This window comes from Streptomyces racemochromogenes (assembly GCF_044129415.1).
Classification (GTDB): Bacteria; Actinomycetota; Actinomycetes; order Streptomycetales; family Streptomycetaceae; genus Streptomyces; species Streptomyces racemochromogenes_A.
Genome location: NZ_JBBDHD010000049.1, coordinates 1 through 50,210 on the forward strand (window position 1 = coordinate 1; position 50,210 = coordinate 50,210).

42 protein-coding genes are annotated in these 50,210 nt (G+C 75.5%); 24 read left to right on the forward strand and 18 right to left on the reverse strand.

Features of this window, described 5'->3' with window-relative positions; all coding sequences use genetic code 11:
• From WDV06_RS19475 to WDV06_RS19490, 4 genes are all read left to right on the forward strand, one after another.
• The coding region (locus WDV06_RS19475; protein WP_395511039.1) for an acyltransferase domain-containing protein at nucleotides 1–1,613 on the forward strand (1,613 nt) is incomplete at its 5' end.
• Between the two features lie 14 nt (nucleotides 1,614–1,627).
• Nucleotides 1,628–2,275, forward strand: a complete 648-nt coding sequence (locus tag WDV06_RS19480) for a 4'-phosphopantetheinyl transferase family protein (RefSeq protein ID WP_395511040.1) — start codon at nucleotides 1,628–1,630, stop codon at nucleotides 2,273–2,275.
• 98 nt (nucleotides 2,276–2,373) lie between these two features.
• A complete protein-coding gene (locus tag WDV06_RS19485; protein ID WP_395511041.1) occupies nucleotides 2,374–4,341 on the forward strand; it encodes an ATP-binding SpoIIE family protein phosphatase in 1,968 nt (655 codons plus the stop codon).
• A gap of 196 nt (nucleotides 4,342–4,537) precedes the next feature.
• Complete coding sequence (locus WDV06_RS19490; protein WP_395511042.1) at nucleotides 4,538–4,774, forward strand: response regulator transcription factor; 237 nt, start codon at nucleotides 4,538–4,540, stop codon at nucleotides 4,772–4,774.
• Between the two features lie 33 nt (nucleotides 4,775–4,807).
• Here the strand turns inward: WDV06_RS19490 and WDV06_RS19495 are convergent, their stop codons facing one another.
• From WDV06_RS19495 to WDV06_RS19515, 5 genes are all read right to left on the reverse strand, one after another.
• Nucleotides 4,808–5,854, reverse strand: coding sequence for a serine/threonine-protein kinase (locus tag WDV06_RS19495; protein ID WP_395511043.1), 1,047 nt, complete (start codon nucleotides 5,852–5,854; stop codon nucleotides 4,808–4,810).
• Between the two features lie 184 nt (nucleotides 5,855–6,038).
• The gene (locus WDV06_RS19500) at nucleotides 6,039–6,614 is read right to left on the reverse strand and encodes a hypothetical protein (protein WP_395511044.1); all 576 of its coding nucleotides are present in this window, start codon (nucleotides 6,612–6,614) and stop codon (nucleotides 6,039–6,041) included.
• Between the two features lie 141 nt (nucleotides 6,615–6,755).
• Nucleotides 6,756–7,226, reverse strand: a complete 471-nt coding sequence (locus WDV06_RS19505; protein WP_395511045.1) for a hypothetical protein — start codon at nucleotides 7,224–7,226, stop codon at nucleotides 6,756–6,758.
• Between the two features lie 112 nt (nucleotides 7,227–7,338).
• A complete protein-coding gene (locus WDV06_RS19510) occupies nucleotides 7,339–7,932 on the reverse strand; it encodes a hypothetical protein (RefSeq protein ID WP_395511046.1) in 594 nt (197 codons plus the stop codon).
• Nucleotides 7,933–8,163: 231 nt separating this feature from the next.
• Nucleotides 8,164–9,297: a PP2C family protein-serine/threonine phosphatase gene (locus WDV06_RS19515; protein WP_395511047.1), complete on the reverse strand. Its 1,134-nt coding sequence runs from the start codon at nucleotides 9,295–9,297 to the stop codon at nucleotides 8,164–8,166.
• A 143-nt stretch (nucleotides 9,298–9,440) separates the two neighbouring features.
• Here WDV06_RS19515 and WDV06_RS19520 point away from each other — a divergent pair, with 143 nt between their 5' ends.
• From WDV06_RS19520 to WDV06_RS19560, 9 genes are all read left to right on the forward strand, one after another.
• Nucleotides 9,441–10,376: a cyclase family protein gene (locus tag WDV06_RS19520; RefSeq protein ID WP_395511048.1), complete on the forward strand. Its 936-nt coding sequence runs from the start codon at nucleotides 9,441–9,443 to the stop codon at nucleotides 10,374–10,376.
• Nucleotides 10,377–10,476: 100 nt separating this feature from the next.
• Entirely contained in the window at nucleotides 10,477–13,194 is a 2,718-nt protein-coding gene (locus WDV06_RS19525) for a SpoIIE family protein phosphatase (protein WP_395511049.1), read from the forward strand.
• 96 nt (nucleotides 13,195–13,290) lie between these two features.
• Nucleotides 13,291–14,847: a sugar ABC transporter ATP-binding protein gene (locus WDV06_RS19530; protein ID WP_395511050.1), complete on the forward strand. Its 1,557-nt coding sequence runs from the start codon at nucleotides 13,291–13,293 to the stop codon at nucleotides 14,845–14,847.
• Nucleotides 14,844–15,893 (forward strand): ABC transporter permease, encoded by a 1,050-nt coding sequence (locus WDV06_RS19535; protein WP_395511051.1) that lies wholly within the window; start codon nucleotides 14,844–14,846, stop codon nucleotides 15,891–15,893. The genes WDV06_RS19530 and WDV06_RS19535 overlap by 4 nt, the downstream gene beginning before the upstream one ends.
• An 11-nt stretch (nucleotides 15,894–15,904) precedes the next feature.
• Nucleotides 15,905–17,050, forward strand: coding sequence for a substrate-binding domain-containing protein (locus WDV06_RS19540; RefSeq protein ID WP_395511052.1), 1,146 nt, complete (start codon nucleotides 15,905–15,907; stop codon nucleotides 17,048–17,050).
• A 104-nt stretch (nucleotides 17,051–17,154) separates the two neighbouring features.
• Entirely contained in the window at nucleotides 17,155–17,901 is a 747-nt protein-coding gene (locus WDV06_RS19545) for an HNH endonuclease family protein (RefSeq protein WP_395511053.1), read from the forward strand.
• On the forward strand, nucleotides 17,898–18,188 hold the full coding sequence (locus WDV06_RS19550) for a hypothetical protein (protein ID WP_395511054.1): 291 nt from the start codon (nucleotides 17,898–17,900) through the stop codon (nucleotides 18,186–18,188). Before WDV06_RS19545 ends, WDV06_RS19550 begins: the two co-directional genes overlap by 4 nt.
• Before the next feature lie 119 nt (nucleotides 18,189–18,307).
• Nucleotides 18,308–18,718 (forward strand): rodlin, encoded by a 411-nt coding sequence (locus WDV06_RS19555; RefSeq protein ID WP_395511055.1) that lies wholly within the window; start codon nucleotides 18,308–18,310, stop codon nucleotides 18,716–18,718.
• A 175-nt stretch (nucleotides 18,719–18,893) separates the two neighbouring features.
• A complete protein-coding gene (locus tag WDV06_RS19560) occupies nucleotides 18,894–19,814 on the forward strand; it encodes a glycoside hydrolase family 19 protein (RefSeq protein ID WP_395511056.1) in 921 nt (306 codons plus the stop codon).
• A 32-nt stretch (nucleotides 19,815–19,846) separates the two neighbouring features.
• Here the strand turns inward: WDV06_RS19560 and WDV06_RS19565 are convergent, their stop codons facing one another.
• The 3 genes from WDV06_RS19565 to WDV06_RS19575 form a co-directional block, all read right to left on the reverse strand.
• Nucleotides 19,847–22,612, reverse strand: a complete 2,766-nt coding sequence (locus WDV06_RS19565) for an AAA family ATPase (protein ID WP_395511057.1) — start codon at nucleotides 22,610–22,612, stop codon at nucleotides 19,847–19,849.
• Nucleotides 22,613–22,866: 254 nt separating this feature from the next.
• The gene (locus WDV06_RS19570; protein ID WP_395511058.1) at nucleotides 22,867–24,681 is read right to left on the reverse strand and encodes a S8 family peptidase; all 1,815 of its coding nucleotides are present in this window, start codon (nucleotides 24,679–24,681) and stop codon (nucleotides 22,867–22,869) included.
• 399 nt (nucleotides 24,682–25,080) lie between these two features.
• Nucleotides 25,081–25,827 (reverse strand): DUF1838 family protein, encoded by a 747-nt coding sequence (locus WDV06_RS19575; RefSeq protein ID WP_395511059.1) that lies wholly within the window; start codon nucleotides 25,825–25,827, stop codon nucleotides 25,081–25,083.
• Nucleotides 25,828–25,988: 161 nt separating this feature from the next.
• On the opposite strand from WDV06_RS19575, the gene WDV06_RS19580 reads away from it, so the two are divergent.
• The 3 genes from WDV06_RS19580 to WDV06_RS19590 all read left to right on the forward strand — a co-directional run bounded on the left by WDV06_RS19580 (nucleotide 25,989) and on the right by WDV06_RS19590 (nucleotide 28,403).
• Nucleotides 25,989–26,975, forward strand: coding sequence for a DUF1996 domain-containing protein (locus tag WDV06_RS19580; protein WP_395511060.1), 987 nt, complete (start codon nucleotides 25,989–25,991; stop codon nucleotides 26,973–26,975).
• Nucleotides 26,976–27,075: 100 nt separating this feature from the next.
• Entirely contained in the window at nucleotides 27,076–27,681 is a 606-nt protein-coding gene (locus WDV06_RS19585; protein WP_395511061.1) for a sigma-70 family RNA polymerase sigma factor, read from the forward strand.
• Complete coding sequence (locus WDV06_RS19590; RefSeq protein WP_395511062.1) at nucleotides 27,678–28,403, forward strand: zf-HC2 domain-containing protein; 726 nt, start codon at nucleotides 27,678–27,680, stop codon at nucleotides 28,401–28,403. The genes WDV06_RS19585 and WDV06_RS19590 overlap by 4 nt, the downstream gene beginning before the upstream one ends.
• 37 nt (nucleotides 28,404–28,440) lie before the next feature.
• Here the strand turns inward: WDV06_RS19590 and WDV06_RS19595 are convergent, their stop codons facing one another.
• The 8 genes from WDV06_RS19595 to WDV06_RS19630 form a co-directional block, all read right to left on the reverse strand.
• The gene (locus tag WDV06_RS19595; protein ID WP_395511063.1) at nucleotides 28,441–29,625 is read right to left on the reverse strand and encodes an alpha/beta hydrolase family protein; all 1,185 of its coding nucleotides are present in this window, start codon (nucleotides 29,623–29,625) and stop codon (nucleotides 28,441–28,443) included.
• Nucleotides 29,626–30,095: 470 nt separating this feature from the next.
• Nucleotides 30,096–30,827 (reverse strand): DUF7873 family protein, encoded by a 732-nt coding sequence (locus WDV06_RS19600; RefSeq protein WP_395511064.1) that lies wholly within the window; start codon nucleotides 30,825–30,827, stop codon nucleotides 30,096–30,098.
• A gap of 53 nt (nucleotides 30,828–30,880) precedes the next feature.
• The gene (locus WDV06_RS19605) at nucleotides 30,881–32,131 is read right to left on the reverse strand and encodes a cytochrome P450 family protein (RefSeq protein ID WP_395511065.1); all 1,251 of its coding nucleotides are present in this window, start codon (nucleotides 32,129–32,131) and stop codon (nucleotides 30,881–30,883) included.
• A complete protein-coding gene (locus tag WDV06_RS19610) occupies nucleotides 32,128–33,357 on the reverse strand; it encodes a cytochrome P450 (RefSeq protein ID WP_395511066.1) in 1,230 nt (409 codons plus the stop codon). Before WDV06_RS19610 ends, WDV06_RS19605 begins: the two co-directional genes overlap by 4 nt.
• Before the next feature lie 69 nt (nucleotides 33,358–33,426).
• Nucleotides 33,427–34,053: a GTP-binding protein gene (locus WDV06_RS19615; protein WP_395511067.1), complete on the reverse strand. Its 627-nt coding sequence runs from the start codon at nucleotides 34,051–34,053 to the stop codon at nucleotides 33,427–33,429.
• Nucleotides 34,034–34,390 carry a DUF742 domain-containing protein gene (locus WDV06_RS19620; RefSeq protein WP_395511068.1) on the reverse strand — a complete coding sequence of 119 codons (357 nt, stop codon included), beginning with the start codon at nucleotides 34,388–34,390 and terminating at the stop codon, nucleotides 34,034–34,036. Before WDV06_RS19620 ends, WDV06_RS19615 begins: the two co-directional genes overlap by 20 nt.
• Entirely contained in the window at nucleotides 34,387–34,788 is a 402-nt protein-coding gene (locus WDV06_RS19625) for a roadblock/LC7 domain-containing protein (protein ID WP_351890831.1), read from the reverse strand. The genes WDV06_RS19620 and WDV06_RS19625 overlap by 4 nt, the downstream gene beginning before the upstream one ends.
• On the reverse strand, nucleotides 34,785–36,356 hold the full coding sequence (locus tag WDV06_RS19630) for a sensor histidine kinase (protein WP_395511069.1): 1,572 nt from the start codon (nucleotides 36,354–36,356) through the stop codon (nucleotides 34,785–34,787). Before WDV06_RS19630 ends, WDV06_RS19625 begins: the two co-directional genes overlap by 4 nt.
• Before the next feature lie 234 nt (nucleotides 36,357–36,590).
• Here WDV06_RS19630 and WDV06_RS19635 point away from each other — a divergent pair, with 234 nt between their 5' ends.
• The 3 genes from WDV06_RS19635 to WDV06_RS19645 are packed head-to-tail and all read left to right on the forward strand — an operon-like array spanning nucleotide 36,591 to nucleotide 39,400.
• A complete protein-coding gene (locus tag WDV06_RS19635) occupies nucleotides 36,591–37,502 on the forward strand; it encodes an ATP-grasp domain-containing protein (protein ID WP_395511070.1) in 912 nt (303 codons plus the stop codon).
• Complete coding sequence (locus tag WDV06_RS19640) at nucleotides 37,499–38,302, forward strand: ATP-grasp domain-containing protein (RefSeq protein ID WP_395511071.1); 804 nt, start codon at nucleotides 37,499–37,501, stop codon at nucleotides 38,300–38,302. Before WDV06_RS19635 ends, WDV06_RS19640 begins: the two co-directional genes overlap by 4 nt.
• A gap of 48 nt (nucleotides 38,303–38,350) precedes the next feature.
• Nucleotides 38,351–39,400 (forward strand): zinc-dependent alcohol dehydrogenase family protein, encoded by a 1,050-nt coding sequence (locus tag WDV06_RS19645; protein ID WP_395511072.1) that lies wholly within the window; start codon nucleotides 38,351–38,353, stop codon nucleotides 39,398–39,400.
• Nucleotides 39,401–39,445: 45 nt separating this feature from the next.
• On the opposite strand, the gene gap is transcribed toward WDV06_RS19645, so the two are convergent.
• Together gap and WDV06_RS19655 are read right to left on the reverse strand one after the other, a co-directional pair.
• Nucleotides 39,446–40,441: a type I glyceraldehyde-3-phosphate dehydrogenase gene (gap, locus tag WDV06_RS19650; protein WP_395511073.1), complete on the reverse strand. Its 996-nt coding sequence runs from the start codon at nucleotides 40,439–40,441 to the stop codon at nucleotides 39,446–39,448.
• Nucleotides 40,442–40,559: 118 nt separating this feature from the next.
• Nucleotides 40,560–41,516, reverse strand: a complete 957-nt coding sequence (locus WDV06_RS19655) for a GlxA family transcriptional regulator (protein WP_395511074.1) — start codon at nucleotides 41,514–41,516, stop codon at nucleotides 40,560–40,562.
• Nucleotides 41,517–41,582: 66 nt separating this feature from the next.
• Between WDV06_RS19655 and WDV06_RS19660 the strand changes: the two genes are divergently transcribed.
• The 5 genes from WDV06_RS19660 to WDV06_RS19680 all read left to right on the forward strand — a co-directional run bounded on the left by WDV06_RS19660 (nucleotide 41,583) and on the right by WDV06_RS19680 (nucleotide 49,899).
• Nucleotides 41,583–43,763 carry a hypothetical protein gene (locus WDV06_RS19660; protein WP_395511075.1) on the forward strand — a complete coding sequence of 727 codons (2,181 nt, stop codon included), beginning with the start codon at nucleotides 41,583–41,585 and terminating at the stop codon, nucleotides 43,761–43,763.
• Nucleotides 43,764–43,950: 187 nt separating this feature from the next.
• Nucleotides 43,951–44,436 (forward strand): hypothetical protein, encoded by a 486-nt coding sequence (locus WDV06_RS19665; protein ID WP_395511076.1) that lies wholly within the window; start codon nucleotides 43,951–43,953, stop codon nucleotides 44,434–44,436.
• Between the two features lie 148 nt (nucleotides 44,437–44,584).
• The gene (locus WDV06_RS19670; RefSeq protein WP_395511077.1) at nucleotides 44,585–45,502 is read left to right on the forward strand and encodes a LysR family transcriptional regulator; all 918 of its coding nucleotides are present in this window, start codon (nucleotides 44,585–44,587) and stop codon (nucleotides 45,500–45,502) included.
• A gap of 140 nt (nucleotides 45,503–45,642) precedes the next feature.
• Entirely contained in the window at nucleotides 45,643–46,251 is a 609-nt protein-coding gene (locus WDV06_RS19675; RefSeq protein ID WP_395511078.1) for a DJ-1/PfpI family protein, read from the forward strand.
• A 75-nt stretch (nucleotides 46,252–46,326) separates the two neighbouring features.
• Nucleotides 46,327–49,899 carry an nSTAND1 domain-containing NTPase gene (locus tag WDV06_RS19680; RefSeq protein ID WP_395511079.1) on the forward strand — a complete coding sequence of 1,191 codons (3,573 nt, stop codon included), beginning with the start codon at nucleotides 46,327–46,329 and terminating at the stop codon, nucleotides 49,897–49,899.
• Nucleotides 49,900–50,210: the final 311 nt, after the last annotated feature.

A 50,210-nucleotide genomic window follows, 5' to 3' on the forward strand; every position in this document is an offset into this window, starting at 1 on the left:
GGCCCGTACCGGCCGCCGCCCGCCCGCCGGTACGGGAGGCCGGCGGCTCCGCGCCCCGGCCGCCGCAGCTGGTCCTGCTCTCGGCGGACTCGATGGGGCTGCTGGAGCGGTACGCCGCGGACGTGCTCGACGCCCTCGACGCCCTGGACCCGGCGGACCGGCCGACGGTCGGGGCACTGGCCCACACGCTGGGCGGGCGGGCCCCGCTGAAGGCGCGGCTCGCGATCGTGGCCACCGGTACGGAGGAGTTCACCGGGCGGCTGCGCCGGGCCGTGCGGCAGCTGGAGGACGGCGCCCGGGGCGACCTCGGCGACGACGCCTTCGCCGCCGAGGCCCCGCTGCCGTGGGCGCGGCGCCGCATCGCCCTCCTCTACCCCGGCCAGGGCAGCCGGGGTACGGGCATGATGCGGGAGCTCTACGAGGGGTACGCCGGGTTCCGTACGGCCGCCGACGCCTTGGGAGCCGTGGCCGGACCGGACACGGCCGCCCTGCTGTCCGGGACGGCCGGGGCCGGGAACCAGGGGCTGCCCCCCGCCGCCGAGGGGTGCCGGCCGCTGCTCGGTGCCGTCCTCCAGCTCGCCGCCACCCGCCTCCTGGCCGACTGCGGCGTCACCCCGGACCTCACCCTCGGCCACGGCGTCGGGGAGTTCGCGGCGGCCGCCGCGGCGGGGGCACTGACCGGCGAGGACACCGTACGCCTGCTGGCCGGGCGGGGTGCGGCCCTGCGGCGGGCGCTGGAGAGCGGGCCGCCCGGCGGGATGCTCGCCGTACAGACGGACGAGGAGACCTGCCGACGGCTGGTCGAGGGAGTCGACGGGGTGTGGCCCGCCTGCTTCAACGAGCAGCGGCAGATCGTGGTCAGCGGCACCGCGGAGGGCCTCGCGGCCCTGCGGCGGGCCTGCGCCGCGGCCGGGGTGGTCACGGCGGTGCTGGAGGCGGCGGGGCCCTTCCACTCCCCGCTGCTGGCCCCGGCCGAGGAGGGGGTGCGCGCGGTCCTCGCCGGGCTGCGGGTCGCCGCTCCCGTACTGCCGTTCGTCTCGTCGGTGGACGCCGGGCTCTGCGCGGACCCCGCCGCGCTGCGGGAGCTGTGGGCCCGGCACGCGTGCGCTCCGGTCCGCTTCGGTGACGCCGTCCGCGCCGCCTACGGGGCGGGGGCCCGCGTCTTCCTCCAGGTGAACGGGGGCGGTTCGCTGCTCACCGCGGTCCGTCGCACCCTCTACCACCGTGACGACGTGCACCTCTTCGCCGCCGACGACCCGGCGGGGAGCGACGGGCGCGGCCTCGTCCGGACCCTGGCCCGGCTCGCGGTCCTGGGGGCACCGGTCGACCCGCGGGGCCTGGTCCCCGCCGAGGACCGCCGGCTGGTGGACCTGGTGGGCGCCCTGCCGTGCCGGGCCCCCGCCCCGGCCGCCCCGCCCGCGGGGCTCCCGGCGGACGCCGACATCCACGAACTGCTTCGGCTGGTCCACCACCAGGCCGCTCTCCTGGCCCACCTCACCACCGCCCTCCCGTCCCCCGCCCCGGCCGAGGCCCCGGCCCCCCGGGCGCCTCGGCCCCGGGAGACGGCCGACCCCGCCGGAGGGTCCGCTACGGCCCACCCGGCCGCCGGCTGACCGGGGAGCCCGTCATGGATCCGCTCTTCCGGCCTCTGGCACCGGGTTTCGTCCACCACTGGGGCGGCGCCGGGCTCCTCGTGGCCCGCCGCGCCGACCTCACCCACCTGCCGCTGCGCCTCTCGCCCGCCGAACAGCGGGTGGCCCGCACGCTGCCCGCCGGGCGGCGGTCCGGGTGGATGGCGGGCCGGCTGCTCGCCAAGCGGCTGGCGGGTGAACTCGTCGGGGCACCGTCGCGGGAGGTGGAGGTCCTCCCCCGGGAGGACGGCAGCCCGCAGCTCCTCGTCGGCGGCCGCCCGCTGTCCTCCCTGCACGTCTCCATCAGCCACGCCCCCGGTCACACGGCCGCGGCCCTGGCGCCGGGGCCCGTGGGCGTGGACGTGTGCGAGACCGCCTCGGCCGCCGCCGTACGCCGCGCCGCGGACCACGCCTTCTCCCCCGCGGAGCTCTCCCTCCTCGGCGCCGGCCGGGCCGATGCCCTGGCCGGGGCCTGGGCGCTGAAGGAGGCCGCCGTCAAGGCCGACCGCGGCGGGGTCCCCGGCACGGCTCCCCGCCGGATCCCGCTCCTCGGCCTGCGGCCGCCGGCGCTCGGCGGTCCGCGCCGGGCGATGGCCTGGCAGAGCGGGGACGCGGTCGTGGCCCTGGTCCTCGCGCACCCGTGACCGGCGGACGGAGCACTGCGTTGGTGCTCGCCGCCCCGCCGGATCATGCTTGTCAGTGGAGCACCCTGGCCGGACTAGCGAGGGCGAGATGAGCGGCGATGGCGCAACTTCCCACCTTTCCCGGTGACCGGCCGCAGCGGACGGACACCTCGGGCGGGGCGGCGTACACCGCCACGGCCACGATCGGCGACGACGGCGTCGTGACCGAGTGGGGCGAGGCCGCCCGCCGGCTCCTCGGCTACGCGCCCTCCGAGGTCGTGGGGCAGCCCGCCGCCCGGCTGCTGGCCGACGGCGTGGCGGCCGGGCGGGACATCGGGCCGGGGCAGGACCGGTGGAGCGGCACGGTGGCGCTGCGGCACCGGGACGGCCGGCGCGTGGAGGTGCCGCTGCTCGCGCACCGGTGGACGTCGACGGGCGGGACCGTCAAATGGACCGTGGTGTCCGCCGTGCCGGGGCCGGCCGACCAGCCGTGGGACACGCCCCTGAACGAGTGGGCGTTCGCCCAGTCCCCCTGCTTCCTGGCGGTCTTCGACGCCGACCTCCGGCTGCTGCGGGCGAACGCCAACATGCAGCGGACGCTCTCCCTCTCGGAGGAGGAGATGCGCGGGCTGCGCCTGCCGGAGATCGCCCCCGACCCGGTGAGCGACGAGACGGAGCGCAGGATGCGCCTGGTCGTGGAGACGGGCGAGCCCCAGCAGCTGAGCGCCTTCGCCCCCCGGGCGGGTCAGGGCCCCGGTCAGGGCTGGGAGACGTCGCTGGCCCCGCTGCGCGACCGGGAGGGCCGGGTGCGGGCGGTGTGCCTGGCCGCGCACGACCGCAGCGGCGTCGAGGGCCATCCGCACCCCGAGCACCTGCGGCTGGCCGAGGAGTTCACGGCCAGGCCGGCCGGGGAGGCCGGGGAAGCCGGGGAGGGGCACGGGCCCGCCCGGGAGCACCGCGAGCACACCACCACCATGACGCTCCAGCGCAGCCTCCTCCCGCACACGCTGCCCCAGCAGGGGGCGCTGGAGATCGCCTCCCGCTACCTGCCGGCCGGGGGTGAGGCCGGGGTGGGCGGGGACTGGTTCGACGTGATCCCGCTGTCCGGGGCGCGCGTGGCGCTGGTCGTGGGGGACGTCGTCGGCCACGGCATCCGCGCGTCCGCGACCATGGGCCGGCTGCGCACCGCCGTGCGCACCCTGGCGGATGTGGACCTGCCGCCCGACGAGCTGCTCACCCACCTCGACGACCTGATCATCCACCTGTCCGCCGACGAGGCCGACCCGGACGTGCCCGAGGAATCGGCCGGGGGCATCGGCACGACCTGCCTGTACGTGGTCTACGACCCGGTCATCCGCCGGTGCACCGTGGCCCGGGCGGGCCACCCGCCGCCGGCCGTGGTGTCCCCGGAGGGCTCGGTGTACCTGCTCGACGTGCCCGCGGGCCCGCCCCTGGGCCTGGGGGGCCTGCCGTTCGAGACCGTCGAGGTCGACCTGCCCGAGGGCAGTCTCCTCGCCCTGTACACCGACGGCCTGCTCCAGGCCCGCGAGCACGACCTCGACGAGGCCCTGGACAGCCTGTTCACCGCCCTGACCCGGCCGGCGTCGAGCCTGGACACGGTCTGCGACCGGGTGCTGACGGCCCTGCTGACCCACCGTCCCGAGGACGACGTGGCCCTGCTGGTCGCCCGGACCCGGGCGCTGCACACCGACAAGGTGGTGGTCTGGGACCTGCCGTCCGATCCCTCGGTCGTGGCCGACGCCCGCCGGTACACCACCGAGCAGTTGTCCGCGTGGGACCTGGACGAGGCCTCGTTCGTGGCCGAGCTGGTGGTGAGCGAGCTGGTCACCAACGCCATCCGCTACGGCGCGCCGCCCATCCAGCTGCGGCTGATCCACGAGAACGACACGCTGATCTGCGAAGTCTCCGACGCGAGCAGTACCGCCCCGCACATGCGGCGCGCCCGGACCTTCGACGAGGGCGGGCGGGGCCTGCTGCTGGTGGCGCAGCTGGCGCAGCGCTGGGGGACCCGGCACGCGCCCACGGGCAAGACCATCTGGGCCGAGCAGTCCCTCGTGGGGTTCTGAGGGGGCGGGGCCGGGGGCGCCGGGTTCCGTGCTCCGGTTCCCTGTGACGCCCCTGTGACAGTCGACGGACAACTCCATGAAATGGCGCCCGCAAGCTCTTTATCAGGGACATACAGCGACATTCCGATATATGTCCCTCTGCTTCCAAGGGTGTGAGCAGCAGCGATGACCGAGCCGACACGGCGGAGGAAATCCCATGAGCCTCACCCTCGTCATGGAGCACGTCGAAGCCCCCTCGACCGCAGCCTCTCTGGCCCCGCGTGAGCAGGAGGCGCTGCGCCACATCGCCGCCGGGTGCACCTACCTGCAGGCCGCCCGCAACATGGGTCTCTCCAAGCACACCGTCGACGCCTACCTGCGCCGCATCCGCGCCAAGTTCGGCGTCAACACCACGGCGGAGCTGACCCGCCTCGCCATCTCGATGGGGCTCTGAGGAGGCCACCGGCCCCCGGCCCCGCTCCCGGCCCTACGGCCCGTACGGCACCGCGCCGTGCGGGCCGTCGTGCTGCGTGCGGGTGAGGAAGACCGGCAGGGCCCAGGCGGGGGGCTCCTGCGGCGGCTCGGGGATCACCGAGACCTCGGTGGGCGGGTGGGAGGCCCCCGCCTGCGGCTCCGCGCGGCGGGCGACCGCTCCCGTGGCGGCGCGCAGGGCGGCGACGAACTCCAGGCAGGTGCCGTAGCGGTCCTCGGGCACCTTCGCGAGCCCCTTGGCCAGCACCGCGTCGGCGGCGGGCGCGATGTCGGGCCGCTTCTCGCTGAGCAGCGGCGGCGGATCGTACTGGTGCGCCCACAACAGGGCGGTCGGTTCGGTGTCGCGGCCGAACGGCGGGCCTCCGGCGAGGGTCTCGTAGACCACGCAGGCGAGGCTGTACAGGTCGCACCGGCCGTCGACCGGGCGGCCGGAGATCTGCTCGGGGGCCATGTAGTCCACCGTGCCGACGAACTCGCCGGCGGTGGTGAACCCGGTGGGCGACAGCACCTTCTTCGTGAGTCCGAAGTCGGTGAGGTAGATGTGCTCGGGGTGGTCGCTGTCGGTGCCCGCGGCGACGAGGACGTTGCCGGGCTTGACGTCCCGGTGGACGAGGTCGTGGTCGTGGGCCGCGTCGAGCGCGGAGGCCACCTGGCCGGCGATGCGCAGGGCGGTGGTGACGGGGAGCGGGCCCTCCCGGTCCAGCAGGGCGCGCAGGTCCAGGCCCGAGACGTAGCGCATGGCGATGTAGAGGACCCCGTCGGTCTCGCCGGCTTCGAAGACCGGCACGATGTGGGGGTGGTCGATGGACGCGGCCACCCGTGACTCGTGGGTGAAGCGGCGCCGGAAGGTCTCGTCCCGGGCGCGTTCGGGGGCGATCAGCTTGAGGGCGACCGTGCGGTCCAGGCGCAGGTCCCTGGCCTGGTAGACGACGGCCATGCCGCCGCGGCCGATCAGCCGTTCGACCAGGTAGCCCGCGATCTGCCGGCCGATGAGGCCGGAGGCCCGGCCCGCGTACAGGTGCAGATTGGATGCCGTGCCCATCAGGCGCCGCCCTCACCCGGCCGCCGCGGACGCGCAGGGGCGCGGCGGGCCGCTCGTCGCTCATCGAAAGTCTATCCAGTGATCCACAGGGGTGCCCCTCGCCCGCGGCGGGGGCCCCGGACGCGCGGGACGCCCTCCGGGGCGGGTCGCTCCGGAGGGCGCTGCGGCGGGGTCGCGCCGGGGGTCAGTCGGAGCCGCCGTCGCCGCCGCGGCCGCCGGCCCCGCTGGTCTCGCAGCCGACGCCGACGCAGATTCCGCCGTCACCGCCCCGGCCGCCGTCGCCGCCGTCGCCGCCGGGCTGCGCGGCTCCGCCGTTGCCGCCCTTGCCGCCGTTGGCGCTGCCGTTGCAGACGCCGGCGCAGACGCCGCCCTTGCCGCCGTTGGACCCGTTGCCGCCGGCCGTGCCGTCGGTGCCGTCGCCGCCGTTGGCGCTGCCGTTGCAGAGGCCGGCGCAGACGCCGCCGTTGCTGCCGTTGGTGCCGTTGACGGTTCCGTTGCAGCGGCCGGCGCAGACGTTGTCGCCGACGCGGACGCTTCCGTGGCCGATCGTGACCCCGCCGGAGCCGCCACTGCCGCCGATGAACTTGCCGAGCCCGTTGCCGGAGCCGGAGCCGGAGCCGTGGTGGCCGGTGAGGGCCTGGGCGGTCTGGCCGGCCGGGGCGGCCGGGGCCGCGGAGGCGATCGGCGCGAGGGCGCCGGCACCGAGCAGGGCGGTCGAGACGACGAGACCGAGACGCAGCTTCCAAGGACGTACACGCATGGCTCTTCTTCCTTGCCGGGAATTGTTTCCACTACGGTCGGGAATTCGGGGGGTTCTCTTCGGATGCGCGGGGGCGCCCCGGCCTCTTTCGGGTCCGGGGTGCCCGGGAGCCTTTCGGTCTCGGCTCGGCCGCCTCGCCTGTCAGCCGGCGGTGCCGCTCATCAGGGCGAACCAGTCTCCGTCGAGGTACTGCTTCTTCCAGGTGTCGATCTGCTCGGTGGTGATCTTGTACTTGTCGGCGATCCTGTCCTTCATCTCCTTGGAGTCGTCGGCGGCCATCACCGTGAGCACGATGCGCACCTTGTCCACCACGGTGAGCTCCGACTTGGGCTTGTCGGGCAGGTCGGCGAAGCCGAGGCACGCCGTCCCCCCGGGCTTGCCGGGCTCGCCCGGCTGACCGGGCTGACCGCCCTTGCCGCCCTCGCCGCCCTTGCCGCCTTCGCCTCCGGCGCCGCCCAGGGTGCAGTTCGAGGCCTGGAGGGCGGGGGCCGACGCGCTGGCGGCCGCCGGGGTGTGGGACACCGCCGCCTGCGCGGCGCAGGCCGTGCCGGTGACCAGGGCCAGGGAGGCCGCGGCCAGGATGAGCGGACGCTGGAAGGGGATCGTGAACATGGGGGTTTCTCCGTTTCAGAGAACGTTCGTGTCAGAGGAGGGAGGGGTCGAGCGGGTGGGGCGGGGTGGGGTGGAGGCCCGAGGGCCTCCACCCCGTCATGCCGGGCGCCGGTCAGAAGATGCTGCCGCCACCGGCACCGCCGCCGCCGCCGAGGCCGCCGAAGATGCCGAGGCCGCCCTTGCCGCCCTTGCCGCCGTCGCCGCCCTGGAGGACGCCGAACCCGCCGCCGCCACCCTTGCCGCCGTTGCCGCCCTTGAGGACGCCGTCGCCGCCGCCACCGCCGCCGCCGCCGTTCCCGCCGAAGAGGCCGGAGCCGCCCTTGCCGCCGGAGCCGCCGTTACCGCCGATGAAGCCGTCGCCGCCACCGCCGCCACCGCCGCCGCCACCGCCGGAGAGGATGCCGTTGCCGCCGTTGCCGCCCTTGCCGCCGTCACCGCCGGTGCCGAAGACGCTGCCGCCACCGGAGCCGCCGGAGCCGCCGCCGCCGCCGATCAGGCCGCCGCCGCCGTCGCCGCCGTCCCCGCCCTTGCCGCCGCCGTGGGGAAGGGCGGTGACCACGTGGGCCGGAGCGGGAGCCGCCATGGCCGCCGAGGCCGGGAGGGCGACGCCTCCGGTGACGATGGCCGCCGCGGCCGCCAGGGTCGCGAGGCGCAGGCCCCGGCGCTGCGGGCGGACGGTCCCGGTGGTGTCAAACTTGCGGTTCATGACTTTCTCCTGACTGTGCCTGATATCTATTGGGGTTGCCCCGGTATTCCGAGGCGGTGCGGTGAGGAGAATCGATCCGGAATTCCTCCGTGGGATTCGGTGGACTTCCTTCTCTTTTCCGTTTCCTCGTTTCCTTTCCGCACCTCAAGTAAGCCCCGGCGGGCAGGGTCGGGTCACGTTCCGGAAAGTCGGGACTTGACAGCGCCGGGTACGGCGGATAAAAGCCGGCCCTCAGCTGATCCGGTCGACCACGACGACCGCCACGTCGTCGCCCAGCGGACCGCACGCATGACGCACCAGGGCCTGGCGCAGCCCCTCCAGGAAGGCCTGCCGGGTGCGGCCGTGGAGCGCCTCCATGGCCGCGGCCAGGTCGAAGAAGGCGTCGTTCCCGTCTCGGGCCTCGATGATCCCGTCGGTGTGCAGCAGCAGCCGGTCCCCGGGGGCGAACGGGAAGGTGTCGGTCCTCCCGGGGGGACCGGTGATGAACTCCTCCAGTCCGAGCGGCGGCAGCGGGAGCCCGGGCAGCAGGGGGCGGACCACACCGTCGCGCAGCAGCAGCGGGGGCGGGTGGCCCCGGTTGACGACCTGGACGTGGGGACCGTCGGGGATCTGGGCCACCAGCGCGGTCACGAACCCCTCCACGAGGCCCTCGTCGCCCGCGGCCAGGCCCGCGCCCGGGGTGGCCGCGTCCCGGCGCAGGGCGGCGCCGCAGTGCTCGACGACCCCGACCAGGTCGTCCTCGTAGTGCACGGACTCCCGGAAGGCGCCCAGGACGACGGCGGCCGCGCGCACGGCAGGGAGGCCCTTGCCGCGGACGTCACCGACGATCAGCCGGATCCCGTAGCGGGTCTGCACCGCGTCGTAGAGGTCGCCGCCGATCTGCGCGCCCGCCTCGGCCGCCAGGTACATGCTGGCGGCCCGTACGGGGCCGAGGCGGGCCGGTACGGGCCGCAGCAGGACCTCCTGCGCGGCCTCGGCGATCCGGCGGACCTGGCCGAGCTCGCTGTCCCGGCGGTCGCGGGCGGCGCGGCTGGTGATGACGCTGGCGGCCGCCACCAGGAAGAGGGCGAGGAGGTTCGTGTAGACCTGCCGGCCGCCCCAGGCGTCGTTGTAGGTGGCGGTGGCGACGCTGACGCACAGGGCCAGCCCGGCCGCCGCGAGCGTGCCCCCGGGGCCCATGGTCACCGCCGCCAGGGCGGGGGTCGCGACCAGCAGGGGGCCGGTGTAGACGACGTGGGCGGGCGTGAACTCGACGAGGAGCACGACGAGGGCGATCGCGAAGGGAAGGGCCTGCGCGAGGGTGAAGAGGACCTGGTGGTGGCCGCCGGCTCCCGGTCCGGAGAGCGAGCGCGGGGGCGCTCTCATGAGTCCAGCCTGCCCCGCCCGGGCGTACGGCCGCCACCTCGCCCGGCGCGTCGCCCGCGGCCGCCCTCCGGGGTCCCGCCGGAGCGGGTAGGGATGCGGGGACCGGCCGCCCGCCGGCCCGCCGCCACCCCCGGAGCACCCCCATGAGCAGCGATCCCGGCCCGGTCCCCCGGGTCTCCCGTCAGGAGTTCGACGCCCTCTTCGCCGAGGTCCGCACCTGGGGCCGCTGGGAGCCGGCCGACCGGGGCGCCTGGAACCGGGTCACCCCGGAGCACGTCCGCCGGGCGGCCGCCCTGGTCCGCGACGGCACGGCGGTCCCCCTCGGCCGGCCGTGGGACACCCGCCCCGGCCCCGACAACCCCCGGCCGGCCCTGCACCACATGACCGACCTGGGCGACGTCGAGCCCCCCGAGCCGTCCGCACACAAGGACTTCCTCGGCGCCGACTACCACGGCAAGGCCGTCAGCCATCTGGACGCGCTGTCGCACATCGCCTACCGGGGGAGGCTCTACGGCGGCCGGCCGGCCCGCGGCGCCGTCGGCGCGGGCGGCGCCCGCTTCGGCTCGGTCGCCGCCCTGGGTCCGCTCGTCACGAAGGGGGTGCTCCTGGACCTGCCGGCCGTGCTCGGGACCGGCTGGCTGGAGCCGGGGCGGGCGGTCCGTGCCGCGGACGTGCTGGAGGCGGAGCGGGCGCTCGGCACCGTGATCGACGAGGGCTGCGCGGTACTGCTGCGCACGGGCCGGTTCCGGCGCCGCCGCGAGCTGGGCCCGTGGGACCTCGACGCGGCGAGCGCGGGTTTCCACGTGGACGCGGTGCCCCTGCTGGCCGGCCGGGGGGTCGCCCTGCTCGGGGCCGACGGGGACGGCGACCTGCGCCCCTCGCCGGTCGAGGGCCTGCACTCCCCCGTGCACACCCTCGCCATCGCGGCCATGGGGGTGCCCCTGCTGGACAACCTGGACCTGGAGGGGCTGTCCACGGCGTGCGCGGGGGCCGGACGCCACACGTTCATGCTCGTGGTGGCGCCGCTGGACGTCCCCGGCGGGACGGGGTCCCCGGTCAATCCGGTCGCCGTCCTATGAAGCGATAAATCACCCGGAATATACTCGAAAAGCCTGATTCAACGTTCATCACGGCGCTCATCCCGACGGCCGGGCGCACCGGCAAGGGGAAGTGATGCAGATGGCGGTCACGGGAGACCAGACCGGCCCCGCGCGCTCCCGTGAGCGGTTCCTGGAGGGCGAGCCGGCGGGGGCCGGGGTCCGCGGCCCCATCCTGGACTCCTGGCTGCGCTGCCGGCTCCTGGGGCTCTCCCCCGACCGGGCCGAGCTGCCCTACCGGGACGACTTCGACCCGGACAGCCGGCTCGTACGGGCCGCCGCACCGGTCCTCGACGAGCTCCAGCACCGGTTCTCCGGCAGCCGGATGAACATCTCGGTCGCCGACGCGGACGGCACCGTGCTGCAACGCCGCTTCGGCGAACCCTCCCTGGCCCGGAGCCTGCCCCCGATCCAGACCGTTCCCGGCTTCGTCTTCGCCGAGCGGTACGGCGGCACCAACGGCATCGGTCTCGCGCTGGCCGAACGGCGCCCCGTCCAGGTCTACCGGGCCGAGCACTTCGCCGAGCGCGCCCAGTCCAACGCCTGCTGCGCCGCCCCCATCCGCGACCAGCTCAGCGGGCACATCGTCGGGGTGCTCTGCTTCGGGTACCCGTACACCTTCGAGCACCCGGACCTGGCCGCCCTGCTCGGCCGTGCGGTCGGCACGATCGAGCGGCGCCTGATGGCGCAGAGCTCCGAGCGGGAGCGCGGGCTGCTGCACACCTACCTCGACGCCCAGCGCGGCGCCGCCGGGAACGGGACGTCCGGGGAGGGCCCGCGCGCCGGTGTCCGGACGGCCGGCCCCGACGGCCAGGAGTGGCTCGCCGGCCCCGGCCTCGCCCTGGCCCCGCACGACCGGGCGGTCCTCTCGGAGCGGGCGGCCGAGCTGATCTCCTCGGCCCGCCGGGGCGCCTTCGGCGTGGCCCTCCCCCACGGCGGCGAGGCCACCCTGCTCAGCCGTCCCGTCACCAGCGGCACCGGGGTACGGGGCATGGTCGTCGAGGCCGTCATAGGCGGCGACGAGCCCGCCGCCCACCGCCCGCAGCAGCCTCCCGGCCCGCCGCCCCGGCCGCCCGGCGCCGTCCGCGGACTGGTGATGGTCGGCGAGCCCGAGGTGGGCAGGTACGCCGTCGAGGCGCGGCGGCGGCTGGAGCTGCTGGCCGAGGCCAGCAGTCTCATCGGCACCACCCTGGACGTGGGCCGCACCGCGCGGGAGCTCGCCGAGGCGGCGGTCCCGCGCCTGGCCGACTACGTCACCGTCGACCTGCCCGAGGCCGTCCTGCGCGGTGAGGAGTCGGCCCGCCCCGGAGCCGAACTGCACCGCACCGTGGTGCACGGCATCCGCGACGACTGCCCCTTCTACCCCGCCGGGCAGCAGGTCGAGCTCCTCGCGGGCACCCCGCAGATGCGCTGCCTGTCCGGCGGCCAGGCCGTCCTGGAGCCCGAGCTCGGTTCGGCGGCGGGCTTCATCGCCCAGGACCCCGAACGGGCCCGCAGGCTCCTGGCACACGGCCTGCACTCCCTCGTCGTCGTCCCGCTGCTCGCCCGCGGGGTGCTGCTGGGCATCGCGAGCTTCTACCGGTCGCAGGACCCGGCCCCCTTCGGGGACGACGACTGCCGGCTGGCCCAGGAGCTCGCGGCCCGCGCCGCCCTCTGCATCGACAACGCCCGCCGCTACACCCGGGAGCACAACCTGGCCCTGGCCCTCCAGCGCAGCCTGCTGCCGCGCGACCTGCCCGAGCAGGGCGCCGTCGAGGTGGCGCACCGCTACCTGCCCGCCGAGTCCGGCGTCGGCGGCGACTGGTTCGACGTCATCCCGCTCTCCGGCGCCCGCGTCGCCCTGCTCGTCGGCGACGTCGTCGGGCACGGGCTGCACGCCGCCGCGACGATGGGGCGGCTGCGGACCGCCGCGCGCAATTTCGCCGAGCTGGAACTCGCGCCCGACGAACTCCTCACCCACCTCGACAACCTCCTCGTCCGCCTCGACCGGGAGGAGGGCGGCGGCGACGCCGGGGGCAGCACGGGCATCGTCGGCGCGACCTGCCTGTACGCCGTCTACGACCCCACCACCCGGCTGTGCACCATGGCCCGGGCCGGCCACCTCCCGCCCGCCGTGGCCCACCCGGACGGCCGCGTGACCTTCGCCGACCTGCCCGCCGGCCCCCCGCTGGGCCTGGGCGGGCTGCCGTTCGAGACCGCCGAGATCGAGCTGCCCGAGGACGGCACGCTGGTCCTCTACACCGACGGGCTCGTCGAGGACCGCCACGGTGACATCGACGTCGCCCTCGACCGGCTGCGGCGCGTCCTCGCCCATCCGGGGCGGGGCCCCGAGGAGACCTGCCGGGCCGTGATGGACGCGATGGCCCCCGAGCACCCCGAGGACGACATCGCCCTCCTGGTCGCCCGCGCCCGCACCGTGCCCGCCGGCCGGATCGCCGCCTGGGAGCTGCCGGCCGATCCGGCGAAGGTCTGCGACATCCGCGCCGCAGCGACCCGGCGGCTGGCCGAGTGGGGGCTGGAGGAGCTCGCCTTCGCCGCCGAACTGCTGCTGAGCGAGCTGGTCACCAACGCGATCCGCTACGGGGGCGAGCCGATCCAGGTCCGCCTCATCCACGACCGCACGCTGATCTGCGAGGTCTCCGACGGCGGCAGCACCGCCCCGCACCTGCGGCGGGCCGCCAGCACGGACGAGGGCGGCCGCGGCCTGTTCCTCGTCGCGCAGCTGGCCCAGGCCTGGGGCACCCGCTACACCCCCCGGGGCAAGGTGATCTGGGCCGAATGCGCCCTGGACGCGGCCTGACGTCCGTCGTAGCCGGGATCGGGCCCCGGTGGCCAGTAGCATCCCCCTGTCCCGCCCTCCCGCGCGGGGGATCCGAGGCCGGCCCCGGAGACGTGCGTGCATGACGCCCCTGACGAGTACGACGCCCCACCGGGCCCGGACGCGGAGCCGCTCGTGCGGATCCGGGGGCTGCGCAAACGGTTCGGCGGCACCCTCGCCCTGGACGGGGTGGACCTGGACCTGCACGGCGGCGGCGTCCTCGCCCTCCTCGGCCCCAACGGCGCCGGCAAGTCCACGCTCATCCAGGTGCTCGCCGGGGTGCACCGGCCCGACGCGGGCGAGGTGACCGTCGCCGGCCACCCGCTCGGCTCCGCGGCCGCGTCCGGGGCGATGTCGTTCATCCACCAGGACCCGGGCCTGGTCGACTGGATGACCGTCGCCGAGAACGTCGCCCTGGGCACCGGCTACCCGCGCCGCCACGGGCTGATCTCCTGGCGGCGGACCCGGGAGCGGTGCGCAGGGGCGATGGCGGCCATCGCCGGCCACCTGGACGCCGACGCCCGCGTCGGGGACCTCGCCCCCGCCGAGCGATCCCTGGTCGCCATCGCCCGGGCCCTCGCCCGGCACACCCGGCTCCTCGTCCTGGACGAGCCGACCGCCACCCTCCCCGCCGCCGACTGCGCCCGGCTCTTCGAGGTCCTGCACGCCCTGCGCGACCGGGGCCACGGCGTCCTGTACGTCACCCACCGGCTGGACGAGGTGTACCGGGTCGCCGACGCCTTCGCGGTCCTGCGCGACGGCCGGGTGGCGGCCCGGGGTGCCGTGGCCGGGTACGACCCCGGCCGCCTGGTCCGCGACATCACGGGCGGCGCCCCGGCCGGGCCCGTCCGCCCGGCCCCCGCGCGCCCCGGGCCGGGGCGCCCTCCCGTCCTGCGCCTCGACGCCGTGACCACGGCGGGCTGCGGTCCCGTCAGCCTGGGGCTGGCGCCCGGGGAGATCCTGGGCCTGGTGGGACTGACCGGCGCCGGCCACATGCAGCTGGGCCGCGCCCTCGCCGGCGTACTGCCGACGTCCGGCGGCCGGGTGCTGCTCGACGGACGCCCGTACCGCCCGCGCGGTGCCGCCGGCGCCGTGCGCCGGGGCGTCGGCTTCGTGGCCGCCGACCGCCGGGCGGAGGGCTGCGCCCCCGATCTGACGGTCCGCGAGAACCTGCTGGCCAATCCGCGGGCGGCGGGGGTGCCGGCGTGGCGGGTGCTCGGGACCCGGCGCGAACGGCGCGAGGCGGCCGCCCTGGCCGAACGGTTCTCGGTGCGCCCCCGGGACACCGAGGTCCCGGTCGCCACCCTGTCGGGCGGCAACCAGCAGAAGGTGGTCCTGGCCCGGTGGCTGCGCGGGCGGCCGCGGCTGCTGGTCCTGGAGGAGCCGACCGCGAGCGTGGACGTCGGCGCCAAGGCGGCGGTCCACCGGATGCTCGACGGGGCGGCCGCCGGGGGGACGGGCGTCCTGCTGGTCTCCACCGACTTCGAGGAGGTCGCGGACCTGTGCCGGCGCGCGCTGGTCTTCGTCCGCGGGTCGGTGGCGGCCGAACTGTCCGGTGCCCGGCTGACCCCGGCCGAACTGACCCGCACCGCCTCGGCGATGCCCCCCGTCACCGGACCCGCGGGGGCCCCGTGAGCCGCTGGTCCGCGCGCGGGCACCTCGTCGGCGGCTACGGCCTGCCGGTCCTGGCCCTGCTGCTGTTCCTGGCGTTCTCCCTCGCCCTTCCGGACACCTTCCCCACACGGGACAACGTGTCCGCGATCCTGTCCAACCAGGCGATCCCGGCCCTCCTCGCGCTCGGGGCGACGGTCCCCATCGCCACCGGCAGGTTCGACCTGTCCCTCGGCTACGGGCTCGGCCTGGCCCACGTGGTGGTGCTGCTCCTGATCGTCGACACGGCGACGCCCTGGCCGCTCGCCTGCCTGGCCGTGATCGCGGGCGGGGGCCTGGCCGGCGCCGTGAACGGGTTCATCGTCGAGTTCGCCCGCATCGACTCCTTCATCGCCACGCTCGGCACCGGCAGCATCATGTACGCCCTCACCGGCTGGCTGACCGGCGGCGGCCGGATCATGCCCGGCCCGCAGGGGCTGCCGTCCTCCTTCACCGCCCTCTACGACGCCGAGTTCCTCGGGCTGCCGCTGCCGGCCTTCTACGTCCTGGCCGCCACCGCGGTCCTGTGGGTGGTGCTGGAGCGGCTGCCCTTCGGCCGGTACCTGTACGTCATCGGCTCCAACTCCCGGGCGGCGGCCGTCCTCGGTATCCCGACCCGCCGGTACTCGGTGGCGGCGTTCGCCACGTCGGGCCTGTTCACGGGGGGCTGCGGGGTCCTGCTCGCCGCCCAGCAGCAGATCGGGAACCCCAGCGTCGGCCTGGACTACCTGCTGCCCGCCTTCGTCGGCGCACTGCTGGGCTCCACCACCGTCACGCCCGGCCGCGCCAACGCGCCCGGGACCCTGGTGGCCGTCGCGGTGCTGGCCGTCGGGCTGGCCGGGATCGGCCAGCTGGGCGCCGACTTCTGGGCCACCCCGCTGTTCAACGGCGCCACCCTGCTGGTGGCGGTGGGCCTGGCCGGCTACGCGGCCCGGCGTCGGCTGCGGGTCCGGCCCACGGCGGACGGGCCGTCCTCCCCCGCCGACGGCCCGCCCCGGCCACCCGTGCACCAGCCGCCCGCGCACCCCTGATCAGGAGCACCGTGGACCCGTACCGCAAGCACCTCCTCGCCGCCGCGGTCCTGTGCGCGGCCGTGTCCCCCCTCGCCGCGGGCTGCGGGGGCGGCGGCCCCGCGCACCCCACGCCGCCGGCCCGGGCAGCCGGCTGCCCGGCCGCGCTCGCGCAGGCGAGACAGGCCGTCGAGCGGGCCGAGGCGACCCGGACCGCCTGGAACGGCCCCACCACCGGTCCGGCGGCCGTCCCCGGCAAAACGCTCGTCTACGTCGCCCAGACGATGACCAACCCGGGGGTCGCCGGGGTCGCCGCGGGACTCCGGGAGGCCGCGGCGGCGATCGGCTGGCAGGTCCGGGTGATCGACGGGGAGGGCACCCCCGCCGGCATCCAGGCCGCGATGGGCCAGGCGGTCGCCCTCAGGCCGGCGGGCATCGTCATCGGCGGTTTCGACCCGCGGCTGACGGCGCAGCAGACACGGCGCGCGCAGTCCCAGGGCATCGTGCTGGTCGGCTGGCACGCGGTCGGCTCCCCGGGCCCGAGCACGGACCCCCCTCTCTTCACCAACATCACGACGAAGGTCGAGGAGGTGGCGGGGATCAGTGCGGACTGGGTCATCGCCCGCTCGGGCGGATCCGCGGGGGTGGTCCTGTTCACCGACGACTCCATCCCTTTCGCCCGCACCAAGGGCGAGCTGATCCGGCGCCGTCTCGCCGGCTGCGGCGGCACGGTCCTGCTCGCCGAGGAGAACATCCCCATCTCCGACGCCGGCCAGCGCGTCCCGCAGGAGGTCTCCTCCCTCCTGTCCCGGTTCGGGGACCGCTGGACCGACTCGGTCGCCATCAACGACCTGTACTTCGCCGACGCCGCCCCGGCCCTGCGCGCCGCCGGACGGCCGGGCGAGGGCCCGCCGTACAACATCGGCGCGGGCGACGGCGACCCGTCCGCCTTCCAGCGCGTCAACACCCGCGCCTTCCAGGCGGCCACGGTCCCCGAACCGCTGTCCCAGCAGGGCTGGCAGGCCGTCGACGAGTTCAACCGCGCCTTCGCCGGGCGGCCCGCGAGCGGTTACGTCGCCCCGGTCCACGTGGCGACGGCGCACAACAGCGGCGGGGCGACGTCCTGGAACCCCGAGGGCTACCGGGAGGCGTACCGGAGGATCTGGCACGTGGAGTGACGCGGGGCCCCGACCAGGGGCCGGTGCGTGGTTGGTTGTCCGGTTATGGGTAGTCTTCCCGGGTCGGTGTGCGCGGAGTTCCGTCAGGACGGGGTGGGGTCGTCATGGGTCGTCAGACAGGGGTGCGCGCCGGCGCGGTGGCCGCCGTGCTGCTGCTCGGGCTGAGCGGGTGCGGCGGGCCGGGGGGGTCCGGCGACCGGAAGTCCCCGGGCGGGCCGGCCGCGAGCGCGAGCACCGCCCCCTCCGTTCCGGCGTCCGCGCCGCCGGCCGGTGACGCGAAGCCGGCGTCCGGGGATGTGCTGCCGGGCATGGTCGACGCCGCCGCGGCGCGGGCCCGGCTGGCGGCGCTGACCACGGGCAAACCCGGCACGATGGCCGGGTACAGCCGTGACAAGTTCACGCACTGGGCCGAGCAGGGCAACAAGTGCGACACCCGCGAGGTGGTCCTCAAGCGCGACGGGGGCGACGTCACCCAGGACTCCGAGTGCCGGGCCGTGTCGGGCCGCTGGAAGAGCCTGTACGACGGCGTCGTCGTCACCGAGCCGGGGAAGCTGGACATCGACCACATGGTCCCGCTCGCCGAGGCCTGGCGCTCCGGCGCCTCCGGATGGGACGCCGCGCGGCGGAAGTCCTTCGCCAACGACCTGACGCGGCCGCAGCTGCTGGCGGTCTCGGCCGCCTCCAACCGGTCCAAGGGCGACCAGAGCCCCGACCTGTGGCAGCCGCCGGACAAGTCGAGCTGGTGCCAGTACGGGCGCGCCTGGACCACCGTCAAATCCCACTACGGGCTGACCGTCACCGAAGCCGAGAGGGCCATGCTCACCACCATGATCGACACCTGCGCCGCATGACCGGCCCGCGGCAGTACCAGTGGCAGGACGAGGTCCTCGCCGGCCCCGGCGGGGCCATGACCGACGAGGTCGGCGTCATCACCGGCTCGCTGACGCTGCGCACCACCGGCGGCCCCGACGGGAAGGTCCGCTTCGCGGTGCAGTACACGGACGCGGACGAGTGGTACACCCTCACCGGCAGCCCGGTGACGCACGGCGACCCGTACGCGCTCCACACCGCGGCGCTCCGCGCGATCCGCGCGGGGGGCGGGGCCGAGGCGCCCGCGGGACCCGCGGGACCCGCCTGAGCAGCGGTGGCGGACGGATCGTTGGGCCGGTCGGGTGACGGGCGATAACCCCTGGGTCCGGGCGCAGTTGATCCAAGCGTCCCGCCGGGGACAGCTCATGCGACAGAAGGATCTCCACGATGCTCAAGAAGTTCATGGCCACCGCTGCGGTCACCGCCTCCATCCTGGGCACGGGCGCCCTCGCGGCCTCCCCGGCGATGGCGATCGGCAACGACAACGGCGTCAACACCGTCAACGGCAACGGCGCCCAGCAGATCTACGGCAACCAGGAGACCGCCGGTGCGATGAGCCCGCAGCTCAGCGCCGTCCAGGGTTCGCTGAACAAGCTCTGCGTCGGCCTGCCGGCCAAGGTCAACGTCCAGTCCGTCCTGGCCCTCGTCAACGTCGGCGTCCAGGACATCCCGATCGCGTCCAACCCGCAGAACCAGCAGTGCACCGAGAACTCCACCCAGGCCAAGGGTGACGAGACCCTCTCGCACATCGCCTCCAACATCCCGGTCCTGTCCGGGAACCTGTCGGCCGGCAGCTGATCCAGCGGTCCCGGAGCGGCGTGGCGACGCGGTCGTCACGCCGCTCCGGCGTTTCCCCGTACGGGACTTCGAAGTTTGGTCTAGACCTTGACAGGTCCAGACCATTTCGGTTCAGTGGCGGTACCCGTCGCCCCCCACCCGCGCGACGGACTCCCCCCGCCGAAGGAGCAGTTCCGTGATCCGTGCGCTTCGCCGCCGCGCCCTCTCCCTCGCCACGGCCGCCGCCGCCACCCTCGGGCTCGCCGTCGCCCTGCCCGCCTCCCCCGCCGCCGCGGCCCCTGTCTGCGCCGGCGCCTGGAGTTCCTCCGCCGTCTACACGGGCGGCGCGAACGCCTCGTACGGCGGCCACAACTGGCAGGCCAAGTGGTGGACCCAGGGCGAGACCCCGGGCACCACCGGCCAGTGGGGCGTCTGGTCGGACCAGGGCGCCTGCGGCGGAGGCGGCCAGGACCCCGACCCGGGCCCGGGCGACCCGTCCGGATTCGTGGTCAGCGAGGCCCAGTTCAACCGGATGTTCCCGGACCGGAACCCCTTCTACACCTACGACGGCCTGGTCGCGGCGCTCTCCGCCTACCCCGGCTTCGCCCGTACCGGCGACGACACGGTCAAGCGGCGCGAGGCCGCGGCCTTCCTCGCGAACGTCTCCCACGAGACCGGCGGGCTGGTGTACGTCGTCGAGCAGAACACGGCGAACTACCCGCACTACTGCGACGCCTCCCAGCCCTACGGCTGTCCGGCCGGCCAGGCCGCCTACTACGGCCGCGGCCCCATCCAGCTGTCGTGGAACTTCAACTACAAGGCCGCCGGCGACGCCCTGGGCCTCAACCTCCTCGCCAACCCCTACCTGGTGGAGCGGGACCCGGCCGTCGCCATGAAGACGGCGCTCTGGTACTGGAACACCCAGAACGGCCCGGGCACGATGACGGCGCACGCCGCGATGGTCGACGGAGCGGGCTTCGGCGAGACGATCCGCTCCATCAACGGGGCCCTGGAGTGCAACGGCGGCAATCCGGCACAGGTGCAGAGCCGGGTGGACAAGTACCGGGCCTTCACCGGGCTGCTCGGCGTCACCCCGGGCGACCGGCTGGGCTGCTGACCGGCCGGGGGCGGCCCGCGCGCACGGCCCGCTCAGTGCCCCCGCAGCGCGGTGGCCAGCTGGGCGCGGGAGCGGACGCCGAGCTTCTGGTAGATCCGGGTGAGCCGGGCCTCGACGGTCTTGACGCTGAGGAACAGCTTCGCCGCCGCCTCCTGGTTGCTGGCGCCCCCGCCGACCAGCAGGGCCAGCCGGGCCTCGGCGTCGGTCAGCGCCCCCGCCCCCGGGCGCGGGGCGCCGGCCGCGGGGGCGTCCTCCCGGGCCAGGGCCAGCCAGGGCTCCGCCCCGGCCCGTTCGAACACCTCGGCGGCCTCCCGCAGCGCGGCCCGGGCCGGCGCGCGGCGGCGCCGCCTGCGTTCCACGCGGGCCAGCGCGAGCAGCGTACGGCCCCGTTCCAGGGGCAGGCCGAGGGCCTCGAAGCGCCGGGCGGTGTCCTCCAACAGGGCCACGGCGGATTCCGGTTCGCCCTGCGCCGACAGCGCGAGACCCCGGGCCCGGTCCAGGGCGGCGAGGACCGGGGTCCGGCCCAGGGCGCGGGCGACGGGGGTGACGGAGTCGAGGAGCAGGGTGGCGCCGGCCGGGTCGTCGGCGGCCACCAGGGCCTCGGCGAGCTCTCCGTGCCAGCGCAGGACGGAGGGGTCGACCACCTGCTGGGCCTCCTCCAGCTCGGCGACCCGGCGCAGGGTGGCAACGGCCTTCGCGGCGTCGCCGGTGGCCAGTTCGACCGTGCCGAGGGCGTAGAGGCCCCGCGAGAGGAAGACCTGGTCGTGCTCCTCCTCGGAGGCGCGGATGCCCCGGCGGGCGTAGGCGGCGGCCCGGGCGAAGCTGCCGCCCGCGGCCTCGGCGGTGGCGGCGACGTACCAGGCGGGGCCCGGGGAGAGACCCGCCTCGATGGTGAGTTCCAGGGCGCGGCGGGCGTGCGCGGCACCCGTCACGCAGTGGCCGCGCCGCAGTTCGACCTCGGTGAGGCTGCGCAGCACCTCGAAAACGTCCTCGGCGGAGCCGGTGCGCTGAACGGCGGGCAGCAGGGCCAGGAGCCGGCTGCGGGCGTCGGCCAGCCGGTCGTCGAAGAGGGCGTGCCGGACGGCGAGGTACTGCGGCGCGTTGCGCATGCCGAGGGGGACCTCGGGGGCGGGCAGGGCGAGGGCCTCGGCCAGGATGTCCTCGGCGTCGGGGTCGGCGAGGATGCGGCCCATGCGGGCGCGCACGGTCAGCGCCATGGCCTCGGCGACCTGGTCCCCGCCGGCCTTGGCGAGGGCTCCGGCCTCGGCGGCGGCGTCGCGGGAGCGCACGGGGTCGCCGTCGCTGAGGTTGTGCTTCCAGGCGATCCGCAGCTGGACGGCGGCCAGGAGGGAGGGGTCGTCGGCGGCGTCGGCCTCGGCGCAGGCGAAGGCGAAGGTCTCGTCGAGGGCGGCCAGGGCCTGTCCGGCGGCGTCGATGACGGCGAGCCGGGCCCGGACCCGCTGGGCGGGCGAGGCGTCGCGGGCGAGGACGGCGCGGGTGGCCCGGCGGGCGAGGTCGGCGCGGCCGGCCCAGCCCGCGTCCTCGGCGGCGCCGACGAGGCGGTCGAGTTCCTCGGCGGGCAGGCCGGCGGGGGTGCGTTCGGCGGCGAGCAGCCCGAGTTCGGCGGCCAGGGCGCGCTGGCCGCGGCGGCGGCAGGCGTCGGCCGCCCGGGTGATCTCGGCGGCGAGTTCCGCGTCGGGGGTGTCGACGGCCAGCGCCCGGTGGCGTACGGCCTGGACGGGGTCGTCGACGGCGGCGGCGAGCGCGGCGTGCCCGGCGGAGCGCTCCGGCCAGCCCGCGTCGGCGGCGAGTGCGGTGGGCAGGGCGCCGGCGGTGAAGGCGACGGCGCCGTCCTCGCCGACGGCGACCAGGGCGGCCCGTTCGGCCTCGGCGAGTTCCGCTTCGGCGTCGGGGCGGCCGGCGCGGCGCAGCAGGGCCGTGGTGGGGCGGGTGGCGAGGGCGGCGAGGAGCAGGGTGGGGCGGGTGTGGGCGGGGGCTTCGGCGAGGAGCCGGCGGGCGACCTCGCGGGCCTGGCCGGCGACGGGCAGGGGGTCGGCGTGGTGGGCGCAGCCGCCCTGGCTGCCGGCGGCCTCGGCGAGGGAGTGGCCGAGGGCGAGGGCGAGGCGGGGGTTGCCGCCGCTGGCCTGGTGGATGCGGCCGGCCAGGCGGGCGGGCAGGCCGTGCCGGAGGAGGAGCTCGGCGACCTCGTCGGCGCCGAGCGCGGGAACGTGGACGGCGGGGGTGCCGGGGCCGCAGAGGGCTTCGGCGACGGGGGCGACGCCCCGCCCGCGTTCGACGGCGAGGACCCGTACGCGGGGCGGGGTCAGGCGCAGGGCGAAGCGGAGCAGGTCGGCGCTCTCGGCGTCGAGCCACTGGGCGTTGTCGAGGAGGAGCAGGACGGGGCCGGGGGCGGCCAGGGTGCGCAGGACCTCGACGACGGCCAGGCGCAGCGCGACGTGGTCGCGTCCGGCCCGGGGTGCGTCGGCCTCGCGGCGCAGGAGGGCGATGGCCTCGCGCTGGGGCCCGGCGAGGCGGTCGAGGGCGCAGCCGGGGACGGAGGCGAGGAGGGCGGCGGCCGAGGCCTCGGGTATGTGCCGGTCGGCGGCTTCGGGCGCGAGGCGCAGGACGGTCTCGCGGCGGGCGTCGGCGGCGGCCGCGACGGCGTGGGCGACCTCGCTCTTGCCGGATCCGGCGGGGCCGGTGAGGATGGCGCGGCCGCGCGTGCCGAGGGCGCGGCCGACGGCTTCGATGAGTACGCCGTGTCCGACGTTGGTGTCAGCCTTCGCGGTCGCCGCCACGCACAGCCACCAGCCTTTCGCTCCCCGGTCCGTGCCTTCCTGTGAGACGCGACAATACGAGGTCAGCCCCCCGGCGGACCCGGATTGTGACGCAGAATTCAGTCAGGCGACAGGAATGTCCCGCGGGCCTGCCGTTACGGGAGGTAGCGGCAGGCCCGCGGGCCGGGTTGGTCCGTACTATCGCCCCGTCAGGCCGGAGGTGGGGGACTCCGGCGGGGGCCCGGACCGGGGAGTGGCGTGGGGGCCGGCGGGGATCAGAAGCCGAGGCTCCAGGAGTCGATCTTGCCGGTGTCGCCGCCCGCGTTGTCGTTCACGCGGAGCTTCCAGGTGCCGTTCGCGGCCTCGGAGGAGGCGTCGACGGTGTAGGTCTGGTTGATGTTGGCGGTGCTGCCGCCGGCCCGGTTGTGCAGGGTGTAGACGGTGCCGTCGGGGGCCACGAGGTCGACCTTCAGGTCGCCGATGTAGGTGTGGACGATGTTCACACCCACCTTGAGGGCGGCGGGGGCGTTGCCGCTCACGCCGGTGACGGTGATCGGGCTCTCCACCGTGCTGTTGTCGGCGATGGCGAAGTCCGCGGTGTTCTCGAAGAACGGGGTGGCGGGGGTGGAGGTCACGGCGTTGACGGTCGCGGCCGCGTCGGCGAGGCCGGCGCCGCAGCCGCCGGTGCAGGTGCCGGCCAGCGGGCGGGCGTTGGTCTTGATGGCGGCCTCGACCTGCGCCGGGGTGAGGGAGGGCTTGGCGGCCACGAGGAGCGCGGCGAGGCCGGCGATGTGCGGGGCGGCCATGCTGGTGCCCTGGTACGGCTTGTAGATCTCCGCGCCGGGGGTGGTGGTGCCGTTGTTCAGCGTCGAGAGGATGCCGTTCTCGGGCGTGGTGACGGTGCCGGGCGTGTCGGTGGCGCGGCGGGTCTCACCGCCGGGGGCGGAGACGTCGACCTTGGTGCCGTAGTTGGAGTAGAAGGAGCGGTCGCCGGTGCGGTTGGTGGCGGCGACGGTGATGACGTTGTTGCAGCTGGCCGGGGTGAAGGAGCTCGCGTCGGCGTTGCTGTTGCCTGCGGCCACGACGACGGTGGTGCCGCGGGCGACGGCCGCGTTGATGGCGTTCTGGTAGCTGGAGCTGCAGGTGCCGGATCCGCCGAGGCTCATGTTGATGACCTTGGCGGGGGTGGGGTTCGCCGGGACGCCCGCGACGGTGCCGCCGGAGGCCCAGGTGATCGCGTCGACGATGTCCGAGGTGGCGCCGCCGCACTTGCCGAGGACGCGGACGGGCTGGATCTTCGCGTTGTACGCGATGCCCGCGACGCCCTTGCCGTTGTTGGTGGCGGCGGCGATGGTGCCGGCCACGTGGGTGCCGTGCCAGGAGGAGTCGCTGGCCTTGGAGCCGGTGCCGCACTCGCCGGCGGCGCTCCAGTCGCCCTGGTCGGCCGGGTTGTTGTCGCGGCCGTTGCCGTCGCGGGCGGCGGTGGAGTCGGAGATGAAGTCGTAGCCGGCGACGATGTTGGGCGCGACGTCGGAGTGCGCCACGTAGCCGGTGTCGATCACGGCGACGGTGACGCCGGAGCCGGTGCTCTTGTCCCAGGCGGCGGGCACGTTCATGCCGGCGGTGGGCTCGAAGAGGTCCCACTGCTTGGCGTACTCGGTGTCGTCCGGGGTGCTCATCGCGTACGCGCGGGAGTCCGGCTCGACGTAGGCGACGTCCGGGTCGGACCGGAACTGGGCCATCACGGCCGCGGCGTCGGCCGGGGCGGTCGCACCGCCCAGGTTGACGAGCGCGGCGCCGGTGCCCAGGCGGCGGTCGAACTTCGCCTTCTTGCCGGCCTTCTTGCCCTTGGCGGTGGCGTCGTCGGCGGCCGCGGCGTTGGAGGTCGCCTCGGACGCGGAGGACTTGTAGCCGACGATCAGGTTCTCGACCGGGGCGGAGACGGGGGTGGCGGGGGCGCCCGCCGCCGGGAGGGACCGGGCCGCCGGGTCGGCCGGCGGGGTCACGGCCACCGCGGCGGTGGCGGAGCCCGCGAGCAGGGTGACGGAGATGGCCACGACGGATATGAGCCGTCGTCGGGGTGCGTGCACGGTGTTCCCCTTACGGGCCGTTTCCGGGCAGGCCGGAGCGGCCGGTGTGTGCGGTGTGGGAGGTGGAACAGGCGCCGCGGGGCCGGGAGGGCTGGTCGAACCGCCCCGGCCGCCGCCGCGCCACGTCGCCCTGCCGCAACGGCGGGGCTGGGCGACGGCGTGTACCGGCGATCCGCGCCACCGCGTTCGGCTTCACACCATGTGGGGTTGGTGCGGGGGCAGTTCGGGGGGCGGGAGACCGCCGGTGGGCAGACAGTAGGCAACGCGGGAATGAACCCGATACAGGGAAAACCCTTGTCCGGACCCTGCGGAAGTCTGTGAAGTGCTTGTGAAACGCCTGTGCAACGCGCACGCAACACGCGCGTCACCCTCCCGGACCCCCGGCGGCGGGGCGGCGGGCTACTCGGGGTTGCCGCGGGGGTGGAGGGCGCGGAAGTAGGTCCAGCTGGTCTCGTTCGGCTCGGTCCACTTCTCGGGGGCGCGGGCGAACTCCGGGTGGTGTCCGGCGATGTGGGCGCGGGTGCGCTCGGGGACCTCGTCATAGGAGCCGAGCTTGGCGCCGCGGCAGTGGAAGGTCAGGCCGCCGGGGCGTTGTCCCTGTTCCATCCAGGGCAGCCAGGGGGACATGCGGGTCCAGGACATGGCCGCCGGGACGCTGGGCGCCCCGCCGGCGAGGGCGGCGGCGGGGGTGAAGAACTGGAAGAGCTCCAGGGCACGGTAGGTGTCGTCGGCGGAGTGGAGCGGGTAGTCCGCGACGGGCAGCGGGGAGGGGTAGGCCAGCGGGATCTCCAGGCTGAAGCAGACCTGGTCGCCGAGTTCGGTCCGGGGGACGGGGAAGGGCCGCAGGCGCAGGTTGGCCGGGTCGTTCCAGACGTGGACCACGGGCATTTCCTGCCAGGTCTCCAGGATCTCCCGAGTGGCGGGGTCGAGGTAGAAGGCGGCCTCGCGCGACAGCAGCCGGTAGCCGCCCTCCTCCTCGTCGGCCACGAGCCGGGACACGTTGACGCCTTCGAAGCCGAAGAGGCGCCGGTACGGCTCGCCCGGGGCCCAGGAGTGGATGTCGCCGCTCCACCAGTAGACGACCTCCTCTCCGTCGAGGGAGGCACGGGTGCGGGCGAAGTCGCGCAGCAGGTCGTCCGGTGTCATACGGAGAACTCTGTCGGGACGGCATCCGGCCGGGCAAGCATCCGGTGCGCCAACTCCCCCACGGGTTCGCGCCCGCCGCCCCCACACCTACGAGGGCGCGGTCCGCGGCTCGTAGGGTCGCCCGGTTGACGGTTGTACGAACACCGGCGACCGTGATCGCCATGGGGAACCCCTTGGGCAAGGAACACCGGATTCCGCTGCTGCTGGCCTGCCTGGTCCTGGGCCTCGGGCTGGCCGCCGCCGTCCTGGGCGCCTCGCGGGCGGCGGGGCCCGCCTCCGTCGCGGGCCCGTACGTGGACCTGCGCCGCGTACCGCCCGCCCCGGCCGGCCCCGAGCCCGGCCCGGGCGCCTCCACCGGCAGGGTGACGGTGGAGTGCGGGCGCAACGAGGAGGGGCACTGGAACGAGGACAACCTGGTGGTCTCGCCCGGGCTGCGGGCGGGCGCCCACCACACGCACGCGTACGTGGGGAACCTGTCCACGGACGCCCTGTCGACGGACGCCTCGCTGGCCGGGGCCGCCACGAGCTGTACGGGCGGCGACCGCTCCGTGTACTACTGGCCGGTCCTGCGCCGCACCGACCGGTCCGGGAGCGGCCCGCACGAGGGGGCGGCCGGGCACGGCAACACGGGTGAGATCCTGCGCGAGGCCTCGGTGCGGGTGGAGTTCCGGGGCAACGCGGTGGGGAAGGTGGTGGCGATGCCCCGGTTCCTGCGGGCGATCACCGGCGACGCCGTCGCGTACACGGCCGGCGGGGGCGCCGGGGTGCGGGCCCGCTGGGGCTGTTCGGGCCTGCCGGACCGGTCCACCACCGGCTACCCGCGCTGTCCGGCGGGCGAGCTGGTCACCCGTACGCTCGTTTTCCCCAGCTGCTGGAACGGGTTGGACACCGCCACCCCGGACCACCGCTCCCACCTGGCGTTCCCGGCCGCCAACGGGGTCTGCCCGCAGGGCACCTTCGCGGTGCCGGAGCTGCGCCTGTCGCTGGCGTACGCGGTGGCGCCGGGGGTGCCTCTGGCCCTGGACTCCTTCCCGGAGCAGCGGCACAGCCCGCTCACCGACCACGCGATGTTCGTGAACGTGATGACCGACGCGCGGATGGGCGAGCTCGTCGCCTGCCTCAACGAGGGCCGCGACTGCCGGACCTGAGTGACGCGGGTCACATGAACCGGCGGGGCCCCCAGGGCGTGTACCGACCGCGCCGGGTACTGCACCCGGCACCAGGACGTGAGGCGGACGGAGAGCGTGAATGGCCGGACCACTGTGGCCCCGCGCGCGGCGGGGCTCGACCGACGAGGCACTGATCAGGGCGGTCTACGAGGAACACGGCAACGCCCTGCTCGCGTACGCCACCCGGCTCACCGGTGACCGGGCCGCCGCCGAGGACGTCGTCCAGGAGACCCTGATCCGGGCCTGGCGGCACGCCGAGGTGCTGGTCAACGGGAAGGGCTCGGTGCGCGGCTGGCTGCTCACGGTGGCCCGGAACATCATCACGGACCGGTACCGGGCCAGGGCGGCCCGACCGCCGGAGGTCTCCGGCTCGGAGGCCGCTCCCCCGGTGGAGGGCGACCACGCGGACTCCGTGGTGGACACGATGACGGTGCTGGGCGCCCTGGACCGGCTCTCACCGGAACACCGTGACGTGCTCACCGAGTTGTACTACCGCCAGCACAGCGTGGCCGAGGCCGCCGACCGCCTGGGGATCCCGGCGGGCACGGTCAAGTCGCGCTCGCACTACGCGCTGAAAGCCCTGCGCGCGGTGTTCACGGACGGCGGCGCCGGCGAGTACGGCGGGGACAGACGATCAGGCCGGCCGCCCCAGCAGCCCGGCGGACTGCGGGAGGTGGTGGCGTGAACGCGCGGCGGCACGAGGAGGAGCTGCTCGGACCGTACGTGCTGGGTGTCCTGGACGAGGAGGACGTACGGCGCGTCGAGGAGCATGTCGGCGACTGCACGGGGTGCCGGGAGGAGGTGGCCGCGTTGCGCGAGTTGGAAGGCGTTCTGGGCGAGGTACCGCAGGAGGCGTTCCTCGACGGGCCCCCGCAGGGCGGCGACCTGCTGCTCCAGCGCACCCTGCGGCAGGTGCGCGGCGAGCGGGCCGCTCGGGCCCGGTGGCGGGGCGCGGTGGCGGGCCTGGCGGCGGCCGCCTCGCTGGCGGCCGTGTTCTGGGCCGGGGCCCGGCTGGGCGGGGACGCGGGGAGCACGGCCGCGCTGCCCCCGCCGCCGTCGCCGAGCGCGTCGGCCGCGCCGTCGCCGCCGCCCGCCGGGACCCGGGTGGCCTCGGCGACCGACGCGGGGTCGGGGGCGCGGATGACCGTGCAGGTGACCCCGGCGGCGAAGTGGGTGCGGGTGCGGGCGGCGGTGACCGGCGTGCCGGCCGGGCAGCGGTGCCGTCTGGTGGTGGTCTCCCGGGACGGTACGCGGTCCACGGCGGGCGGCTGGGTGGTGGGCACTGCGGAGCACGGCGAGGGCAAGGGAGCGGCCCTGGACGGCTCGGCGGCCGTGGACCCGGCGGACGTCGCGGCGGTGCTGGTGGAGAACGAGTCGGGGCGGACCTTCGTGTCGGTGCCGGTGTGAGGACGGGGCCCCGCGCGGGCGGGGCCCCGTACGGGCCTCAGGGGGTGTGGAAGCGGACCTCGGGGGCGTCGGCGCGCGGGCCGTCCAGCACCGGCCGGGGCTGCCCCTTGAGGTGCCGGTCGAAGAAGGCGCCGACATAGGTCCGGGTCACCTCCAGGGCCCGGGGGCCGGGCAGCGGCGCGTCGGGGTGGGGGACGCCGAGCTGGTCGCGCAGGGCCGGATAGTCGGTGGCGCCGAAGTGGTCGGTGCCGTCCACGGTGATCCAGCGCTTCCAGCCGTCGAGGTGCGGCCACGCCTGCGACCAGTTCCCGGCGGTGTCCTGGCCGGGGGCGCTGGCGGCCGAGCCGAACAGCAGGAACGGGCGGCCGCCGATCCCCGCGGCCGGGTAGGGCACGGGCAGGCCGCCGTCCATGTCGACGCCGGCGCGGATCCGCGGGTCGACGGCCATGGCCGCCAGTGCGGCTCCGCCGCCGATGGAGTGCCCGGCCATGGCGATGCGGCCCCGGTCGATCAGTTCGGCGTGGCGCCATACGGGGTGCCGGCCGGTGAGCCGGTCGAGGAGGAAGGAGACGTCCTTGGCCCGGGTGTCGGTGACGGCCTCCCGGCCGCCCGGGCCCTGCGCCTGGTCGCAGGCCAGGCAGGTGAGGATCCGGCCGCCCGGGAAGGCGGTGGCCGCGCTCTCGTAGGCATGGTCGACGGCGGCCACGACGTAGCCGCGTGAGGCCAGGTCTTCGGCGAGGGAGGTGAGGGTGGCGCGCGGGACGGTGAAGCCGGGCGAGAGGACGATCAGCGGGTACCGGCCCTCGGCGGGGCGGGCGCCGACGCGGGCGTGGGCGCGGGTGGCGGCGAAGGCGGCGGGATCGATGATCTTGTCGAGGCCCTTGTCGGCGAGGATCAGCCGGGCCTCCTCGGTGCTGAGGTAGGGCGCGGGGGCGCGGCCGGTGCCGCGCTGGGCGGGATAGCGCAGGGTGACCATCAGTTCGCGGGGGCCGGTGTGGGCCCAGGGGTCGGTGCGGCTGCGGTCGACGAGGTGGAGGTCCTCGGAGCCGACGGCGAGGCGTCCGGTGGGGGCGGGCAGTTCGGGCCCGGTGGTACGGAGGGCGTCGACGGCGGCAGCGGGCGCAGTGGGCGCGGCGGAGGCGCTGGAGGCGGCCGGGAGGGACGCGGGGAGCAGGAGGGCGAGTAAGGCCGCGGCGGCCGCGGTACGGCGTGTGGTGTTCATGGCGGAGACGCTATGCGGGAGCCGGGCGGGGCTCGTCGGACCGGAGGCTGACGCCCGCTCCGTCCGCGGTCGCAGCCGTCCGCGCGGGACGTCGTTCGGGCGGCGTACGGACGTCGTGGGGCGGCCCGTCGGAAAGCGTGACGGGGCCCGGGAATATGTCCAATTCCCGGGCCCCTGTGTGCCACCCAATTGCGCACACCGGCGGCGTTTAAGAGCGGGGATCATCTTGAGGCCGACGTGTTCTGCCTTTGAACTACCGCGCCATGGGAGAGGCGCAGGAGGGACTTGAACCCCCATCCGTCGGTGATCGTCCCTGCTCGGTCGATCCGGTGTTCGGCGGCGAATGCTGAGACTGGAGCGATAGTCTGAGATTCAAGGGGCCGCACTCGGGCCGCCCCTGTTTCAGCTTCAACGTCAGTTTCAGCTTGCGCTCTCGCGCACCCCCTGCGCTACAGGGGGCGTTCTCGGGGCTACCTGAACAGGTAGCCGAACACCGCGTCGCCGACCCGCTGGTCGGTGACCTCGGTGCCGTTGGCCTCCTCGCGGGCGAACTTCACGGCCTGCTGAAGCCGCTCCACCCGGTCGAGGAGTTCGTTGACCCGGCGGGCCGGGAGGGCGCCGGAGAACTTCACCGTCGTCCAGTAGCCGACGGCGACGTCCTCGTAGTACACCTCCACCTGCGCCGGGTGCTTCTCCGTGGCCTCCGCCTTGACGTGGTTGCGCGGCACCTTCTTGGTCCGGATGGTGCGTACGGGTTCCGTCTTCCAGGAGTCCGTGGAGGGGTCGAGGTTCCAGGACTCCGAGGCGTCCAGGACCGGCAGCTTGCGCACGAAGGTGTGCAGGTCGGTCAGCTGCTTCTCCAGGAAGAGCAGGTAGGGCACCGGAACCTGGGCGAGCAGCACGTCGCCGTCGACGACGACGTCCGCGGCCGCGGTGCGGTTGGCCCAGTCCTTGGTCGCCGTCACGTCGAACAGGCGGGTCAGGGTGGTGGCCGTCGCCCGCAGCACGTCCTCCGCCTTGACCTGGACCCGGGTGGACTCGGGCGGCAGCTGCTCGCCCTCCTCGTCCTTGGGCTGGTACGTCCGCGAGATGCCGGCCAGCAGGGCGGGCTTCTGCACGTCGTGGTGAGCCTGCGAAAGCTCCTGGAGGGACTTGGACTTGACGCCCTTTTCGACGGCGATGATCTGATTCAGCTTCGGCACGCGATCAACCTACCAACGGCTCCGGTACGACGACCATTTCTTTTCTCCGCAGGTCAGGGGTGCAGGCGCACCGGGAGGTCGAACAGGTCGTTCTGGGTGAGGACGGGCTTGTTGCGCAGTTCCCCGCGCGGCACGGCCAGGGACAGGTGCGGGAAGCGGGCGTAGAGGGCCGGGAGGGCCACGCCGGCTTCCAGGCGGGAGAGGGCGGCCCCGGGGCAGACGTGGGGGCCGTGGCCGAAGGAGATGTGCCGGTTCGGGGTGCGGGTGACGTCGAAGGCGCCCGCCGTCTCCCCGTGCTGGGCCTCGTCGCGGCCCAGCGCCCCGAAGGAGACGATCAGGCCCTCGCCCTCGGGCAGGATCCGGTCCCCGACCTCGATGTCCTCGGTGGCGAAGCGGATCAGGACGTGAGAGGTGGGGGTGGCCCAGCGCAGGGTCTCCTCGATGACGTTCTCCCAGGGGACCTCGCCGGAGAGGACGAGGGCGCGCTGTTCGGGGTGGGTCTCCAGGGCGACGACGGCGTTGACGATGAGGCTGATGGTGGTCTCGTGGCCGGCGGCGACCATCAGCTGGAGGGTGTTGGTGATCTCCTCGGTGCTGAGGTGGTCGCCCTCCTCGGACGCGGCGATGAGCGCGCTGGTGAGGTCGTCGCCGGGGTTGGCGCGCTTGGACTCGACGATCCGGGAGAAGAGGGCGCCGAGGTCCGCCATCATCTGCGGGACTTCCTCGGGGAGGGTCTGGGTGGAGAAGAACTTCTCGAAGAGGGCCTTCAGCCGCGGGTGTTCGGCGGCGTCCACGCCCATCAGCTCGCTGATGACGTTCATCGGCAGCGGGTAGGCGAAGGCCGCCTTCAGGTCGACGGTCTCCCCGGCGGGCAGGCCCGCCAGCTTGTCGAGGGCCTCGGCGGTGAGGGCCTCGATGCCGGCGCGGAGCTTCTCGACGCGGCGGGCGGTGAGGGCCTGCGCGACAAGGGTGCGCAGACGGCGGTGCTCGTCGCCGTCGACGGTGAGCATGGAGCGGCCGGGGTTGGCGAGGCCGATGAGCGGCCAGTCCGGGGGGATCTCCCCGCGCTGCCAGGCGCCCCACACCCCGATGTCCTTGACGACCCGGGGGTCGGTGAGCAGGGCGCGTGCCTCGGCGTGGTGGGTGACGGCGTACACGCCGACACCGCCGGGGAGGACGACGCGGACCAGCGGGCCGGCGGCGCGCAGGGCGGCGCTCTCGGCGTCGAGGTCGGTGACGAAGGGGTCGAGGGCGATCGGGGCGGCGGCCGGGACGGCGCCGGTGTGGTCGATCGGGCAGCTCATCTGGAAGCTCCAAGCGCGGGGGTCGGGGTGTAGGTCACGGGGAGCGCGGTCAGGCCGCGCAGCCAGGGCGAGGGGCGCCGGGTGAGTTCGGCGGCCGATCCGTCGAGGTCCACGTCGGGAAGGCGGTCGAGGAGGACCTCGATGCCGGTCCGGGCGATGACCTCGGCGACCTCCTGGGCCGGGAAGGGGCAGCGGTGTTCGCCGTGGCCGAAGGAGAAGAAGGCGTTGTTCCCGCCGGTGAGGGCGCCCGCCTCGGTGCGTACGTGCGGGTCGCCGTTGGCGGCGGCCAGGCCCAGCAGGACCAGGTCGCCGCGGGCGATGGTGCGGCCGCCCAGCTTGGTGTCGCGGGTGGTCCAGCGGCCGGCGACGTTCTGGGTGGGGGTGTCCTCCCAGAGCACTTCGTTCATGGCCTCGCCGACGCTGTGGCGGCCCCCGGCGAGGGAGGCGGCGAAGCGGTCGTCGGTGAGCATCAGGCGCAGCGAGTTGCCGATCCAGTCGGCGGTGGGCTGGTGGCCGGCGGCCATCATCACCATCAGGTCCTGGGCCACCTCGTCGAGGGTGAACCCGGCGGTGTTGGCGAGCATCCGGGAGGCGACGTCGTGCCCGGGCGCCTCGGCCTTGGCGGCGAGCAGGGCGTACATGGACTCGCCGAGGTGGCGCTGGCCGTCCAGGGCGCCCTCGCGGCCGTTGATCATGTCGTTCATGGCGGTGACGAGGCCGGGGCCCTGCTCGTCGGAGAAACCGTAGATGCGGGCGAGGACGCGCAGCGGCAGGAGCATGGCGTACTCGCCGACGATGTCGCAGGAGCCCTTGCCGCAGAGCCCGTCGATCAGCTCGTCCGCGAACCGTTCGGCGTGGCCCCTGAGTTCGAAGGGGTCGACGGATTCGAGGGCCTCGCTGATGACGGCGGCACGCTCGCGGTGGCGTTCGCCGGTGGTGTAGAGGATCGAGGGCTGCTTGCGGCCGATCATCGGGAGCAGGGGCCAGTCGGCGGGGATGCGGTCCCACTGGTTCCACAGGTCGGAGTCGCGGGAGAAGAGCTGCGGGTCGCCGGTGACCTGGTGGAGTTCGCGGTAGCCGAGGACCAGCCAGGCCGGGACGTCCCCGTCGAGGACGACGGGGGCGACGGCGCCGTGGTCGCGGCGCATCTCCCGGTACAGCTCGGCGGGGTCGCTCTGGAAGCGGGGGCCGCCGAGGTAGACGGGCCGGGTCTCGGGGGTGGTCACTGCGTGGGCTCCGGGAGGGTGCGGGGGACGGCCCTCGGGGGGAGGGCTCGGGTCTCGGGGGCTCTGGGACTACGGGAGGGCCTGGAGGCTCTGACGGTGCTGGAGGTACTGGAGGTGCTGGAGGTGTTCGACGAGGGAGATGAGCACCTGCTTGCTGGAATCGCGGGAGCGGGCGTCGCAGAACAGCAGCGGCACCTCGGCCGGCAGGTCGAGGGCGGCGCGGATCTCGTCCGGGGTGTGGGCGGGCCCGCCGAAGTCGTTGCAGGCGACGACGAAGGGCGTGCCGTGGTGTTCGAGGCGGTCGATGGCGTACCAGGAGTCCGCGAGCCGCCGGGTGTCGACGAGGACCACCGCGCCGAGGGTGCCGGAGAACAGGCGGTCCCACAGGAACCAGAACCGCTCCTGGCCCGGGGCACCGAACAGGTAGAGCACGTTGCGGGCGTCGAGGGTGATCCGGCCGAAGTCGAAGGCGACGGTGGTGGAGGTCTTGGCGGCGATGCCGTCGGTGTGGTCGACGGCCTCGCCGGCCTGGGTCATCGTCTCCTCGGTGTTCAGGGGACGGATCTCGCTGACCGAGCGGACCATGGTGGTCTTGCCGACGCCGAAGCCGCCCACGATCACGATCTTCAGGCCGTTGTCGGCGGTGCTGCTGAGTGCCTGCCGGGGCGCGCCCGGGTCAGAGGTTGCGGAGTCCAACGAGCACCTGCTCCAGGAGTTCGGGGTCGGGAAGGCAGTACGTCGTGGCGCGCGGGTGCCGGGCGCTGACGCGTCCGGCGGCCAGGAGGTCGGCGAGCAGGATCCGGACGATCGACACGGGCAGGCCGAGTTCGGCCGCCACCTCCACGACGGCCGTCGGGTAGCGGCACATCCGCAGGATGGCCGCGTGCTCCGACTGCATTCCGGGGACGGGGTCGCACTCGGCGACGATCAGGGTCACCAGGTCGAAGGCGTCGCTCCCGGAGCTGCTGCGGCCGCCGGTGAGGGTGTAGAGCCGGTCCGGGGAGTCGTCCCGGCCCGGCCGGACGCGGCTCATCCCCGGGGCCTGGCGATCAGATGCTCGCTCAGCTGCTCGACCAGTTCGGACATGTTGTGGCCGACGAGACCGGCGTCGGCGTCCTCGGCGGCGACGAGCGCGAGGTGGGCGCCCTCGCCCGCCTCGACGATGAAGAGGATCCCGCCGTAGAACTCGGCCATGGCGGAGCGGACGCCGCCGGTGCCGTCGCCGAACTCGATGGAGGCGCCGTGCGAGAGGCTCTGGATGCCGGCGGCGATGGCGGCGAGCTGGTCGGCCTGGTCGACGGAGAGCTCGGGGGTGCGGCACAGCTTGAGGCCGTCGCGGGAGAGCACGAGGGCGTGGCGGGCGCCGGGGGTGCGCTCCAGGAGGCCTTCCAGGAGCCAGCTGAGCTTCTCGTCGGTGGTGGAGCCGGTCATCTCGTGTTGCCTTCCGGGTGCGGGGGATTCGTGGGCTGCTGCCGCGCCGGCGCGTCGCGCACGGCCTGGCGGAAGCTGCCGAAGCGGGCGGCGGAACGGGACGCGCCGGTGGGGGCGGCCTGGGTGCGGGCCGCCGCGGACGCGGCGTCGGGGCCTTCGGGGTGGGCGGCGGCCAGGGTGCGGCCGCGCCGCCGCTGGGGCAGTCCGCTCGCGCCGAGCACCGGGTCGCGGCCGGTGGATTCGGAGTCGTGCGAGGGCTCGGAGCCGCTGCGGGCGGGTGCGGCCGGGGCTGCCGGTGCCGGAGCGGCGGCGGGCAGTGCGGGGGCGCGGACCGGGCCGGCGGGGGCCGCCAGGAGCGGCGGGGCGGGGACGGGTTCGGCCGGGGCGTGGCTGATGAGCTCTTCCGGGATCATCAGCAGCGCGCCGGTGCCGCCGCGCGCCGAGGGGCGGAAGGAGACGGTCAGCCCGTGCTTGCGGGCGAGGCGGCCGACGACGGCGAGGCCGAGGCGGGTGCCGGAGAGCCCGGCGAGGTCCAGGGTCTCGGCGCCGACGGCCTGTTCGGCGCGGCGCAGCTGGAGTTCGCTCATGACGAGGCCGCTGTCCTCGACGGTGATGACGATGCCGGCCGGCACCTCCTCCACGTAGACGTGGACCTCGGCGGTCGGCGGGGAGAAGTTCGCGGCGTTGTCGAGGAGCTCGGCGAGGGCGTGCATGACGCCCTCGGCGGCGTGTCCGGCGACGGCGGCCTCGCTGGTGGAGTGCAGGCGGACGCGCTGGTAGCCGCCGATGCGGCCCATGGCGCCGCGCAGGATCGACTCCATGACGATGGGCTTGGCCCAGCGGCGGCCGGAGCGGGCGCCGGTGAGGACGGCGATGGAGTCGGCGAGGCGGCCGGCCTGGGCGGTGCGGTGGTCGAGGTGCAGGAGGTCGCCGAGGACCTCCTCGTCGGCGTGCTTGTGCTCCATCTCGCGCAGGTCGGCGAGCATGCCGGTGGCCAGGGCCTGCATCCGGCCGGCCGCGTTGGCGGCGGCGGCCATGGCGGCGGCGCGGCCGGACTGGGCGCGCCGCAGTTCCTCGCCGAGCCGCTCGCGGGTGGCCTGCTGGGCGGCGGCGAGGTGGTCGAGTTCGGCGGTGTGCGCGGCGGTGAGCCGGGCGGCCTCGGCGGTGCGGGCGGCCGTCAGCCGGTCGGTCTCGGCGGCGTGTTCGGCGGTGAGCCGGGCGACCCGGGCGGTGTGGTCCGCGGTGAGGCGGGCGATTTCGGCGGTGAGGTCCGCCGTCTCGCGGGCGGCGTCGGCGGTCAGCCGGGCGATGTACGCGTCGCGGGTGGCGACTTCGCCGGTGAGCAGGGCCGCGTCGGCGCGCAGCTGCCGGGCGGTGCGCGCCGACCAGGTGGCCGCGCAGGCGGCGAGGGACAGCAGCAGGGTTCCGAAGGCGGCGAACCAGGCCAGGGGCGGGCGGACACCGGACGGTGCCGCGGCCACCGCCGCCGCGGAGATGGTGCCGGCGGCCACCGCCGTGACCAGCAGGGCGAGCGCGGAGGGGCGGAGGGGGGAGGGCGACGCCGTCATCAATCAAAGCCTCAAAAAAGGGGCGTATATGGAAGAGAGGGTTCCTGTGGCAACGAGGCATCACTATAAGAGGATTGGTGATCGTTTAGGAAAGCCCTTGACGAAGATCACGCTGTGTAGCGCCCACTAAGGTTGCTTCTGGAGCGGTTTCGGGGCTATGCCATGGCATCCTGTGACGTCACAACTCGCCGGACGGGATCGGCGGCGGACGTCCGGGGAATATGGGGAAGATCCATGAGGCTCTGCTTCCTGGTGGAGGAGCACTACCGCCATGACGGCATGCCGAACGAGGTGATCCGTCAGCTGACCGCGTGGGGCCACCACGTGGACGTCGTACGGCCGGGCGGCTCGCTGCTGCGCATGACGGACCTGGTGCGGGCCGGCGCGCACGACGCGTGGGTGCTCAAGACCGTCTCGGGCGGTCCCGGTCTCACCCTCCTGGAGGCCGCGGCCGCAGCGGGGGTGACCACCGTCAACGACGCCCGGTCCATCCGCGGGGTGCGGGACAAGGCGCTGGCCGCCGCCCTCGGCAGCGCGCGGGGGCTCCCCCTGCCGCCCACCTACGCGGTGGCCAGCCCCGAGCTCCTGGTGGAGATACCGGACGAGCTCTACCCGCTCGTGGTCAAGCCGGCCGACGGCAGCTCCGGCCGCGGGGTGCACCTGCTGCCCTCGCCGGACCGGCTCGGGGCGCTGCTCCCCGCGCTCGCGGGCGAGGGGATGCTCATCGCCCAGCCGTACGTCCCGAATCCCGGGACCGACATCAAGGTGTACTGCGTGGGCGGCGAACTGCACGCGACCGAGCGCTGTTCCCCCCTGCACCCCGACGCCGCGGTGCGCGAGCGCCGGGTGCCGCTGCCGGCCGAGGTCGCGGAGATCGCCGCCCGGGTGGGCGAGGTGTACGGGCTGGACCTGTACGGGGTGGACGTGCTGCTGGGCCCCGACGGCCCGGTGGTGGTCGACGTCAACGACTTCCCGAGCTTCCGCCAGGTGCCGGACGCCGCGGCCCGCGTCGCGGGCGCCGTCCTGGACCTGGCCCGCGCGGGCGGCGGCCGTACGGCCGTCCCGCCCTGCCCGCCGGCCCGGCCGTACGCCCTCCCCGTGGCCGTCCCGGCGCAGGCGGCGGCGCGGGCGGGGGACGGCGCGTGAGGATCGGCCTGATCACCCCCGACCCCGGCCATCCGCTGCTGGCGGCGACCGCCGCGCTGCTCGGAGAGCGGCACGAGGTGGAGGTGCTGCACCCCTCGGCGGGGGAGGCGTCCGTCGGGGCGCCCGCCGACGTGTACCTGCTGAAGGCGCGGACCCCGGCGGCGCTGGAACTGGCCCGTGCGCTGGAGCGGCGGGGCGCGCCGGTGGTGAACTCCGCCGCCGCCACCGAGGGCTGCCAGGACCGGACGGGGATGGCGTCGCTGGCCCTGGGGGCGGGGCTTCCGTTCGCCGCCACCCGTACCTTCGGCTCCCTGGCGCTGCTGGAGTCCGCGGCGGGGCTGGAGTGGCCGCTGGTGGTGAAGAGCCGGCGCAGCCGCAAGGACGACCTGGTGGCACGCCTCGACGGACCCGGCCGGCTGCGGGAACTGGCGCCGCGCTGGGGCGGGGAGCCGGTGGTCACGCAGGCGTTCGCGCCCAACAGCGGCTGGGACCACAAGCTGTGGGTGGTCGGGGACGAGGTCTTCGCCGCACTGCGCCGCTCCGAACTCGCCGCCGGCACCGGGGAGCCGGCCCCGGGCGGGGGGCGGCTGCCCGACGGGTGGGCCGAACTGGCCCTGCGGGTGGGGCGGGTCTTCGGACTGGACGTCTACGGGGTGGACGTGATCGCCACGGAGGGCGGCGGACCCCTCATCGTCGACGTCAACGCCTTCCCCGGCATCCGCGGCCAGGCCGGCGCCCCCGAGGCCCTCGCGGCCCTGACCCTGCGGCGGGCCGCCCGGGACCGCGCGGTGGGTCGGTAGCGCGACGGGGCGGTAGCCTGCGGGCCGGTCGACAGGAGGGCGGGGTCCATGCGCGCGGTGGTGTTCGAGCGGTACGGGGAACGGGCCGAGGTGCGGGAGGTCCCCGATCCGGCGCCGGCCCGGGACGGCGTCGTGGTGCGCGTCGAGGCCACGGGGCTGTGCCGCAGCGACTGGCACGGGTGGGCGGGCCACGACGCGGACATCACCCTGCCGCACGTGCCGGGGCATGAACTGGCCGGAGTGGTCGAGGCGGTGGGCCCGGACGTGGTGAACTGGCGGGCCGGCGACCGGGTGACCGTACCCTTCGTCTGCGCCTGCGGGAGCTGCGCCGACTGCGCGGCCGGCGACCACCAGGTGTGCGCCCGGCAGTCGCAGCCCGGCTTCACCCACTGGGGATCCTTCGCCGAGTACGTGGCCCTGGACCACGCCGACGTGAACCTGGTGGCGGTGCCGGAGGAACTGTCGTACGCGACCGCGGCGGCCCTGGGCTGCCGCTTCGCCACCGCCTTCCGGGCGGTGGTCGCGCAGGGCAGGGTGAAGGCGGGCGAATGGGTCGCCGTCCACGGCTGCGGAGGGGTCGGCCTGTCCGCCGTGATGATCGCCGCCGCGGCGGGGGCCCGGGTGGTCGCCGTCGACACCGCTCCCGGGGCCCGGGAGCTGGCGCGGGAGTTCGGGGCGGCACACTGCGTGGACCCCGCCGCCGTCGGGCCCGGCGGGGCCGCGCAGGCGGTGCGGGAGCTGACGGGCGGCGGAGCGCACCTGTCGCTGGACGCCCTGGGCTCTCCCGCGACCGCCGCCGCCTCGGTGTCCGGGCTGCGGCGGCGCGGGCGGCACGTCCAGGTGGGGCTGCTCCCCGCGGCGGCCGGACCGGTGGCGCTGCCGCTGGAGCGGGTGATCGGCTGGGAGCTGGAGGTCCTCGGCAGCCACGGCATGGCCGCCCACGCCTATCCCCCGATGCTGGAACTCGTCCGCTCCGGCGCCCTGCGCCCCGACCTCCTGGTCACCGCGACGATCGCGCTGGACGCGGCCCCGGCCGCCCTGGCCTCGATGGGCACGGCCCCGGGACGCGGGGTCACCGTGATCCTGCCCGGGGCCTGACGCGGACCCGCCCCGGTCCTGGACGGAGGACCGGGGCGGGGGGTCTCAGCCCGCGAGGAGGGTGAGGGTGTCGATCACGCGGTTCGAGAAGCCCCACTCGTTGTCGTACCAGGCGACCACCTTGACGTGGCGGCCGTCGACGCGGGTGAGCTCCGAGTCGAAGATCGACGAGGCGGGGTTGCCCGTGATGTCGGAGGAGACAAGCGGGTCCTGCGAGTACTCCAGCACCCCGGCCAGGGGGCCCTCGGCGGCGGCGCGGTAGGCGGCCAGCACCTCGTCGCGCGTGACGTCGCGGGAGACCGTCGTGTTGAGTTCGACGATCGAACCCACCGGCACGGGTACGCGGATCGAGTCGCCCGACAGCTTGCCGTCGAGGTTCGGCAGCACGAGGCCGATCGCCTTGGCCGCGCCGGTCGTGGTCGGCACGATGTTCACGGCCGCGGCGCGCGCCCGGCGCGGGTCGCGGTGCGGGCCGTCCTGGAGGGCCTGCTCCTGGGTGTAGGCGTGCACCGTCGTCATGAAGCCGTGCTCGATGCCGGCCAGTTCGTCGAGGACCGCGGCCAGCGGGGCGAGCGCGTTCGTGGTGCAGGAGGCGTTCGAGACGATCGTGTGCCGCTCGGGGTCGTACGCGCCGGTGTTGACTCCGTAGGCGAGCGTCACGTCCGCGCCGTCCGACGGGGCGCTGACGAGGACCTTCTTCGCGCCCGCCTTGATGTGGGCGCGGGCGGCCTCGGCGGAGGTGAAGCGACCGGTGGCCTCCAGGACGATGTCGACGCCGAGTTCGGCCCAGGGCAGCTGCTCCGGCTCCCGCTCGGCGAGCACCGCGATGCGCCGGCCGTCGACCACGAGGGTGCTGCCGTCGACGGTCACCGGGCGGCCGAGGCGGCCGGCCGTGGAGTCGTACGCGAGCAGCCGCGCGAGGGTGGCCGGCTCCGTGAGGTCGTTGACGGCGACGACCTCCAGGTCGCTTTCGCGTTCGAGCAGCGCGCGCAGCACGTTGCGTCCGATGCGGCCGAATCCGTTGATGGCGATGCGAGTCATGAGCGGTGTCCCCTTCTGTTCACCATCAGGTTCGCTTCCGCCGCCCGCCCACGACAGTGGCGAGATCGCCACTGTTCGCAAGTATCTCGCCAAGCGGCTCTCCGGGGCCGCGCGCCGGCTACTCGCCCCGGGTGAAGGTGCGCCGGTACTCGGTCGGAGTGGTGCCGAGGATGCGCTGGAAGTGCAGGCGCAGGTTCGCGGCGGTGCCCAGGCCCACGTCGGCGGCGATCTGCTCGACGCCCCGCTCGGAGCGTTCGAGCAGCTCACGGGCCACGTCGACCCGGGCCCGCATGATCCACTGCATGGGCGTGTACCCGGTGTCCTCGGCGAAGCGCCGCGAGAACGTACGGGGCGACACGGCCGCGTGCCGGGCCAGCGCTTCGAGGGTCAGGGGCTCCCCGAGCCGCTGCAGGGCCCACTCGCGGGTGGCGGAGAACCGCTCCCCCAGGGGTTCGGGCACGCTGCGCGGCAGGTACTGCGCCTGCCCGCCGCTGCGGTACGGGGCCGCCACCAGCCGCCGGGCCGCGTGGTTCGCCGCGGCGACGCCGAGGTCGCGGCGCAGGATGTGCAGGCACAGGTCGATGCCCGAGGCGGCCCCGGCCGAGGTCAGCACGCTGCCCTCGTCGACGAACAGCACGTTCTCGTCGAGCCGGACGAGCGGGTGTTTCGCCGTCAGCGCGCGCGTGTAGTGCCAGTGGGTGGTGGCCCGCTTGCCGTCGAGCAGTCCCGTGGCGGCGAGCGCGAACGCGCCCGTCGAGATGGCGGCGAGCCGCGCGCCCCGGCCGTGGGCGGCGGTCAGCGCCTCGACCACCTCCCGCGGCGGGTCCTCGCGGTCGGGGAAGCGGTAGCCGGGGACGAAGACGATGTCGGCCCATTCGAGCGCCTCCAGCCCGTGGGTGACGTGGTAGGACAGGCCGTCGCCGCCGGTGACCAGTCCGGGGGCCGCGCCGCAGACGCGGACCTCGTACGGCATGCTCGCCCGGGTGCTGAAGACCTGTGCCGGGATCCCGACGTCGAGCGGCTTGGCCCCTTCGAGGACGAGGACGGCGACACGGTGCGGGCGGGAACGGGACACGTCGGAGAGGGTACGCGCGCCGAAACCCGTGTGCGCGCCGCCGGACGGGTCTGGGAGCATGCCCCGATGGAACGCCCTCTCGAATCCCTGGTCGTCCGGCACACCCGCCGCCTTCCCCTGCCCTCCGGTCCGGCCGGGCGGGGCGGGACGGCGGCGCGGCGGTTCGACGCCGCACTGCTGTCCGTCGGCTTCACGCTCTCGGCGCCGCTGCTGGAGCACCTGGCGGGGCTCGCGGAGGAGACGGTCGTGGAGACCGCCTCGCGCACGCTGGACACCGTCCGCGAGATGGTCGGCGACCACGTCGCGCACAACGTGTACTTCAAGGACTTCCCGGCCAACGTGCCGGACACGTTCGACTTCTGGGCGCAGTGCGTCCGCGAGGCCCTCGCCGACGACGCCGCGCGCCCGGACGTCCTCGCGCAGCTGAGCACGGGCGTGCTCGACCTGCTGACCCTCCCCTCCTACGGCGGCTACCGGCACACCTACGAGGAGATGCTCGCCGCGCACGAGGAGCTGATCGCCGCCACCGGCGACCGGATGACGGTCCTGCACGCCGGCGGCGCCCTGGACGAGGAGGTGACCGCCCTCTACCTGGCCCTGGCCGGCAGCACCACGCCGCTGGGCGAGGAGGCGCTGCGCGACCTCGGAGTGCTCGCCGCGCACTGCGCCGACGGCCCCCAGCCGCCGGAGATCCCGGTCCGGGAGAACCGCGCCGTGGTCAACCGGGCCCGTCTCGCCCGCGGCGCGGAGCTGCTGGTGGACACCGTCACGGACGTGCTCCGCCTGGCCTGCGCCCTGTCGGACGGGGACGTGTCGCTGACGGAGCCGACCCGGCTGAAGTCGCTGCCGCGGCCGGTCCGGCGCGCCCTGCTGGCCGCCCTGGACGCGGTCGTCGCCGCCTCCCCCGCGAAGCTCGCCGACGTGCACGCGCACCGCGAGCAGTTCAAGCGGCTCGGCGAGCGGCTCCACCCGCACGAGTACCCGGGCCGGCCGCACGCCGCGCGGGTCTTCGCCGTGGCCCGCGGCGAGCTGGAGGCCCGCACCCTGGAGAGCCGGGTCGAGGAGCTCCTCGGCTCCGGCGACGCCGTCGGGGCGGCACGGCTGCTGGCGGCGGGCGCGCCCGGACGGCTGCTGCGCTCCCTGGACCGGCTGCTGCGCGCCTGCCCGGGCCCCGGGGAGCGCGCGGCGGTCGCGGCCGCCGCCGAGGAGGCGGTCCCGGGGGTCTCCGGCCGGGTCCTGCTGGCGGTGCGCGAGCACCTCCGGCACCGGACCGGCGGACCGGAGGCCCGCCGGGTCTTCGTCAACCACCGCGGCGCCGCCTGGGTCACCGCCGACACCCGGGCGCCCCTCCCGGCGGCCGAGACCGGGCGGCTGATCGCGGCCCTGGACGCTGAGGTGCTGCGCCGCCTGCCCGATCCGGGGCACCTGCTGGTCGACCCCGCGGTCCTCGACGTGGCCCTCCCGCTCAGCGGGAAGGCCACGGCCGCCGGACTGGGCGTACTGCCGCGCGGCTCGCTGTCCCCGGTCGAGGGGGAGCTGCTGCGGTTCTTCGTGCACTGGACGCAGACGGAGCGGAGCACCGACTACGACCTGTCGGCGGTGATGCTGGACGCCTCGTACGAGACCCTGTCCTGGCTGTCGTACACGTCCCTCCGGGCGGTCGGCGGCGAGCACTCGGGGGACATCACGAACGCTCCCGCGCCGGACGGCGCGTCCGAGTTCATCAACCTGCGCCTGGACGCCGTGGAAGGCGACTTCATCGTGCCGCAGGTCGACCTCTTCTCCGGGGAGGGCTTCGAGGAGGTGGCCGAGTCCTTCTTCGGCTTCATGCTCCGCGACGGCGACCGGCTCGGCCGGCCCTTCGAACCGCGTACGGTGCGCATGAAGTCGGAGCTGCGCGGGCCGGGCCGGGTCGCCCTGCCGCTGGTGTTCCTGCGCGGGAGCGACGGCGCCTGGCGGGCGAAGTGGCTGCACCTGTACCTGCGCGGCACCCCCAGCGCCAACCGGGTGGAGGACAACCGGGCGACGGTCGGCACCCTGGTGCGCGCCGTCGTCGAGCGCGAGTACCTCACCGTCCGCCACCTGGTGGACCTGCTGTCCGGCCGGGCCGCCGCCAGCACGGCGTGGGACGGCACGGAGCCTCCGGCCGGGCCGGTCACCTACATCGGGCTGGAGCGCCCGGACGGACTGCACCCGGACTCGGTGGTGTTCACCCCGGAAAACCTGCGTGCCCTGATCCCGGGCTGACTGCTACCTTTGGCCCCGGCGAGGCCATGGGCGGACTTCCTTCTCAAAACCAATTGAAATAGTCCCCCCGCTTTCCTCGCCCCCGACATGACGGAGCCGGGGCGCCCGAGGCGTCCCGGCTCCGTCGTGTCCGGCCCTCGGACGGGGTGGTCGACCGGCCCGGGATCCGCTCCCATACTTGGGCCTCATGAGAGGGAAGGACAAGGACCCCGTGCGCAGCAGCCCGCTGGTGCCCGCCGCCGTGGGCCGGGAGATCGCCCGCCACGACTGGGCGTCCATCACCTGCGGCTGCGGCCGTTCGGCGGGCCATCTGGAGGACACCCTGTGGCATGCCGCCGAGGGGCATCCGGCCGCGTTCCACGCGCTGGAGGGGCACGTCTTCACCCGGCCCAGGCTCTGGCCGCCCGCCCCCGCCGCGTGCGCGGTGCTGATGGCCGTCTGGGCGGCCGGGCCGCCCCGGCTGGCGACCCGCGAGGCCCTGCTGCGGACGCTGCTCGCGCTGCTGACCTCCGAGGACGACGGGACCGCGTACGAGGCGGGGCTCTACGGGCAGTGCGCCGCCCACGTCCGGGCCGGCCTGACGCAGCTGAGCGGGGATCTGGCCGGCCGGCCCGGCAGCACCACCGCCGCCTACGCCGACGGCATCCTCGACATCATCGGACTGTGCGCCTGAGGCCGCGCAGCAGCTGCGGGTTGACCTCCTCCGGGGAGGCGGCGAAGGTCGTCGTCCCGCGCCACGGGCGCCGGGAGTCCGCGCGTCGGCGACGCCGCTGTAGGGTCCCAGCGGAACCGCCCGCCTCCGACCGGCCCGAGGAAAACCCTTGATCGATGTGCACCGGCTGCGCGTCCTGCGGGCCGTGGCGGACCACGGCAGCTTCAACCGGGCCGCCGCCGCGCTGCGGCTGACCCCCTCGGCGGTGTCCCAGCACATCGCCGCACTGGAGCGCGGCCTCGGCCACCCGGTGGCCGAGCGCAGCACGCGCGGGGTCACGCTCACCGAGGCGGGCCGGCTGCTGGTCGAGACGGCCGAGACCGTCACCGCCGAGCTCGACCGGGTCCGCGCGCGCATCGACCGGCTGGCCGCCGGGCGGCCCCGGCTGACGGTCGCCACCTTCACCAGCGGGGGCCGCCACCTGCTGCCGGGGGCGCTGCGCGTCTTCGTCGCCGCCCATCCGGAGGTGGAGCTGACGGTGCTGGAGGCCGAACCGGAGGCCTCGCTGCCGATGGTGCGGGCCGGTGCAGCCGACCTGGCCCTGGCCTACCACTTCGACGGCCCGCTGCCCTCCGGGACCGGGCTGTCCTGGCTGCCCCTGCTGGAGGACCCGCTGTACGCGGTCCTGCCGGCCGGCCACCGGCTGGCGGGGCGGGAGGCCGTCGAGCCTGCCGAACTGGCGGCCGACCGCTGGGTGCTGGGCTGCCTGAAGACGGAGGCGTTCCTGCGCCGCTACGCGGACCGGGCCGGGTTCGAGCTGCGGATCGCCGCCTCCACGACCGACTACTTCTTCGCCCAGACCCTGGCCGGGGCCGGCGTGGGCGTCGCGCTGGTCCCGCACATCGCCCTGGCCCCGCCCGCCGGTGCGGTGGTGGTCCCGCTGGCCCCGCCGCGGCCGGCCCGCCACCTGGGCGTCGCCGCTCCCCTGCGCTCCCCGCTGCCGTACGCGCGGGCCCTGGCGCAGGCCCTGGGCGCCTGCGCGGGCGCGGGCGCGGAACCCGGGGACGGCGGGGCCCGCCCCGCGTAGGATCGGTGAGCCGGCCGGGGACAGCGGCGGAGGGGGCCGGAAGGGCGCGAACAGGCCACCGGACGCGGGTGGTCCCGTGAACGGCCCGCGCGGCACGCCAGGACCACGGAGGTCCGGCGGTACGTCCCAGAGGAGTGGTGATGCGGGTAGCGGTGGTCACGTTCGACGGGTTCAACGAGCTCGACAGCTTCATCGCCTCGGCTCTGGTCAACCGGTGCCGGCCGGACGGGCTGGAGGCGTTCATCACGACGCCGACGCCCGTGGTCACGTCGATGAACGGCGTCGAGGTGACGGGGCAGCGGCCGATGGAGTTCGTGAGCGAGGCCGACGTCGTGCTGATCGGCAGCGGCATCAGGACCCGCGACGTGATCGCGGACGACCGGCTGCTGTCGATGCTGCCGCTCGACCCCTCGCGCCAGCTGATCGGCTCGCAGTGCTCCGGGGCGCTCGTGCTCGCCCGGCTCGGGCTGCTGGCCGGCAGGCCCGCCTGCTCGGACCTGACGAGCCGCCCCTTCGTCGAGGAGATGGGCGTCACCGTCCTGGACGAGCCCTTCCACGTCGAGGGGAACATCGCGACGGCGGGCGGCTGCATGGCCTCGCAGTACCTGGGCGCCTGGGCCATCACCCGGACCCTGGGCGAGGAGGCCGCGCGCGCCGCCGTCGCCTATGTGGCCCCGGTCGGCGAACAGCGGGAGACCGTCGACCGCGTCATGTCCGCGATCGGCGTGCGGGCCGGCGCCCTGCGCTGACAACCGGCGGGCGGCCGGGGCCGGTTGCCGGACAGCGGTCGCGGACGCCGGGCGTCGCGGCTAGGTTCTGGCCCCATGCAACGACGACCTCTCGCTCTGGTACTCGACGTGCTGCTCATGCTGGTGGGCGCGTTGCTCGGGATCGCGACCAACTACGCCACCAACGTGGAGGGCGAGGTCCCGCTCCCGCTGCGGCTGCTGCGCCAGTGGTCGATACCCCTCGTCGGGATCGGGCTCCTCGCCCTGGTCGGCGGCCAGCTGTGGCTGCGCTGGCTGGAGCGGCGGCCGCCGGTCGTCCCGGTCGCGTGGACGGCGGGACAGCCGCCGTACCCGGGGCTGGAGGCCTTCGGGGAGGAGGACGCGGCGGTGTTCTTCGGGCGGGAGCGGGAGACCGCCGCACTCGTGGCCCGGCTGCACCCGGCGGCCCCGGCCCGGGCCCACCGGTTCGTGACGGTGGTCGGGCCCTCCGGCTCCGGCAAGTCCTCGCTGGTCCGGGCCGGTCTGCTGCCCGCGCTGACCGGGCGCCGCTCGCGCTGGACCGCGTACCCGGCGATCACCCCCGGCACCGACCCGGTCGGCGCCCTGCGGCGCGCGCTGGACGGCGCCGCCGACGACGGGCCCTCCCGGGTGCTGGTGGTGGACCAGCTGGAGGAGCTGCTGACCCTGTCGGGGCCGGGCGAGCGGGCCGCCTTCGCCGCCGCGGTGCGGGAGGAACTGGCGCGGCAGCCGAGGCTGTGGCTGGTGGGCACCCTGCGCTCGGACTTCCTGACCGGGTTCCTGGAGGCCGAACTGGCATTCCTCGTACGGGATCCGGTGGTGATCGGAGCCCTGGAACGGGAGGCGCTGCACGAGGTCGTGGCCCGCCCGGGCGCGGCCGCCGGGGTGTCCTTCGAGCCGGGCCTGGTGTCGCGCATCGTCGACGACTGCGGGGGCGGCGACGCGCTGCCGCTGCTCGCCTACACGCTCCAGGAGCTGTACCGGCTGGCGGGCGGTCCCGGTTCGGTGATCGGGTACGCGCACTACCGGGAGGTCGGCGGGGTCGCCGGGGCGCTCGTCGGGCAGGCCGACCGGATCCGCGCCGAGCTGCTGGGGCCTGACGGGGACCCCGACGACGGAACCGACCCCGTCGTGCGGACCCTGCTGCGACTGGTGACCGTGCAGGGCGAGGAGCCGGTGCGCCGGCGCGTCGCCCGGGACGAACTGTCGCCCGCGGAGAGGGAGATGGCGGACGCCTTCGTCGCGGGCCGGCTGCTGACCTCCGACGCGGGGGTCCTGGACCTGGCCCACGAGGCCCTGCTGCGCCGCTGGCCGCCCCTGCGACGGGCCGTCGCGGACCACGTCGGGCAGCTGCGGCGGCGCGGCGAATGGGAACGCTGGGCCCAGGAGTGGGAGTTCGCGGGCCGGGGCGAGGCCTTCCTGCTGACCGGCGAGCGGCTGGCCGCGGCCCGCGCCTGGCAGGCGCAGGCCCCCGCCGGGCTGGAGGTGTCGGCGCTGGTCGCGGAGTACGTGGAGCGCAGTGCCCGGGCGGACGGCGCGGCCCGGGCGCGCACGGCGGACGCGGTGGCGGCCCGGGTGCTGGAGAGCCGCGAACCGGAGACGGCCGTCGCGGTGGCCCTCGCGGCGGTCACCGAGTGGGCGCCGACCCCGGCCGCCCTCCAGGCGCTGCGCACGGCGCTGGACGGCTCGCTGCTGCGGGCGGTGCGCCGGGACTTCGGCGGGGCGGTGACCGGCGCCGCCTGGTCCCCCGACGGGAGGCGGCTCGCCGCCTGTTCGGAGGAGGGCCGGCTGCGGGTGTGGGCGGCGCCCGGCCCGGAGGACGGCGGCCCGGAAGCGGACGGCCCCGGGGAGGACGGCGCTGGGGACGGGGGACGGGGGGCGGCGCCGGTCGTGCTCGACGTACCCGGCGGTCGGCCCCGTACGGTGGCCTGGTCGCCCGACGGCTCCCTGCTGGCCTGCGCCACCGGGGACGCCCGGCTGACCGTCTGGGACACCGCCTCCTGGCGGCGGGTGGCCGACGCCGGGGGCGGCCGCGGCGACGGGCCCGCCCCGCTGGCGTTCTCCCCGGACGGCAGCCGGCTGGTGTCGGCCGGGGCGGCCGGGGAGCTCCGGTTGTGGGACACCGCCTCCTTCATCCCGGCGGGCACCCTGGAGGCCGGGCCCGGCACGCCGTGGTGCGCGGCCTGGTCCCCCGACGGCGGACGGATCGCCACCGCCGGGCAGGACGGGGCCGTACGCATCCGTCCGCCGGCCGGCGGGGAGCCGGTGACCGCCGGAGCCGCGCACCAGGGCGCGGTGACGGCCCTGGCCTGGTCCCCCGACGGCGCCCTCCTGGCCTCCGCCTCCGCCGACCGTACGGTGGTGCTCCGGGACCCGGCCGCGGGCCGGGCGGTACGGGTCCTGTCGAGCATGGACCGGATCGACTGCCTGGCCTGGTCCCCCGACGGGACGCGGCTCGCGGCGGGCGACCGGCACCGCAACGTCCGGATCTGGGACCTGGAGGCCGTCCCGGCGGCCGACGGGGAGGCCGCGGCCCTCTGGCTGACCGGGCACCGGGACGCCGTCCGCGCGGTCGCCTGGAGCCCCGGCGGACGGTGGCTGGCCACCGCCTCCCGGGACCGCACCCTCGCCGTCTGGGAGCCCGCCGCGCCGCCCTCCGTCCTGCGCGGGCACGCCGATTCGGTGTGGCAGAACGCCTGGTCCCCGGAGGGCGGCTGCGTCGCGAGCGCCTCGGAGGACGGGACCGTACGGCTCTGGGCCGCCCCGGAGTTCGGGCCGCCGCGGGTCCTGGCGACCGGGCAGTGCGGGGACCTCGCCTGGTCACCGGACGGGTCGCGGCTGGCGGTGGGCCGCCGCGACGGCACGGCCGCCCTCTGGCGGTGCGACGGCAGCCCCGCGGCCGAACTGCCCGGCCGGCACGGCGCGGAGGTGTCGGCGGTGTGCTGGTCCCCCGACGGCACGCGGCTGGCGACGGCCGGGCGCGACGGCCTCGTACACGTGCGGGACGCGGCCGGCCGGGAACCCTCGCGGGTACTGCGCGGGCACGACGACTGGGTCACGGGAGCCGACTGGGCGCCGGACGGAAGACGGCTGGCGACCTGCGGGACCGACCGGAGGGTCGTCGTCTGGGACGCCCGGACAGGTGAGCGGCTGCGCACCCTGGAGGGGCACGAGGACCAGGTGTGGGAGGTGGCCTGGTCCCCGGACGGGCGCGTGCTGGCCACCGCCTCCCGGGACCGCACCGTCCGCCTGTGGGACCCGGACGCCGACGGGCCGGCTGCGGCGGCCGCCGTGCTGACCGGGCACGGCGACCGTGTCCAGGACCTCGCCTGGTCCCCGGACGGCACCCGGCTCGCCTCCGTCTCCCGGGACCGGACGCTGCGGCTGTGGGACCCGGCCCGGGCCGCCCCCGTCGCCGTGGTCGGACTGCACGCCGACTGGATCAACGGCGTGTCCTGGGCGCCCGACGGCAGCCGGATCGCCACCTCGTCCCGCGACCGGACGGTCCGCCTGTGGACCCCGGTCCCCCGGGACGGCGCCGGGACTCTGCTGCGCCTCGCGGCGGGACGCGTCCTGCACCCGCCCACACCGGAGCAGCGCCAGGGCCACCAGCTGCCGCCGCCCGCGCCGGTCCCACGGCCACGCGGGTGAAGTGCGCCCCGGCGCCGGTTCCCGGCCGGGGGAAGGCCCGTTGGAGGGGCGTGAACACCCCCATAGAACCGATGGACAGCGCCTTTCACGGTCCGGCCGGCATCCGGTCGTCCCTGGGCTGCGGGGTCCTCTCCGTGAGCCTCGCCGGGGAGTTCGACCACTACGGCTGCCTCCCCCTGCGGGCCCTCCTCGACGAGGGGGGGGGGGGGGGGGGGGGGGGGGGGGGGGGGGGCGCGGGGGGGGGGGGCGCGCGGCGCCCGCGCCCGCCGCGCGCGGGGGGGGGGGGGGGTGGGGGGGGGGGGGGGGGGGGG

Bases quoted from the DNA above. Each gene is read 5' to 3' on its own strand.
- WDV06_RS19485 (WP_395511041.1), top strand. From the start codon at position 2,374: ATGGCGCAACTTCCCACCTTTCCCGGTGACCGGCCGCAGCGGACGGAC.
- WDV06_RS19595 (WP_395511063.1), bottom strand. From the start codon at position 29,625: ATGAACACCACACGCCGTACCGCGGCCGCCGCGGCCTTACTCGCCCTC.
- WDV06_RS19500 (WP_395511044.1), bottom strand. From the start codon at position 6,614: ATGCGTGTACGTCCTTGGAAGCTGCGTCTCGGTCTCGTCGTCTCGACC.
- WDV06_RS19510 (WP_395511046.1), bottom strand. From the start codon at position 7,932: ATGAACCGCAAGTTTGACACCACCGGGACCGTCCGCCCGCAGCGCCGG.
- WDV06_RS19645 (WP_395511072.1), top strand. From the start codon at position 38,351: ATGCGCGCGGTGGTGTTCGAGCGGTACGGGGAACGGGCCGAGGTGCGG.
- WDV06_RS19660 (WP_395511075.1), top strand. From the start codon at position 41,583: ATGGAACGCCCTCTCGAATCCCTGGTCGTCCGGCACACCCGCCGCCTT.
- WDV06_RS19490 (WP_395511042.1), top strand. From the start codon at position 4,538: ATGAGCCTCACCCTCGTCATGGAGCACGTCGAAGCCCCCTCGACCGCA.
- WDV06_RS19525 (WP_395511049.1), top strand. From the start codon at position 10,477: ATGGCGGTCACGGGAGACCAGACCGGCCCCGCGCGCTCCCGTGAGCGG.
- WDV06_RS19550 (WP_395511054.1), top strand. From the start codon at position 17,898: ATGACCGGCCCGCGGCAGTACCAGTGGCAGGACGAGGTCCTCGCCGGC.
- WDV06_RS19520 (WP_395511048.1), top strand. From the start codon at position 9,441: ATGAGCAGCGATCCCGGCCCGGTCCCCCGGGTCTCCCGTCAGGAGTTC.
- WDV06_RS19620 (WP_395511068.1), bottom strand. From the start codon at position 34,390: ATGAGCCGCGTCCGGCCGGGCCGGGACGACTCCCCGGACCGGCTCTAC.
- WDV06_RS19675 (WP_395511078.1), top strand. From the start codon at position 45,643: ATGCGGGTAGCGGTGGTCACGTTCGACGGGTTCAACGAGCTCGACAGC.
- WDV06_RS19635 (WP_395511070.1), top strand. From the start codon at position 36,591: ATGAGGCTCTGCTTCCTGGTGGAGGAGCACTACCGCCATGACGGCATG.
- WDV06_RS19580 (WP_395511060.1), top strand. From the start codon at position 25,989: ATGGGGAACCCCTTGGGCAAGGAACACCGGATTCCGCTGCTGCTGGCC.
- WDV06_RS19680 (WP_395511079.1), top strand. From the start codon at position 46,327: ATGCAACGACGACCTCTCGCTCTGGTACTCGACGTGCTGCTCATGCTG.
- WDV06_RS19555 (WP_395511055.1), top strand. From the start codon at position 18,308: ATGCTCAAGAAGTTCATGGCCACCGCTGCGGTCACCGCCTCCATCCTG.
- WDV06_RS19480 (WP_395511040.1), top strand. From the start codon at position 1,628: ATGGATCCGCTCTTCCGGCCTCTGGCACCGGGTTTCGTCCACCACTGG.
- WDV06_RS19515 (WP_395511047.1), bottom strand. From the start codon at position 9,297: ATGAGAGCGCCCCCGCGCTCGCTCTCCGGACCGGGAGCCGGCGGCCAC.
- WDV06_RS19605 (WP_395511065.1), bottom strand. From the start codon at position 32,131: ATGAGCTGCCCGATCGACCACACCGGCGCCGTCCCGGCCGCCGCCCCG.
- WDV06_RS19505 (WP_395511045.1), bottom strand. From the start codon at position 7,226: ATGTTCACGATCCCCTTCCAGCGTCCGCTCATCCTGGCCGCGGCCTCC.
- WDV06_RS19630 (WP_395511069.1), bottom strand. From the start codon at position 36,356: ATGACGGCGTCGCCCTCCCCCCTCCGCCCCTCCGCGCTCGCCCTGCTG.
- gap (WP_395511073.1), bottom strand. From the start codon at position 40,441: ATGACTCGCATCGCCATCAACGGATTCGGCCGCATCGGACGCAACGTG.
- WDV06_RS19665 (WP_395511076.1), top strand. From the start codon at position 43,951: ATGAGAGGGAAGGACAAGGACCCCGTGCGCAGCAGCCCGCTGGTGCCC.
- WDV06_RS19575 (WP_395511059.1), bottom strand. From the start codon at position 25,827: ATGACACCGGACGACCTGCTGCGCGACTTCGCCCGCACCCGTGCCTCC.
- WDV06_RS19495 (WP_395511043.1), bottom strand. From the start codon at position 5,854: ATGGGCACGGCATCCAATCTGCACCTGTACGCGGGCCGGGCCTCCGGC.
- WDV06_RS19625 (WP_351890831.1), bottom strand. From the start codon at position 34,788: ATGACCGGCTCCACCACCGACGAGAAGCTCAGCTGGCTCCTGGAAGGC.
- WDV06_RS19545 (WP_395511053.1), top strand. From the start codon at position 17,155: ATGGGTCGTCAGACAGGGGTGCGCGCCGGCGCGGTGGCCGCCGTGCTG.
- WDV06_RS19585 (WP_395511061.1), top strand. From the start codon at position 27,076: ATGGCCGGACCACTGTGGCCCCGCGCGCGGCGGGGCTCGACCGACGAG.